General features: G+C 68.0%; 49 protein-coding genes (1 of these 49 running past the window's edge). 18 read left to right on the forward strand and 31 right to left on the reverse strand.

Translation table 11 applies throughout. The features are described 5' to 3' along the window. Both AB7F93_RS10070 and AB7F93_RS10075 read left to right on the forward strand, forming a co-directional pair. Positions 1-1,213: CoA transferase (locus AB7F93_RS10070; RefSeq protein WP_428302777.1), on the forward strand; the 1,213-nt coding region annotated here is incomplete at its 5' end. Between the two features lie 561 nt (positions 1,214-1,774). Then, the gene (locus AB7F93_RS10075; protein WP_428302778.1) at positions 1,775-2,374 is read left to right on the forward strand and encodes a hypothetical protein; all 600 of its coding nucleotides are present in this window, start codon (positions 1,775-1,777) and stop codon (positions 2,372-2,374) included. A gap of 28 nt (positions 2,375-2,402) precedes the next feature. Here AB7F93_RS10075 and AB7F93_RS10080 read toward each other — a convergent pair whose 3' ends face one another. After that, positions 2,403-3,974 carry a hypothetical protein gene (locus tag AB7F93_RS10080; RefSeq protein ID WP_428302779.1) on the reverse strand — a complete coding sequence of 524 codons (1,572 nt, stop codon included), beginning with the start codon at positions 3,972-3,974 and terminating at the stop codon, positions 2,403-2,405. Positions 3,975-4,305: 331 nt separating this feature from the next. On the opposite strand from AB7F93_RS10080, the gene AB7F93_RS10085 reads away from it, so the two are divergent. From AB7F93_RS10085 to AB7F93_RS10100, 4 genes are all read left to right on the forward strand, one after another. Next, positions 4,306-4,539, forward strand: coding sequence for an addiction module protein (locus AB7F93_RS10085; protein ID WP_428302780.1), 234 nt, complete (start codon positions 4,306-4,308; stop codon positions 4,537-4,539). Continuing rightward, positions 4,536-4,832 carry a type II toxin-antitoxin system RelE/ParE family toxin gene (locus AB7F93_RS10090; protein WP_428302781.1) on the forward strand — a complete coding sequence of 99 codons (297 nt, stop codon included), beginning with the start codon at positions 4,536-4,538 and terminating at the stop codon, positions 4,830-4,832. The genes AB7F93_RS10085 and AB7F93_RS10090 overlap by 4 nt, the downstream gene beginning before the upstream one ends. Before the next feature lie 137 nt (positions 4,833-4,969). Next, positions 4,970-5,803 (forward strand): class I SAM-dependent methyltransferase, encoded by an 834-nt coding sequence (locus tag AB7F93_RS10095; protein ID WP_428302782.1) that lies wholly within the window; start codon positions 4,970-4,972, stop codon positions 5,801-5,803. A 256-nt stretch (positions 5,804-6,059) separates the two neighbouring features. Continuing rightward, the gene (locus tag AB7F93_RS10100) at positions 6,060-6,269 is read left to right on the forward strand and encodes a dodecin (RefSeq protein WP_428302783.1); all 210 of its coding nucleotides are present in this window, start codon (positions 6,060-6,062) and stop codon (positions 6,267-6,269) included. 35 nt (positions 6,270-6,304) lie between these two features. Here the strand turns inward: AB7F93_RS10100 and AB7F93_RS10105 are convergent, their stop codons facing one another. The 3 genes from AB7F93_RS10105 to AB7F93_RS10115 are packed head-to-tail and all read right to left on the reverse strand — an operon-like array spanning position 6,305 to position 9,229. Beyond that, positions 6,305-6,868, reverse strand: coding sequence for an exonuclease (locus AB7F93_RS10105; protein ID WP_428302784.1), 564 nt, complete (start codon positions 6,866-6,868; stop codon positions 6,305-6,307). Between the two features lie 6 nt (positions 6,869-6,874). Then, positions 6,875-7,276 (reverse strand): peptide-methionine (R)-S-oxide reductase MsrB, encoded by a 402-nt coding sequence (msrB, locus tag AB7F93_RS10110; protein ID WP_428302785.1) that lies wholly within the window; start codon positions 7,274-7,276, stop codon positions 6,875-6,877. Between the two features lie 48 nt (positions 7,277-7,324). Beyond that, on the reverse strand, positions 7,325-9,229 hold the full coding sequence (locus tag AB7F93_RS10115) for a potassium transporter Kup (RefSeq protein ID WP_428302786.1): 1,905 nt from the start codon (positions 9,227-9,229) through the stop codon (positions 7,325-7,327). Between the two features lie 178 nt (positions 9,230-9,407). Between AB7F93_RS10115 and AB7F93_RS10120 the strand changes: the two genes are divergently transcribed. From AB7F93_RS10120 to AB7F93_RS10140, 5 genes are all read left to right on the forward strand, one after another. Further along, a complete protein-coding gene (locus AB7F93_RS10120) occupies positions 9,408-9,677 on the forward strand; it encodes an AbrB/MazE/SpoVT family DNA-binding domain-containing protein (RefSeq protein WP_428302787.1) in 270 nt (89 codons plus the stop codon). After that, positions 9,674-10,054 (forward strand): type II toxin-antitoxin system VapC family toxin, encoded by a 381-nt coding sequence (locus AB7F93_RS10125; RefSeq protein WP_428302788.1) that lies wholly within the window; start codon positions 9,674-9,676, stop codon positions 10,052-10,054. Before AB7F93_RS10120 ends, AB7F93_RS10125 begins: the two co-directional genes overlap by 4 nt. Before the next feature lie 126 nt (positions 10,055-10,180). After that, positions 10,181-11,740, forward strand: a complete 1,560-nt coding sequence (locus tag AB7F93_RS10130) for a glycosyltransferase family 39 protein (RefSeq protein WP_428302789.1) — start codon at positions 10,181-10,183, stop codon at positions 11,738-11,740. Continuing rightward, positions 11,740-13,428 carry an ABC transporter ATP-binding protein gene (locus tag AB7F93_RS10135; RefSeq protein WP_428302790.1) on the forward strand — a complete coding sequence of 563 codons (1,689 nt, stop codon included), beginning with the start codon at positions 11,740-11,742 and terminating at the stop codon, positions 13,426-13,428. The genes AB7F93_RS10130 and AB7F93_RS10135 overlap by 1 nt, the downstream gene beginning before the upstream one ends. Next, a complete protein-coding gene (locus tag AB7F93_RS10140; RefSeq protein ID WP_428302791.1) occupies positions 13,428-14,336 on the forward strand; it encodes a lysophospholipid acyltransferase family protein in 909 nt (302 codons plus the stop codon). Before AB7F93_RS10135 ends, AB7F93_RS10140 begins: the two co-directional genes overlap by 1 nt. A gap of 18 nt (positions 14,337-14,354) precedes the next feature. Here AB7F93_RS10140 and AB7F93_RS10145 read toward each other — a convergent pair whose 3' ends face one another. The 13 genes from AB7F93_RS10145 to rpmH all read right to left on the reverse strand — a co-directional run bounded on the left by AB7F93_RS10145 (position 14,355) and on the right by rpmH (position 29,243). Beyond that, positions 14,355-16,490, reverse strand: a complete 2,136-nt coding sequence (locus AB7F93_RS10145; protein ID WP_428302792.1) for a putative bifunctional diguanylate cyclase/phosphodiesterase — start codon at positions 16,488-16,490, stop codon at positions 14,355-14,357. Next, on the reverse strand, positions 16,487-19,282 hold the full coding sequence (locus AB7F93_RS10150; RefSeq protein WP_428302793.1) for a response regulator: 2,796 nt from the start codon (positions 19,280-19,282) through the stop codon (positions 16,487-16,489). Before AB7F93_RS10150 ends, AB7F93_RS10145 begins: the two co-directional genes overlap by 4 nt. Then, a complete protein-coding gene (locus AB7F93_RS10155; protein ID WP_428302794.1) occupies positions 19,279-19,809 on the reverse strand; it encodes a YfiR family protein in 531 nt (176 codons plus the stop codon). The genes AB7F93_RS10150 and AB7F93_RS10155 overlap by 4 nt, the downstream gene beginning before the upstream one ends. Then, positions 19,806-19,991, reverse strand: coding sequence for a hypothetical protein (locus tag AB7F93_RS10160; protein ID WP_428302795.1), 186 nt, complete (start codon positions 19,989-19,991; stop codon positions 19,806-19,808). The genes AB7F93_RS10155 and AB7F93_RS10160 overlap by 4 nt, the downstream gene beginning before the upstream one ends. Positions 19,992-20,044: 53 nt before the next feature. Then, a complete protein-coding gene (locus AB7F93_RS10165; RefSeq protein WP_428302796.1) occupies positions 20,045-21,994 on the reverse strand; it encodes a TonB-dependent receptor plug domain-containing protein in 1,950 nt (649 codons plus the stop codon). Between the two features lie 256 nt (positions 21,995-22,250). After that, positions 22,251-22,934: a DUF1566 domain-containing protein gene (locus AB7F93_RS10170; protein ID WP_428302797.1), complete on the reverse strand. Its 684-nt coding sequence runs from the start codon at positions 22,932-22,934 to the stop codon at positions 22,251-22,253. 11 nt (positions 22,935-22,945) lie between these two features. Then, entirely contained in the window at positions 22,946-23,737 is a 792-nt protein-coding gene (locus tag AB7F93_RS10175) for an SDR family NAD(P)-dependent oxidoreductase (protein ID WP_428302798.1), read from the reverse strand. A 19-nt stretch (positions 23,738-23,756) separates the two neighbouring features. Then, positions 23,757-25,403 (reverse strand): flavin-containing monooxygenase, encoded by a 1,647-nt coding sequence (locus tag AB7F93_RS10180; RefSeq protein ID WP_428302799.1) that lies wholly within the window; start codon positions 25,401-25,403, stop codon positions 23,757-23,759. Between the two features lie 95 nt (positions 25,404-25,498). Beyond that, the gene (gene mnmE, locus AB7F93_RS10185; protein ID WP_428302827.1) at positions 25,499-26,836 is read right to left on the reverse strand and encodes a tRNA uridine-5-carboxymethylaminomethyl(34) synthesis GTPase MnmE; all 1,338 of its coding nucleotides are present in this window, start codon (positions 26,834-26,836) and stop codon (positions 25,499-25,501) included. Next, on the reverse strand, positions 26,833-28,485 hold the full coding sequence (gene yidC, locus AB7F93_RS10190; RefSeq protein WP_428302800.1) for a membrane protein insertase YidC: 1,653 nt from the start codon (positions 28,483-28,485) through the stop codon (positions 26,833-26,835). Before yidC ends, mnmE begins: the two co-directional genes overlap by 4 nt. A 16-nt stretch (positions 28,486-28,501) precedes the next feature. Beyond that, positions 28,502-28,741, reverse strand: a complete 240-nt coding sequence (yidD, locus tag AB7F93_RS10195) for a membrane protein insertion efficiency factor YidD (protein ID WP_428302801.1) — start codon at positions 28,739-28,741, stop codon at positions 28,502-28,504. After that, on the reverse strand, positions 28,738-29,115 hold the full coding sequence (rnpA, locus tag AB7F93_RS10200; protein WP_428302828.1) for a ribonuclease P protein component: 378 nt from the start codon (positions 29,113-29,115) through the stop codon (positions 28,738-28,740). Before rnpA ends, yidD begins: the two co-directional genes overlap by 4 nt. Further along, a complete protein-coding gene (gene rpmH / locus AB7F93_RS10205; protein WP_068804510.1) occupies positions 29,106-29,243 on the reverse strand; it encodes a 50S ribosomal protein L34 in 138 nt (45 codons plus the stop codon). The genes rnpA and rpmH overlap by 10 nt, the downstream gene beginning before the upstream one ends. Positions 29,244-29,564: 321 nt before the next feature. On the opposite strand from rpmH, the gene dnaA reads away from it, so the two are divergent. The 4 genes from dnaA to gyrB all read left to right on the forward strand — a co-directional run bounded on the left by dnaA (position 29,565) and on the right by gyrB (position 35,709). Continuing rightward, positions 29,565-30,893, forward strand: a complete 1,329-nt coding sequence (gene dnaA / locus AB7F93_RS10210) for a chromosomal replication initiator protein DnaA (RefSeq protein WP_428302802.1) — start codon at positions 29,565-29,567, stop codon at positions 30,891-30,893. Positions 30,894-31,109: 216 nt separating this feature from the next. Continuing rightward, positions 31,110-32,213 (forward strand): DNA polymerase III subunit beta, encoded by a 1,104-nt coding sequence (gene dnaN, locus AB7F93_RS10215; protein WP_428302803.1) that lies wholly within the window; start codon positions 31,110-31,112, stop codon positions 32,211-32,213. A gap of 9 nt (positions 32,214-32,222) precedes the next feature. After that, the gene (gene recF, locus AB7F93_RS10220; RefSeq protein WP_428302804.1) at positions 32,223-33,308 is read left to right on the forward strand and encodes a DNA replication/repair protein RecF; all 1,086 of its coding nucleotides are present in this window, start codon (positions 32,223-32,225) and stop codon (positions 33,306-33,308) included. Further along, the gene (gyrB, locus tag AB7F93_RS10225; RefSeq protein WP_428302805.1) at positions 33,301-35,709 is read left to right on the forward strand and encodes a DNA topoisomerase (ATP-hydrolyzing) subunit B; all 2,409 of its coding nucleotides are present in this window, start codon (positions 33,301-33,303) and stop codon (positions 35,707-35,709) included. Before recF ends, gyrB begins: the two co-directional genes overlap by 8 nt. Positions 35,710-35,771: 62 nt before the next feature. Here the strand turns inward: gyrB and topA are convergent, their stop codons facing one another. The 4 genes from topA to AB7F93_RS10245 all read right to left on the reverse strand — a co-directional run bounded on the left by topA (position 35,772) and on the right by AB7F93_RS10245 (position 40,772). After that, positions 35,772-38,069, reverse strand: a complete 2,298-nt coding sequence (gene topA / locus AB7F93_RS10230; protein ID WP_428302806.1) for a type I DNA topoisomerase — start codon at positions 38,067-38,069, stop codon at positions 35,772-35,774. Between the two features lie 78 nt (positions 38,070-38,147). Further along, positions 38,148-38,633 carry a DUF494 family protein gene (locus tag AB7F93_RS10235; protein ID WP_428302807.1) on the reverse strand — a complete coding sequence of 162 codons (486 nt, stop codon included), beginning with the start codon at positions 38,631-38,633 and terminating at the stop codon, positions 38,148-38,150. A 7-nt stretch (positions 38,634-38,640) separates the two neighbouring features. After that, positions 38,641-39,600: a DNA-processing protein DprA gene (gene dprA, locus AB7F93_RS10240; protein ID WP_428302808.1), complete on the reverse strand. Its 960-nt coding sequence runs from the start codon at positions 39,598-39,600 to the stop codon at positions 38,641-38,643. A gap of 146 nt (positions 39,601-39,746) precedes the next feature. Further along, positions 39,747-40,772 (reverse strand): LysM peptidoglycan-binding domain-containing protein, encoded by a 1,026-nt coding sequence (locus AB7F93_RS10245; RefSeq protein ID WP_428302809.1) that lies wholly within the window; start codon positions 40,770-40,772, stop codon positions 39,747-39,749. A 147-nt stretch (positions 40,773-40,919) separates the two neighbouring features. Between AB7F93_RS10245 and def the strand changes: the two genes are divergently transcribed. Together def and fmt are read left to right on the forward strand one after the other, a co-directional pair. After that, positions 40,920-41,429 (forward strand): peptide deformylase, encoded by a 510-nt coding sequence (gene def / locus AB7F93_RS10250; RefSeq protein WP_428302810.1) that lies wholly within the window; start codon positions 40,920-40,922, stop codon positions 41,427-41,429. Beyond that, positions 41,426-42,364: a methionyl-tRNA formyltransferase gene (gene fmt, locus AB7F93_RS10255; protein WP_428302811.1), complete on the forward strand. Its 939-nt coding sequence runs from the start codon at positions 41,426-41,428 to the stop codon at positions 42,362-42,364. Before def ends, fmt begins: the two co-directional genes overlap by 4 nt. A 10-nt stretch (positions 42,365-42,374) precedes the next feature. Here fmt and accC read toward each other — a convergent pair whose 3' ends face one another. From accC to AB7F93_RS10275, 4 genes are all read right to left on the reverse strand, one after another. Next, on the reverse strand, positions 42,375-43,718 hold the full coding sequence (accC, locus tag AB7F93_RS10260; RefSeq protein WP_428302812.1) for an acetyl-CoA carboxylase biotin carboxylase subunit: 1,344 nt from the start codon (positions 43,716-43,718) through the stop codon (positions 42,375-42,377). Between the two features lie 12 nt (positions 43,719-43,730). Next, positions 43,731-44,168 carry an acetyl-CoA carboxylase biotin carboxyl carrier protein gene (gene accB, locus AB7F93_RS10265; RefSeq protein ID WP_428302813.1) on the reverse strand — a complete coding sequence of 146 codons (438 nt, stop codon included), beginning with the start codon at positions 44,166-44,168 and terminating at the stop codon, positions 43,731-43,733. A gap of 73 nt (positions 44,169-44,241) precedes the next feature. After that, a complete protein-coding gene (aroQ, locus tag AB7F93_RS10270; RefSeq protein WP_428302814.1) occupies positions 44,242-44,682 on the reverse strand; it encodes a type II 3-dehydroquinate dehydratase in 441 nt (146 codons plus the stop codon). 237 nt (positions 44,683-44,919) lie between these two features. Then, positions 44,920-46,929, reverse strand: a complete 2,010-nt coding sequence (locus tag AB7F93_RS10275) for an NAD(P)-dependent oxidoreductase (protein ID WP_428302815.1) — start codon at positions 46,927-46,929, stop codon at positions 44,920-44,922. 17 nt (positions 46,930-46,946) lie between these two features. Between AB7F93_RS10275 and AB7F93_RS10280 the strand changes: the two genes are divergently transcribed. Further along, positions 46,947-47,393 (forward strand): ester cyclase, encoded by a 447-nt coding sequence (locus AB7F93_RS10280; protein WP_428302816.1) that lies wholly within the window; start codon positions 46,947-46,949, stop codon positions 47,391-47,393. 39 nt (positions 47,394-47,432) lie between these two features. Here the strand turns inward: AB7F93_RS10280 and AB7F93_RS10285 are convergent, their stop codons facing one another. From AB7F93_RS10285 to AB7F93_RS10310, 6 genes are all read right to left on the reverse strand, one after another. Further along, complete coding sequence (locus tag AB7F93_RS10285; RefSeq protein ID WP_428302817.1) at positions 47,433-48,884, reverse strand: protein adenylyltransferase SelO; 1,452 nt, start codon at positions 48,882-48,884, stop codon at positions 47,433-47,435. 97 nt (positions 48,885-48,981) lie between these two features. After that, positions 48,982-50,301, reverse strand: coding sequence for a DUF1329 domain-containing protein (locus AB7F93_RS10290; RefSeq protein WP_428302818.1), 1,320 nt, complete (start codon positions 50,299-50,301; stop codon positions 48,982-48,984). Positions 50,302-50,342: 41 nt separating this feature from the next. Next, on the reverse strand, positions 50,343-51,914 hold the full coding sequence (locus AB7F93_RS10295) for a DUF1302 family protein (protein WP_428302819.1): 1,572 nt from the start codon (positions 51,912-51,914) through the stop codon (positions 50,343-50,345). 29 nt (positions 51,915-51,943) lie between these two features. Further along, the gene (locus AB7F93_RS10300) at positions 51,944-52,783 is read right to left on the reverse strand and encodes a dienelactone hydrolase family protein (protein ID WP_428302820.1); all 840 of its coding nucleotides are present in this window, start codon (positions 52,781-52,783) and stop codon (positions 51,944-51,946) included. Positions 52,784-52,880: 97 nt separating this feature from the next. Beyond that, entirely contained in the window at positions 52,881-54,611 is a 1,731-nt protein-coding gene (locus AB7F93_RS10305) for a carboxypeptidase regulatory-like domain-containing protein (RefSeq protein ID WP_428302821.1), read from the reverse strand. Positions 54,612-54,704: 93 nt separating this feature from the next. Further along, positions 54,705-57,671: the 3' portion of an indolepyruvate ferredoxin oxidoreductase family protein gene (locus tag AB7F93_RS10310; protein ID WP_428302822.1), read on the reverse strand. It continues 504 nt past the right edge of the window; the window shows 2,967 of its 3,471 coding nt (coding positions 505-3,471); the start codon falls outside the window, past its right edge; the stop codon is at positions 54,705-54,707.

A 57,671-nucleotide genomic window follows, 5' to 3' on the forward strand; every position in this document is an offset into this window, starting at 1 on the left:
CGCCGTGAGCGGCATCCTCGCCGGCATGCGCGTCATCGAAGGCTCGGCCTTCGTCGCCGCGCCGCTCGGCGGCATGACGCTCGCGCAGATGGGCGCGGAGGTGATCCGCTTCGACCCGCCCGGCGGCGGGCTCGACTACCACCGCTGGCCGGTGACCCAGGACGGCCACAGCCTGTTCTGGGCCGGGCTCAACAAGGGCAAGCGCTCCATCGTGGTGGACTTTCGCAAACCCGAGGGGCGCGAACTGCTCACCGCGCTCATCGCCGCGCCGGGCGAGGACGCCGGCATCTTTCTCACCAACTTCCCGGCCCAGGGCTGGCTGAGTTACGACGCACTCAGCAAACGCCGCGCGGACCTCATCATGCTGAACGTGCAGGGCAGCCGCGACGGCGGCAGCGCGGTGGACTACACCGTCAACCCGCGCGTCGGCTTTCCCGGCATCACCGGCCCGCGCGATGCGGACCGCCCAAGCAACCACGTGCTGCCGGCATGGGACCTCATCACCGGCCAGATGGCCGCCACCGGCATCCTGGCCGCCGAGCGCCACCGCCGCCGCACGGGGCAGGGCCAACTCGTCAAACTCGCGCTGCTGGACGTGGCACTCGCCGTGGCCGGGCACCTCGGGTACCTGGCGGAAGTTGAGATCAACGGCACCGAGCGCGAGCGCACGGGCAATGATCTCTACGGCGCCTTCGGCCGGGACTTCACCACCGCCGATGGCCGGCGCGTGATGGTGGTCGGCCTCACCCCGCGCCAGTGGCAGGCGATCGGCGAGGCCACGGGCCTGGCCGAACCCCTCGCCGCCGCCGGCCGCGCGGCGGGCCTCGACTTCAGCCAGGAAGGGGATCGTTACAACGGCCGCGACGCCATCGCCGCACTCGTCGGCCCGTGGATCGGCGCCCGACCGTACCAGGAAGTCACCGCCGCCTTCGACACCGCCGGCGTGTGCTGGGGTCCGTACCAGGGCTTCCGGGAATTGCTGGAAACCGACCCCGAATGCTCCACCGCCAACCCGTTGTTCGCCGACATCGAACAACCCGACATCGGCCCAACGCTGGCCCCCGGCATTCCGCTCGACTTCTCCGCCACCGCCCGCGTCCCGCCCGCCCCGGCGCCGCGCCTGGGTGCCGACACGGAATACGTGCTGGCGGATATTCTTGGCCTACCGGCGGGGGAGATTGGAAGGTTGGTGGACGCGGGGGTGGTGGGGTAACCTAATTCCACGTTTGACCTCATGTTTTACAGGGAGAACACCATGAAAACTTTCGGCCGACTTATAGTTTTGACATCCCTTTTCCTTACGACTGCTGCGGTTGCTGTGGACGTCGATGAGCAGACTCGGCGGTGCAATATTGAAAAGAACTCACTAACCAACCCATGGCATAAAGAGGGTGCCGAATGCTTGAAGCTGCGATCCATGCTTAATATGCCAGAACCTGCGGTTATTAAAAAAAACGTAACCCCTAAAAGAGTTTTTAACTCGCAAACGGGGCGTTGGTGCACCATCTATCCAGGGAACACGATGCAGTGTGATTAGGTGTCATGGCGCGGAAGTGGTGAGCTAGCGTAGGAAGTCCACAATTTGAAACCGAGGACATCACATCTGGCAGTCGGCTTCAAAAACAGAGGGGCATGGCTTCCCGAATATATTGGGCTTCACTGCGCTGCGCCCAACCCATACGGGCTTAGACAAGTCGTAGGGGGAGGGTTTGGATTGGCACAGCAGAAACGCTACCGCGCGCCGCTTGGCCAAGACTAAAGCAGAAAACACAATATGAACACGGATCAAAAAGCAAATATTGAATGCATTATAACTGCCGTCGCGGAAACCATATTTTCCGCATGGGCACACCTCCATCTTCTTGAAGGCTTGCATCGGGGAGGAACATGCTCCCCAACTGTTGTTCAAAAATTTGAACACTTTTTTGATGAAATATGGCGTGCGACGTTCGACAGCCTGTTTTCTGCCGTTGGCGCGATTCTTGATCAAAAGAAAGGCACCAATTCGCTCCCCGCTTTAATCACTAAAGCCAAAACCTATGGCGATGCCAATCTGAAAAACACCGCAAAATTGGTTCAAGACCGCCTTAACACAGACCGTGGGGCGCTCAAGAAAATGAGGGAGTGGCGTCATGAAGTCGTAGCCCATCGGCCTTCATCGTTTTCAAACATCTTCTACGAAGAGCACGAGCTAACCCTCGATGACGTCAAAGCTGCTTTACGACAACTAGAGCAAATGCTGGACGATTTATCTTTTGAAGCGCTACAACTTCATAATGAACTAGAAACTGGAAGCGAGATCCTCGTGAAACAAGGAGTTGATCTGTTCGCCTGTCTCGCGGAACATAAAAGCGCGGATTCAGAGCAAGCATAACGTCCCTTCGCAGGCCGGGCCTGCAAAACTATCGACGTTCGCTACATTTGCGCCAGCGCCGAATTTCCTCATCGGTCATCACTGGCTTGACTTGGCAGTCGGAGTCGTCCTCTGTCTGGCTGTCGACCCCCGGCTGAATACGAATAGGCGCCTGCGCCGCACGCTCCGCCTCCACCTGTTGTGCAAAGCGTTGCGCTGAATTCAAAGCATCATTTACAAGCGTGTTATTCGAGTCGATTTGTTGGGCGGCTCCCAAGATTTCGATTATTTTCTTATAGTCGTACCGAAGATCGTAGGTCGATGTCAGATTGTAATAAAGTGTCGGGCTTTCGGGGTTCAATTCGATCGCCCTTTGGAACCACACCCTCGCCTCGCCCTTGTTCCCCATCCCCATCCATGCCAACCCGGCATAATTTACCGCGAGAGTATCATTCGGATTCTCGGAGACATGCTGCTCTACGAATTTCACTAGTTCGCTAAAACGACCGGCGTCGTATAGATTCCGAATGTGGCTGTCTGAACCAACGACGCCGGAGGCATTTGTGCCTAAATTCGAATCTGCCAAGGACTGCTCCTGAGTCGGCGCAATTGCGTCGACCATTTCATCGGAGCTTGGCGTCAGCGCCTGCTTCGATAAGTTGGCTTGTACAGTCGGTTGCTGCGGCTCCGCCAGCGCCATCAATAATGCTGGGACGCCGAACAAGACATGCCCTACCCCCACCAAGCTCGCCCAACCCTCAACACCACCCTTATCTCTCACTTTGGCGATAATTTGTTCCTCGGAGTCTGCGGAGCGCCGCGCTTCGGAAATTGCCTCTTTTGCCTTGGCGTAATACAACGCGTTGGCATATGTGGCAAATACTGCCCATGTCGCAACCAAGGACACAAGACCAAGCGCCCTCGTTCCTTCCCCTATCGCCATAAAACAAACAAAAGAGGCGGCGAAGAGCGCGGCCGACCATCCATACAATTTGCGATACAGCGCCCAAGCGTAGCTGAGCAAGAATGAAGACCAGTTCCAGGTTCTTGCCAAAGAAGTTGTCGTGTACCTGAATGCTGGAAAGACCCTCACAATCGGCTTTTTATTCGGCTCCTCGCCCGCAAGACGCTCAAATTGACTAAGATAATATTGACTCTCTTTACTGCCAATAAACGCTGCGCAAAGAGCCGCCGCCTCGCGTAGCGGCTCACTGGCTTGGCCAGAAATGCCGTCATCCTTTGCTGTCGATTCACTGGCAACGAGATGTTCATCGATTCGTGCTCCACCACGCGATAGGCCGGAAGCAGTGGAAAACTTAAACCATTTTCCATAGCCCCATCCGATTGCAAACGCCAGTGGTGCCCCTCCAAATAAACCCAAAAGCCACAAAGCCAGATGAGACGGATCAAAATCAATAAAAAATCTGATCAATTGAGGCATTGAAGCCACATAAATCCATACCCCCAATGCTAAGAGCCCGAGATCAAATGGGGATTTCATAGGCTGCCAAGGCGCCACCAGTATTTGCAGACGGGATGCAATCGCCGACGCAAGAAAAAACGATATAAAAACGACCAGACAGGCTGAGAATGGCCCGGCGTTTTCAATCCATTCGTACACTGCAACCCCCTGTTTAATTTTGCGTCTAACCCGCCGAGTCAGCCGGTGTAGGGTAGGTAAAGCGTGGTGTGCCCACGCGGATTGAATATAGCGAAATATCGCAAATCAACACAGCGGCACAATGTCACGTCGCGACCCCTGTTGGTCTGGCAGCCCGTGTAGGCGGGATCAGGCGCAGCCGTAACCCGCTGCCCCGCGACGATCATTGCGCCGGCGATGGCCTGAATCCTCGGAAGGCGGATCGCGATCCGCCATACGAAAATGGACTGCTTCAATTCGCCGCCGCGGGCGCTGTGGCAAGCTGGCATCGTCCTTGATCCGGGAGGCACCCATGACAACCCCAAGCACTCTGGAAACCCTGCAGGCGCAGGTTCTGCGCCTGCCCAAAGCCGATCGCGAGCGGCTGCTCGAACGCCTGGTGGCGAGTCTGGACGTGGACGTGCAGGCCGAGGAGGAATGGGAGCAGCTAGCGCAAACCCGTGAGGCCGAGCTCGACACCGGGCACGCCGAGGCGGTGCCGCTGGAGGACGCCATGGCCCGGCTGCGGGCGCGGTTCCCTGGGTGAAGGTCGTCCTCCATCCGGGGGCCGAACGCGACGTTGCCGAAGCGGCGGCGTTTTACGCGTCCGAGGCATCCCCCGCGCTGGCGGGCAGGTTCGTTGCCGAGATCGATCGGGTCGCCCGGCTGCTCCTCGACAACCCCGGACTTGGAACGCGGCGATCGCGCGACCGACGCGGCTTTCCGATGTCGGGTTTCCCCTACACCGTCATCTACAAGGGGACGTCAGACGGCATCGTGATCCTGGTGGTGAAACACGACCGGCGGCGCCCGGGCCACGGTGCGGGGCGGACACCGTAAACAGCCCGCGCAGGGCGCGGCAGGCGCAGCCGTAACCCGCCGTCCCGCGTAGTCTTCGCGTCACCGGGGGCGTGAGCATTCTCCGCGTCCATCCCGGCAGGAACTCGACTCTGGCGCCCACAGGAACGGTAATCCCCATGTCGAACGACCTCACCCCCGACCAGGCGGCGTTTCGGCAGTTCGAGCTGGACGGCTGGAAGACGTCGGCGCCGGTGTACTTCGACGCCATCGTCGGCGTGAACAGCCAGTCCGTGCCGGCGCTGCTGGATGCCGCCGGCGTTGCGGCCGGGGTGCGGGTGCTCGATCTCGCCTGCGGGCCGGGGCACATCGCCGCGGCGGCCGCGCAGCGCGGCGCGCAGGTGACGGGGGTCGACTTCAGCCCGCAGATGCTGGCGCAGGCGCGGCGCCGGTATCCGGACATCGCGTTTCAGGCCGGCGACGCGGAGGCGCTGCCGCTGGCGGACGCCAGCGTGGATGCGGTGGTGATGGGCTACGCGCTGTTCCACTTCGCACGGCCGGAGCGGGCATTGGCGGAGTGTGCCCGCGTGCTGCGGCCGGGCGGGCGGGTCGCCTTCACCGCCTGGGCGCTGCCGGTGCCGGGCAGCGCGCTCGCCATCGCCAACGCCTGCCTCAAGGCGCACGCCACGCTCGACCTTGGCTTGCCGGAAGGCACGCCGTTTCACCGTTTCAGCGAACCCGACGAATGCCGCCGCGTGCTGACCGCGGCCGGCTTCGTGGACGTCGGCTTTCGCACCGTGCCGCAGCGCTGGCGCATGGCCGCCGCGGACGATCTGTACGAGGGCCTCAGCCGCGCCTCGGTGCGGATGAAGACGGTGTTCCAGCGCCAGACGCCGGACGTGCAGCAGCGCCTTCGCGCTGCCATGCGCGACGCGGTCGCGGCGCACGCCACCGCCGACGGCTACGTGCTGCAAATGCCGGCGGCGCTGTCCTGGGCACAAAAACCGGCGTAACGGGCGATACGATGGGCCGGTGCCAGCGGGACAGGCGGTGCATGGTCACGGGCGGCGCAAGAGACCGCCCGGACGACATAACAAACCCGAAACGCCCATGGCCCGCGACGCCATCCGCGGCAACCTGGCCATCGTCGGTCCCGGCATTCCTGTTCGCGGCGTGTCGGCAGGCACGCTTGTCCCCTGTGCCTCACAGGTCTAAGGTCAGCTTCCGCCTGCACAGGCGGCCTGCGTCCAGACCACAGGAGGTCAAGCCATGAGCAGCCACACGTACAAGGTGGTGGAGATCGTCGGCTCCTCGCCAAACGGCACCGACGACGCCATCCGTAACGCCATTGCCGAAGCCGGCAAGACGCTGCGCCACCTCGACTGGTTCGAGGTGGTACAGACACGCGGCCACCTGGTCGACGGCAAGGTCGGTCACTTTCAGGTGGCCCTGAAGGTGGGTTTCCGCATCGAGAGCTGACGCGGCGGTCATTCCGCCGCACGAGTCGGGGCAGGCTATCCGCCGCGCGCCCGACTCGCCCGCAGCAGGTTCAGGAACAGCGCGCCCTGTTCCAGCGCGTCGTCGAGCGCCACGTGCGTGTGCGGCAGGTCGGGCGCGAACCACTCGCGCGGCATGTGGCGCTTGGTGGTCTGGCGGAACTCGCAGCCGAGCACGGCCATGGCGAAGCTCTTGATGTCGAGCGCCGAGAAGCCGAATGGGTTGTCGCCGGCATAGCGCGCCAGATACCAGGCCACGAACGAGAAATCGAACGTCACCGGGTAGCCCACGAACACCGGCCGGCCGGGCAGCGCGCGCAGCCAGGCGGCGTAGTCCGGTATGGCTTCGGCGGGATCGCGCGGACTCACGCGGCAGGCGGCCCAGGCTTCGGGCAGGCCAGCCCAGAACTGCGCCGTGCGCGGGTTGACCTTGCCGTCCGGCAGGGTCTCGAAGTTGGCAGTCCACGTCCCGACCAGCCGCCCGTCCGGCAGGTACGCCGCCGAGCCGAGGCTCAGCATGGAGTTCTCGCCGGGCAGGAAGCCGTCGGTCTCGATGTCGGTGCTGACGTAGACCTCCGCCACGGCGAGTTACTTGTCGGCCGGGTCCAGCGTGAGCGACGCCGAGTTGATGCAGTAGCGCAGCCCCGTCGGCCGCGGCCCGTCCGGGAACACGTGCCCGAGATGCGAGCCGCAGCGCGCGCAGTGCACCTCGACGCGCCGCATGCCGTGGCTGGTGTCGACCTCTTCCGCCACCACGGTTTCCCGCGCCGGCTGCCAGAAGCTCGGCCAGCCGCTGCCGGAGTCGTACTTGGTAGCGGAGTCGAACAGCACCTCGCCGCAGCCGGCGCAGCGGTACTGGCCGGGCGTTTTCTCGTCCCAGTAGGCGCCGGTGAAGGCGGGCTCGGTGCCCTTCTGGCGGCAGATGCGGTACTGGTCCGGCGTGAGGCGGGCGCGCCACTCGGCGTCGGTTTCGGGCAATGAATCGCTCATGGGGATGTCCTCGTGGGGTAGCGGTCGGATTGTCGGGCAGGCAAGCCGTCAGATGTCGATCTGGCTGCCGAGTTCGACCACCCGCGCCGACGGCAGGCGGAAGAACTCCGCCGCCGCGCCGGCGTTGCGCATCATCCAGGCGAACAGGTACTCGCGCCACAGCGCCATGCCCGGCAGGCGGGTGGGGATGATGGTCTCGCGGCCGAGGAAGAACGTCGTGTCCTCGGCATCGAGGTCCAGGCCCTGCGCGGCGCACAGCTCGAGCGCGCGCGGAATGTGCGGCTGCTGCATGAAGCCGTAGTGCACGCGCACCACCCAGAAGCCGTGTTCCAGCGGCTGCACCTGCACGCGCCGGGCGGCGTGCACCCACGGGCTCTCGGCGGTCTGCATGGTCACCAGCACCACCCGCTGGTGCAGCACCTTGTTGTGGACGAGGTTCTGCACCAGCGCGCTCGGCGCCCAGGCGGCATTGCCGGTCATGAACACGGCCGTGCCCGGCACGCGGGTGATGTCCGGCCGCAGCGTGCGCAGGAACTCGTCGAGGCCGAGTGTTTCCGCCTGCAGGCGCGCGCCCAGAATCTGCCGCCCGCGCCGCCAGGTGGTGAGCCCCGTGAACAGCGCGAGCGCGATGCTGAGCGGCAGCCAGCCACCGGACACCACCTTCACCGCATTGGCGCCGAGGAAGCCCAGATCAATGACCAGAAACGCCGCCAGCAGCGCGCCGACCAGCGGCTTCGGCCAGCGCCAGGCGAACACCATCACCACCGCGATCAGCAGGCTGTCGACCAGCATGGCGCCGGTGACGGCGATACCGTAGGCCGCCGCGAGACCGGACGACGACCGAAAGCCGAGCACCAGCAGCAGCACGCCGATGAGCAGCATCCAGTTGATGGCCGGGATGTAGATCTGCCCGCGCTCGGCGGCCGACGTGTGGCGGATGCGCAACCGCGGCAGGTAGCCCAGCCGAATCGCCTGCTGCGTTAGCGAAAACGCGCCCGAGATCACCGCCTGGGAGGCAATGATGGTGGCCGCCGTGGCGAGCGCCACCAGCGCCGGGCGCAGGCCGGCCGGTGCCAGCAGGTAGAACGGGTTCTGTACCGCCGCGGGATCGGCCAACAGCAGCGCGCCCTGGCCGAAGTAGTTCAGCGTCAGCGCCGGCCACACCACCGCAAACCAGCCAAGCCGGATCGGCCCGACCCCGAAGTGCCCCATGTCCGCGTACAGCGCCTCGGTGCCCGTGACCGCCAGCACCACCGCGCCCAGCACCACGAAGGCGAGACCCGAATGGCCGGCCAGAAACGCCACGCCGTAGGCGGGATTCAGCGCCGCCAGCACGGAAAGGTTACCCGCCACGCCGATCGCGCCGAGCGTGCCGAGCGTCGCAAACCAGACCAGCGTGAGCGGCCCGAACAGCGCCCCCACGCGCGCCGTGCCGTGGCGCTGGATGAAGAACAGGCCCGCCAGCACGCCGACCGTGATCGGCACCACGTAGTGCGACAGCCCCGGCGCCAGCACGCCCACGCCCTCCACCGCCGACAGCACCGAGATGGCCGGCGTGATGATGGCGTCGCCGTAAAACAACGTCGCCCCGAACACGCCCAGGATCGCCAGCACGTAGGCAAACCGCGGCCGGTCGGCCGTCAGCCGCTGCACCAGCGCCAGCAGGGCGAGGATGCCGCCCTCGCCGTCGTTGTCGGCGCGCATCACGAACGCCACGTACTTGGTCGACACCACCAGCGCCAGCGCCCAGAACAGCAGCGACAGCACGCCGAGCAGGTTGCCCTCGGTCAGCGGCGCCCCGTGCGCGCCGCTGAAGCATTCCTTGAGCGCGTACAGCGGGCTCGTGCCGATGTCGCCGAACACCACGCCGAGCGCGCCCAGCGCCAGCATGGCCGTGGCGCCGCGGCGGTCGGCATGGGGGGTGGATTCGGTGGCGGCGTGCGGCGCGGACATGCGGGCTCCCTGAAACGCGGTGAATGCCGCGCAGGGTAATGGCTTTGGGCGTCGCCCGCGGCGCAGGAGACCACTTGCTGCCGGCGAGTAGTTGCAGGACTGCCGTTCTCGATGTGGCTATGCGCTTCGCGGCCGACCGCGTGCCACAATGCCGCCCACGTGGCACGAGGATCCGAAAATGCCAGACAGCACTGTCAGCAACGAAATACAGCTGGGCCCACAAGGCCGAGTCGTCATTCCGGCGGCGCTGCGCAAGGCGCTGCATCTGGAGCCCGGGGACCGCCTGATCGCCCGCCTTGAAGGCGATGCGCTGGTGCTGGAACGGCGCGAGGCGGTCGGCAAGCGCCTGCAGGACCGCTTTCGCCACATCCCTGCGCACGTCAGTCTGGTCGACGAACTCATCGCCCAGCGGCGCGCCGAGGCCGGGAAAGAGGCCGACACCCCGTGACGGCGGTGCTCGACGCGTCGAGCCTGCTCGCGTTTCTGCACAACGAGCCGGGCGCGCAGCGCGTGTGGGACGCGTTGCCGGGTGCGCTGGTGTCGACCGTGAATTGGTCCGAAGTCGTGCAAAAGGCGCTGCAACGGGACGCCGACATCGCCGGCCTGCACGACGAGTTCGCGCAGATCGGCGTCGAGTTCGTGCCATTCACCGTCGCCCAGGCGGAAATTGCCGCGCTGCTTTGGCCCCGGACGCGCGCGTCGGGCTTGTCGCTCGGCGATCGCGCCTGCCTGGCACTGGCCATGGAACGCCAGGCGCCGCTGCTGACCGCGGATCGGGCCTGGTCCGGCCTCGATATCGGCGTGGCGGTAGAGCAGATTCGCTGACCGCCCGCGGGCAATGGCGGCCAGACCCTGCGCGAACTGGCCCGGCATACCGGGATACCGAACCGGCCGTGGCCGGCGCGGGTGCGGCGGTATCATGCCGCGCCCTGTTGTCGCCCCGCGCTTAACGTGACGTCATCGCCTCCGGCCGCAGCTGCCGCCGTCTCGCCCGTCCTGTCCACGCGGCAACTGCTGACGCTGGCCGGGTTCTTCGTCGCGCTGCGGCTGCTGTTCGCGCCGCTCGCCGACCCCATCGTGGACGAGGCGTACTACTGGCTCTACTCACAGCGCATGGAGCTGGCGTTTCTGGACCACCCGCCGCTGGTGGCGTGGCTGGACTGGCTCGGCACGCGCGCGCTCGGCAACACGCCGGCCGGGGTGCGCAGCGGCGCCCTCGCCTGCGGCCTGATCGCGCTCGCCTACATGTACCGCCTGGCGTGTGCGGTGAGCGCGCGGCGCGAGGTCGCGGCGGGTGCGGTGCTGCTCGGCTGCGCGCTGCCGGGGTTTTTTCTGTCCGGCTTTCTGATGACGCCCGATGCGCCGCTGGTGGCGGCCTGGGCCGCCGGGGTGTTCTATCTGCACCGCGCGCTGGTGCAGGGCGAGGCGCGGGCGTGGCTGGGCGCCGGCTTGGCGATGGGCCTCGGGCTGCTCGGCAAGTATCCGATCGTGCTGCTGGCAGCCGGCGCGGCCGGCTTTGTGCTGACCGATGCCACCGCGCGGCGCTGGCTCGCCCGCCCGCAGCCGTATCTGGCGGTGCTGCTGGCGCTCGCGCTGTTCTCGCCGGTGCTGATCTGGAACGCGCAGCACGACTGGGCGTCGTTCGCGTTTCAGGGCAGCCGGCGGGTGCAGCAGGAGTTCGAGTTCTCGACCCACCTGCTGGCGGCGCACGTGCTGCTGCTGCTGTTCCCGACCGGCGCGCTGGCGGCCTTGGGCGTCGCCACGCGGCGCACGTGGCGCGCGCAGGCGGTGGCGGACGCGCGCAGCCGGCGCTTTTTGCTGTGGACGGCGGCGGTGCCGTTTGGCGTGTTCTTCGTGTTCAGCCTGTTCAATTACCCGCATTTCCACTGGACCGGGCCGGCCTACATCGGTCTATTGCCGTTTCTGGCCGCCACGCTGGCGCTGCCCGCACCGGCCGGTGACGGCCTGCGGCAGCGGCTCGCCCGCCTGTGGCGGCCGTCGCTGTATGCGCTCGGCGCGATTTACGCGCTGTCGGCCGTCTACATCGTGTGGGGCCTGCCGGGCGTGCCGTACCCGACGCACAGCAAGGATTACCTCGCCTGGCGCGAGGCGGCGGACGCCGTGCACGCGCTCGAACAGCAGGTGGAACGCGACACCGGCCAGCGGCCGCTGGTGGCCGGCATGAGCAAGTGGTCGATTGCCGCTGGCCTCGCGTTTCACGACACCGACGGCCGGCGCGACAACATCACCTCACGCAACATCGTGGGCGGCACGGCGGCCATGTTCGAGTACTGGCTCGACGACGCGAGCGGCGGCCGGCGGCCGGTGCTGCTGGTGGATTTCGAGCGCAAGGATCTCGAAGACCCGGCGATCGACACGGCGCTGGTCGGCGTCGGCCCCATCCAGGAACAGACCCTGCACTGGCGCGGGCAGGTGATCCGCCACCTCTACTACCGCATCGCCGCCGGCTACCGGCCGGACGCGGTGCGGCGCGTGCCCCGGGGCCGCTGATGCGGCTGCTGGCGCATTTCGCGCGCGCCTACCCGGCACGCGGCCTGCTGACGCTGCTGGCGCTGCTGCTGGCGGGCCTGCTGGACGGCGTCGGCCTGTCCTCGCTGCTCGCCATGCTGGTGTCGGTGGCGGGCGACGGCGCCGGGCTGCCGTTGCCGGCGCGGCAGGTGACGCAGTTCCTGGCGGCGATCGGCCTGCCGCCGGGCATCGAGCCGGTGCTGGTGCTGATGGTGGTCGCCATGCTGGCCAAGGCGGTGCTGACGTTGGCCGCCAACGCGCAGGTGGGCTACACGGTGGCGCGGGTGGCGACCGACCTGCGCCTTGGCCTGCTGCGCGCGGTGCTGGCGAGCCGCTGGGAGTACTACCTGCGCACGCCGGTGGGCGCGCTGTCGAACGCCATTTCCGGCGAGACCAACCGCGCCGCCAACGCCTACTTCAACGCCGCGCAGATGCTGGCGCTGCTGGTGCAGGCCGTGATCTACAGCGTGCTGGCGCTGCTGGTGTCCTGGCAGGCCACGGCGGCGGCGCTGCTGATCGGTGGCGGGCTGATGCTGGCGATGGGCGGGCTGGTGCGCCGGGCGCGCCGGGCCGGTACCCGCCAGTCGCAGCTCACCACGGCGCTGGTGGCCTACCTCACGGACGTGCTGCAGTCGGTGAAGCCGCTGAAGGCGATGGGGCGCGAGGATCTCGCCGACGGCATCCTGGCGCGCCAGACGCAGCAGATCGACAAGGCACTGCGCAAGCAGGTGATCGCCAAGGAGGCGCTGCCGGCGGTGCAGGATCCACTGCTCGCCTCGCTCGCGGCCGCGGGGCTGTACGTGGCCATCCAGCGCCTGGGCCTGTCGCTGGCGTCGGTGATGGTGGTGATCTTTCTGCTGGCGCGGGTGCTGGGTTACTTCACCAAGGTGCAGCGCCAGTACCAGCACATGGTGAGCAGCGAGGGCGCCTACTGGCTGCTCAGGCGCGCCATCGACGACGCCCGCGCGGCGGCCGAGCCGCCGGCCGGCGGGGTGGCGCCAACGCTCACGCGTGGCATCGAACTGCGCGGCGTGCGCTTTGCGTACGGCGAGCGGACGGTGCTGGACGGCGTGGATCTCACCGTGCCGGCCGGGCGGCTCACCACGCTGATCGGCCCGTCCGGCGCCGGCAAGACGACGCTGGTCGACATCGTCATCGGCCTGCTGCACCCACAGTCCGGGACCGTGCTGATAGACGACCAGCCGCTGGAAACGCTCGACCGGCGCGCCTGGCGGCGCATGATCGGCTACGTGCCGCAGGAAACCCTGCTGCTGCACGACAGCGTGCTCGCCAACGTGACGCTGGCCGACCCGGCGCTGACACGCGAGGACGCCGAGCGCGCGCTGCGCCAGGCCGGCGCCTGGGATTTCGTGGCGGCGCTGCCACAGGGGCTCGACACGCCGGTCGGCGAGCGTGGCGGCAAGCTGTCCGGCGGCCAACGTCAGCGCATCGCCATTGCCCGCGCGCTGGTGCACGAACCGGCGCTGCTGATGCTGGACGAGCCGACGTCGGCGCTCGATACCGCCGCCGAGGCGGCCGTGCGCGACACGCTGCGCGCGCTCAAGGGCCGCTACACGCTGCTCGCCATCACGCACCGCCCGGCGCTGCTCGACGTGTCCGATCAGGTGCAGCACATCGCCGACGGCGCCCTGACCGCCGCCGCACCCTGATGGCCACGCTGCGCAAGCGTTACGTGCTGCCGCTGCGCCGCGCCTGGCGGCGCGGGGTGTTTCGCACGCTGCGGGCAATCGCCCGTGTACTGGCGCCGCACCCGCGCGCCACGCGGGCGGTCGGGCGGTTTTTCGCCTGGCTCAACTACACGCTGCGACCGGGTGAACGGCGGCGCGATCTCACAAATCTGCGCGTGGCGCTGCCCGGCCGGCCCGATGCGGACCTGCGCCACATCGCGCGCGAGTCGCTGGTCGATGCGAGCGTCGGCGCGCTTGAGTTCCTGCAACTGGTGGACGACGCCATCCCGGCGGCGCAGTTTCTGGGGGAGGTCGCGGTCCACGGCCGCGAGCACCTTGATGCCGCACTCGCCGGCGGGCACGGCGTGCTGGCGGTCGGCCTGCACCTTGGGCATTTCGGCAAGGTACCGCTGTGGCTGGCGCAGGCGGGCTACCCGGTCACGCTGGTGATCCGCGAGGCGCGCCAGGTGCCGCCCGGCTACTACATCGCCGCACTGGAGCGCCTCGGCATCGAGGCGATCCGCATCGAACGCGAGCAGGCCGCCGCGCCGCGCGTGCTGGACGCGCTGCGCCGCGGGCGGGTTGTGATGATCTACCTCGACCAGGGCGTCAAGAACGACGGCGGCATCGAGATCGACTTTCTCGGCAAGCGCGTGCCGATGCCGGCCGGACCGCTGGTGCTGGCGCGCCGCGCACGGGCGCCGATCGTGCCGGTGTTCCTGCACCCGGCGCTGCACGAGATCGTGGTGCATCCGGCGCTCGCGGCGCCGGCCGGCACGCTGCGCGAGGACGACCCGACGCTGCATGCGCTGTATCGCCTCGCCGAGGCGGAAATCCGCGCCCATCCTGCCTACTGGCAGTGGCGTTACCGGCGCTGGGGGCGCGACTGAAGCTCTGGCGGCGGCGCCTTACCCTCGCTGCGGCAGGCCCGGTAGCGGCTCCAGCAGGTCAAAGCGCCAGCGCTTGGCGGCGAGCGCCGGCACGTCGGCCGCCGGCACCGGCCGGCTGAGGTAGTAGCCTTGCAGGTAGTTGCAGCCGATGGCCATCAGCGCCTGCGCCTGCGGGAGCGTCTCCACGCCTTCGGCGGTGACGTCCATGCCCAGGCTGTCGGCCATGGCCAGCACGGCGCGCACGATGGCGGCACTTTCCCCGCCGTCCAGCAAGCCGGCCACGAACGCCCGGTCGATCTTGAGCTTGCCGATCGGCATGCGCGTGAGGTAGGCGAGCGACGAGTAGCCGGTGCCGAAATCGTCGAGCGCGGTGCGCACGCCGTGATCGCGCAGGACCTCCAGCATCGCTCGCGCGACCGCGGCGTTCTCCATCAGCAGGCTCTCGGTGATTTCCACCTCCAGCAGCTCGGCCGGCAAGCCGGTGGTGGCCAGGGCGCCCATGATCTGCTTTGGCAGTTTGGCGGAGCCGAACTGCTTGGCTGACAGGTTCACCGCTACCGCCACCGGGTTGCCGGATCGCATCCATTCGGCGGCATCCGCACAGGCCGTGCGTAAAACCCACTGCCCGATGCGGTCGATCAGCCCCGTTTCTTCCGCCAGCGGAATGAACTCAAGCGGCGACACCACGCCGCGTTCCGGATGCTGCCAGCGCAGCAGCGCCTCGAACGAGGTCGCCCGGCCGCTCCCGACGTCAATCTGCGGCTGATACACGAGGCGGAACTCGTCGCGCTCCAGGGCCACCCGCAGGCTCGCGTCGAGCGCCATGCGCCGATGCAGACGCTCGGTCTGCGCCGCGTCGTACAACTGCGCGTGGCCGCGGCCGGCGCCCTTGGCCTGGTACATGGCGGTGTCGGCGTGCTTGAGCAGCGTTTCGGCGTCCTCGCCGTCCTGCGGATAGATGGCGATGCCGATGCTGCTGCCGAGCGTGACCACGCGGCCCTCGATCTCGAACGGCTCGCGCATCGCCTGACCCATCCGCTCGGCCACGGCGAGCGCGTCCTGCGCGCGAGTAATGCCGAGCACCAGCGCGGTGAACTCGTCGCCGCCCAGGCGTGCCAGCTCCACATCGGGCTCGGCACCGGCCCGCGCCAGCACGTCGGTTGGGCGCAGCATGGCACGCAGCCGGTCGGCCGCCGCCTGCAGCACCTGGTCGCCGGCCGAATGGCCGAGGGTGTCGTTGATGTTCTTGAAGCCGTCAAGGTCCATGAACAGCACCGCCAGCGGCTGTTGGTGCTCGGCGTTCTCGCGGATCTTTCGGTCCACCCGTTCCAGGAACGACTGGCGGTTCGGCAGGCCGGTCAGGCCATCGAAATAGGCCAGTCGGGCGATGCGCCGCTCGGCGTCCTTGCGCTCCGTGATGTCCCGCGCCACCAGGATGAAACGCGGCTCGGCGTCGGGCGCCACCGCCTTGCACGACACGGACAGCTCGAACCAGTGGCTGCCGGACCGCCCGACCACTTCGGCCTGTCGGCCGGTGGACAAGCCCTTCTGATGCGCCTCGCGCAGGGCCGCGAGACAAACGTCGGCGGGCGAACCCGGCGCCACGTCGGCGACGTTTCGACCCACCCAGGGGCCCGTGGCCTGCACCAGCTGCCCGGAGCGGGTCGCCCAGGCGTCGAGAATATTGCCGTCGAGGTCGAGCTCGAACAGGTCGTCCGGCAGGGCATTCAGGATAGCCGCGTTGCGCGCCTCGGCCGCGCTCAAGCTGACCGTCGTGTGGTGGCTGCGGAACAAGTAACGCAAGCGGTGGCCGATCAGCGCCCAGTTGATGGGCTTGGCGATGAAGTCGGTCGCCCCGCAGTCGTAGGCGGCCTGCACCGAATCGACGTCGTCGAGCCCGGTCACCATGACGATGGGCAACAGCGGGCCGGCCGAGGCCCGCAGGGCATCGCAGACCTCATAGCCGCTGCGGCCGGGCATGTCGACGTCGAGCATCACCAGGTCCGCCGGCCTGGCGTGAAACTGCCGCAGCGCGTCGTCGCCATCCACCGCCAGGCGTACCTCGTAGCCCGCCTTGTGCAGCGCCGCCTGCATTACCAGGCGCGCATCGTGCGCGTCGTCCACCACCAGAATGGAGCGACGGGGCGCGTTCATGCGGCTTTCGCCAGCAGCGCGCGCAGCGAAGCCAGCGCATGCGGCTGCTCAAGCCGCAGCTGCTCCAGGCCGGCCGCGGCGTCTTGCATGCGCGCCTCACGGGCGCAGCGTTCGAGCGCGCGGTAGCACTTCGCCAGCGCATCGGCACCCAGCGTGGCGGCACTGGAGGCCACCGGATGGGCGGCACTGGCGAGCGCGCGGCTGTCGCCCGCGCGCACCGCCGCTTCGACCCGCGCCAGGTTGTCGGCGGCGGCGTCCAGGAAGGACTGCACCAGCTCGTCCAGCAGCGCCGTGCTGCCGGGCGCTTCGAGCGCCCGCAGCGTAGCGATGGCCTTCGGATTGATGGCCACTGCGGATACTTCCGGCGTCGGATGCTCAGGCGCCGAGGTGTCGGTTGGCGTGTCGGCTGGCGGGTCGACCAGCGGATCGGCGCTGGGGGCGGCCGGCAGCCAGGCCGACAGCGTCTGGTGCAGCTCGTCGAGCGTGAACGGCTTGGCGAGGAAGGCATTCATCCCGGCGGCCAGACACGTCTGCTCGTCACCGCCCAAGGCATTGGCGGTGACGGCGATGATCGGCACGCCGGCGCTGCGACGGTTGCTCAACGCACGGATCGCGGCGGTGGCCTGGAAACCATCCATGACCGGCATCTGGCAATCCATCAGCACCAGGTCGAACGCGTTCTCTTGCACCTGCTGCACCGCCTTGGCGCCGTTCTCGGCCAGGTCCCACTTCAGCCCGAGCTTGCCGAGCATGTTGGTGGCGACGGTCTGGTTGATCCGGTTGTCCTCCACCAACAGCACCCAGCCGCGCAGCTGCTGTGCGGCTCTGGCTTCCGATGCCGAATCTGTCGGTGCCTCGACCACGGTCGGCGCCGATCGGTCGCCCCGCGGGCTGTCGATGACGGCCGTGACGGCCTGCATCAGATCGCTTCGGCGCACGGGCTTGGTCAGCAAGAATTCGATACCCGCCTCGGCGCAGGCCTGCGTATCGAGACTCGCCACACTCGACTGCAAGCCGATCAGGCGCAGCGGCGCGCCCCTGGACTGCTGCACCAGCGCCCGCGCCATCAGCAGCGGGTCCACCTTGGGCATGTGCATGTCCAGAATGGCGAAATCGAAGGGCCGCTTGGCCTGCACCGCCTCGGTGATGGCCGACTGCGCACGCAGGCCGCTGTCGACACACAGCACCTGCAGCTGCCAGTCCTGCAACTGTTGCTTCAGCGCGTCGCGCTGCAGGCGGTTGTCCACCACCACCAAGGCGCGGCGGCCGACCAGTTGCGGCGCGAATTGCGCCTCGCGCGACAAGGCCCGCGCCCACGGCAAGTGCAGATCGATGATGAACGTCGAGCCCTTGCCCGGCTTGCTCTCGACCCGGATGGTGCCGCCCATCAGCGACAGCAGGCTGCGGCAAATCGCGAGCCCGAGGCCGGAGCCACCGTACTGGCGCGTGGTGGACCCGTCCGCCTGTGCGAAGTGTTCGAAGATGCGCTCGTGCGCCTCGGCCGCGATCCCGATGCCGCTGTCGCGCACGCTGATCTGCACTGTCGCGCCGGTATCGCGTTCCTCCAGCAAGGCCAAGCGCACCAGGATCTCGCCGTGGGCGGTGAACTTGATGGCGTTGCTGAGCAGGTTGGCGACCACCTGACGCAGGCGGTGGGCGTCACCGCACACCACCAGCGGCGCGCTCGGCGGCTCGACCTGCACCACCAGCTCGAGCCCTTTGGCTGCCGCCGGTTGGGCGAACATCGCCGCCGCTTCCTCGACGACGTCGACCAGGTCCAGATCGGCCTGCTCGGGCGACAGGTTGCCGGACTCGATCTTGGAGAAGTCGAGGATGTCGTTGATGACGCCAAGCAGGTGACGGCCGGAACTGCGCACCGCCAGCGCCCACTCGCGCTGCTGCGGCTGCAGGGTGCTGTCGAGCAGCAGGTCGTTCATGCCAAGTACGCCGTTCATCGGCGAGCGGATTTCGTGGCTCATGGTGGCGAGGAACTCGCTCTTGGCCTGACTGGCGGCTTCGGCCGCTTCCTTGGCCTGCATGAGCTGGGCGGTGCGCGCGGCGACCTCGTCCTCCAGATGATCGCGCTGGGCGGCGAGCAGGCGGTCGCGCTCGTCGATCTGCTCCAGCATGGCGTTGAAGCCCTCGCTGAGCTTGGCCAGCTCGGCGATTTCGCCAGGCTCCACGCGCACGCTGTAGTCGCCTGCCTCCGATACCTGCTGCATTACCGTATCGAGCGCGCCAAGCGGACCGAGCACCTGCGTGTTCAGGCGGTTCAGCATCGCGTGACTGACGCGCAGCGCCAGCAGCGCGGCCACCAGCGTCACCAGCAGCACCCAGGCGGTTTGCTCGTAGACAGTGGCGAGGCTGACTGTGAGCACCAGCCGGCCTGTGCCGCCGGTTTCGCCTGCGCCCTGATCCACCGCAAGCCGGGTCAGGCTCAATCGCCGCTTGCCGGTCAGAGGGTCACGCAGCTGCGGTGGGGCATCGCCCTCGCGCAGGTAGGTCGCGAACAACTGGCCGTCTGGGCCGTACAGCGCGGCGGCGATGACGTTCGGCGAGAAGCGCAGATACCTCAACACCTCGGCGGCGGCGTCGCGGTCCTCGAAGGTCACCGCGGCGTCAGTGCTCTCGGACAGCACGCGGGCCTGCACCCGGCTGCCCTCGACCAGCGTCCACACGCCCAGGCTGAAGCTGCCGAGTACCACCAGCAGCGCGACGATGCCGACCGCCGCCGTGAGCGTCGTGCGGTTGATGCGGTTAAGGATGTCGCGCAGGGCAAAGGCGGGCGTCATTGCTGCACCGTGGTGGCCAGGCTGAGCAGCTTGGAACTGAGGTTCAGGCCGGCGCCGCGGGCCGCCCGCTGGCTGGCCTCGAAGGTCACCTTGCGGTCGGCCAGGCGCATGTTGACCATCACGCCCTGACCGAGTGCACCGGGGCTGTCGGCCACGCTCAGCAGCGGCTGGCCCTGCAGGGACTTTGCCAGCAGCGACCACCGCGCGATGGCCCCGGCGCTGACAAACGTGGCCTGACAGTGCGCCAGCGACTGCCCCAGGGCGACGCGGTGCACGGCGACCGTGCGCCCGCCGATGGTCTTGCCGCGCAGGCCGTCGATCTCGGCACCAAACGGGTCCTCGCCATAAACGCACAGGTTCAGCGTCTTGCCGGTGGCCTCGGGCCACTGGGTGAAACGCATGAAATTGAATACGAAGGCAGCCTTCAGGCGGTATTCGGGCACCTCGTCGGCGCGGGCAGCAGATGCCCAGGCACCGCATACCGCAATCGCCCAACAGGTCAGCACGCGCAAGACCCCGTGCCTCATGACCGCCCCCCGAAGCCGGGCCCTGCCGACTGCACGGTTGCCAGGCGGTTGTGCCGGTCGACCGTCGCCCGCACCGCTATGCGCAGCCGCAGCAGCTCCTCCAGCGGCAAGGTCAAGAGCTGCGGCAGCGTGAGCGGGTAGGCGGGCAACGGCGCGGCGAGCGCCACCGCCGCCAGGGCCACGCTCAGTGCAGCGCGGATTGGTCTCCAGACTTGCCGTAGCGCGCGCATGGGCCTCAGAACCGGTAATCCACGCGCAGGCGCGCGCTGCGGCCATCCTGGGCCAGGCGGGTCTGCCAGTTGTTGTCGGAGCCCGGCTGGGCGTAGTCGGCGTCCCACAGGTTGTAGATGCCGGCCGAAACCGTCACCCCCTGGACCCAGTCGGCGGCCACCACGTTCAGGTTGGACAACCAGTAGCCGCCGATGCGGCTGCCGTCGATGGCCTCACGATGGCTGCCGTACTGCATCTCGTAGCCGAGGCGAAGGCCGGTATCCAGTAGCGGAATCGACAGATTGAGCTTGCCGAGCAGACTCGGCGAGTTGCTCAGGCGCCGGTTGTCGATGTCTCGGGCGTGCTGATAACTGACGCTCGTGCGCAGCCGGGTGCCGCCCTCCCACACCTTGGTGGCGGACAGCTCACCGCCGTAGGTCGTGATGTCGTCGCAGTTCTGGTACTGCGGATTGCCGGTCAGGGGGTTGGTTTCCAGTGTCACCAGGTTCTGCATCGTCCAGTAATAGACCGACGCGCGCAGCGACAGGTCGTTCCCAAGACGGTGATCGGTGACCAGTTCCAGCGTGTCGACCGTTTCCTTCCGCAGCGACGGATTCGGATCCAGAAACGTGGCCGTGAACTCGCTTTCGTACGCGTTGGGCGCCCGGTGGGCCCGGCCGTACAGCAGCTTCCAGACGGCATCGGGGGCGGCGTGCCAGATCAGCCCGACCCGCGGGCTGACCGCCGTGCCGCTGACATCGTTGCGATCCACCCGCATGCCGAGCGTCACGCTGAGCGCCTTCCCCAGCGCCCAGTCGTCCTGCGCATACACGCCCGCTCGCCAACCGGAACCGTGAACCCTGGACGTATTGGCGGGGTCGACCAGATCGACGAAGTCCTGATCCAGGCGCGTGTTGGCCTGGTACTCGACGCCGGCCATCAGCGTGTGTCCGGCATAGGCAGTCGACAGCAGCTGCGCTTCGGCGCCGTACCAGTCGCTGGAGGTCGGGTTCCGGGTCGGTGAGCCGGTATAGACGAAGGGCGCCGTGTAGCGCTGCCGCCCCATGAACAGGCGCCCGGACAGCCGCAGCGTGTCCGCGGCGTAGCGGTCCTCGTAACCCAGCTGCGCCAGCAGCTGGCGGTCGCGTTGGTACTGGCCGCGGGTGAGCGGATCGCTGAGGTAGGTGCCGAGCGGGTCGTCCTTGCGCCGGTCGCCGTAGCTCGCACGCACGGTCCAGGGACCGGCGGAGAGGCTGCCGAAGGCTTCGCGATCGCGTTCGCCGTCGAGTCCGTTGGCCCGGCCGGACACGCCCGCGGGGCCGAAATCCACAAACAGATCCTCGCCCTCGGCGTTCATGCCGGACACCGACGCGAGCACGTCCACGCCGTTCGAGAGCGTCCCGCCCCAGCTGGCGCGCCCCCGGCGCGTCATCTGCGGATCCTGATAGGAGGCGGACAGCTCCGCGCCGTTCATCGAGGCGCCGCTGCGCGTGACCACGTTGATCACGCCCAACAACGCGTTCGAGCCATACACCGCGCCGCCTGGCCCCGGGATGTACTCAATGCGCTCGATGAGGTCCATGTCGAGCGAAAATTCGTTGCCGACGAAGGCCTGGTCAAACACAGCATCGTTGACGCGGTTGCCGTCAACGGTGAGCAGCATGCGGGTGTTGTAGTCCCCAGGCGCCGAGAAGCCGCGCGTGCCCACGTAGCTGTACTGGCGGTCGTAGGTGGTGTAGATGCCCGGCAGACTGCTCAGGGCTTCCGCAAGGCTGCGCCAACCGAACGCCTCGATTTCGGCGCGCGTGATCACGCTCACCGCAGCGGCGACTTCGCTCTGCTTCTGCTCGTACTTGGACGCGCCGGTGACGGTGGTGTCGAGCAGCTGCTCAAAGCTCAGGTCGGTCAGCTCGGCGGCCTGCGCCAGCCCGAAACACGACACGAGCACCGCCGCAGCCGGCGCCGTGCGGCGCACTGCTCGCGTGTCGAACGCAGTCCGGGCCGAGCCCGCTGGCCTGCCGAATCGGTGCATGTATCACTGCGGCTTCTTGTTCTTGGGCGAACCGATCGCCCAGCGCTGACGCCGGCGCCTGTCGCCGGCGGCAAGCCTGTATCGGCGACAGCGGGGTTTGCTTTAACCATGCCAACAGCGGACTTGTACACACCGGCAGGCGCCTGGCCGTGCCGTGGTCAGAGCCGCAGAGACGGACGCTCGATAACGGCGTCGCCGATCAGCGCACCGCCCGCACCCAGGCGTGAAAGGTCGGCCGCTCGGGCGATAACCGGCCGTCGAACCAATAGGCAACGTAAGCCCGGCCGTCCGGGGTGCGATCGGCGGTCCAGATGAAGTTGACGCCGATGCCAAAGACCGGGTCGATGTGGCGGCCGTCGAGGGGCGCCTTTTCCATCAGCGATGCGGCTTCCTCCGCAGTGGGCAGGCGCCAGTCGCGGTAGCCGCCGTGGGCCTGTGCATTGAGGGCGGCGATCTGCGCCTCGGCCGCCGCAAGGTCAAGTCCCTCCGTGCCGTCGCGCTGCCAGCTCAGCCCCGTGGTGGCGTCCCTGACCACCAGCGCCTCCTCGCGCAGCACCGTCTCGAAGCGGTTGTCGACGCCCGCGCCGGCCGGGTTGCGCGCGGCATCGAACAGCCCGCGCGTGGCGAGCGCCGCCGTCAGGCGCTCGTCATTCAGCGTGGTCGGCACGCCGCGCAGGGTGACGCGCTCGACCTCCGTGACGCCGATACGCTCCAGCAGCGGCGGCGGGGCTGCGTTCGCTACGGGTGCCGTGGCCGGTTCGGTCTTGCCGAACAAGCCGGCCTGATCGAAGGCCAATAGCAGCCCGCCGATCGCCGTGACCAGGCCCGCCAGCGCCGTGAGGATGCCCGGCAGGCTGGACCAGAACGACTTGCCCTCGGCCACGGCGGGACTCCTCAGAACGGGCTGCGCACGATGCCGCCGTCCGCCCGCAGCGCGGCGCCGGTGGTGGCGCTGGCGAGCGGGCTTGCCACGTAGGTGACCAGCGCCGCCACCTCGGCCGGCTCGGCGAAGCGCTTGATCAGCGAACTTGGCCGCGCGCGCATGAAGAATTCCTTCTCCAGCGTCGCCACCGGCTGGCCGAGCTCGGCCGCCATTTTGTCGAGAAAACCCTTCACGCCGCGCGAGCGGGTCGGCCCCGGCAGCACGCTGTTGACGGTGATGCCGGTGCCGGCGAGTGATTCGGCAAGCCCGCGCGCCACCGCCAGCTGCGCGGTCTTGGTCATGCCGTAGTGCACCATCTCGGCCGGGATGTTGATGGCGCTCTCGCTCGAAATGAACACGATGCGACCCCAGTCGCGCTGTTTCATGCCGGGCAGGTAGGCGCGCGACAGGCGCACGCCGGCCATGACGTTGACGTCGAAAAAGCGCTGCCAGTCGGCGTCCGGAATGGCCTCGAACGGCTTGGTGTCGAAGATGCCGAGGTTGTTGATGAGGATGTCGACGTCCGGGTGCGCGGCCGCCAGCGCCGTGCAGGCCTCGGCGGTGCCAAGGTCGCCGGCAAAGCCCGTTGCCAGCACGCCGGTGTCGCCGAGCAGGCTGCCGAGCGCCTCGTCCACGCCGTCCTGTGTGCGGCCGTTCAGGATCACGTCCGCGCCCTCGCGCGCCAGGCTCACGGCGATCGCGTAGCCGATACCGGCGGTGCTGCCGGTGACGAGCGCGCGCTTGCCGGTGAGTTGCAGGTCCATCGAAAACTCCTTGGGGTGGTCAGGCGGTAATCGGCGCTGGTGTGAGTTCGAAGCCCGCGTAGCCTTGGGCGGCCACCTGATCGCAGCGCTGCCGGTACGGGCCAAGACCGCCCAGATACGGCGTGAACACGCGCGGCTTGCCGGGCACGTTGGCCCCCACGTACCAGGAATCGGCCTGCGGCATCAGCGTCGAGTTGGCGATAGCCGCCGTGTGCGCCACCCAGTCGGCCTGGGCGTTCTCGCTCGCCTCGATGCGGGCGATGCGGTGCGCGCGCAGGTAATCGAGGCAGTCGGCGATCCACTCCACGTGCTGCTCGATGGACGCCACCATGTTGGTGAACACCGACGGGCTCTGCGGACCGGTGATCAGGAACAGATTCGGGAAGCCGGCGCTGGCGAGCCCCAGATACGTGTGCGGGCCGTCGGCCCAGTCGTCGCGCAGGCGGTGGCCGGCGCGGCCGCGGATGTCGATGGCAGCCAGCGCGCCCGTCATGGCGTCGAAGCCGGTCGCGAAGATCAGCGCGTCGAGCGGGTAGTCCTGCACCGTCGTGCGCAGGCCGTGCTCGGTGAGGGTGTCGATAGGCGTCGCGCGCAGGTCCACCAGCGTCACGTTGTCGCGGTTGTAGGTCTCGTAGTACTCGGTGTCGAGGCACAGGCGCTTGGTGCCGAGCGGGTGCGTGGTGGGGCACAGCAGGTCGGCAACGGCGGGGTTCTTCACCGTGGCGCGGATCTTGTCCCGCACGAAGTCCGCCACGCGGGCGTTGGCCTCCGGGTCCATCAGGATGTCCGGCGCGGCGGCCAGCAGGCTCATGGCGCCGCCCTGTGCCCACAGCGCCTCCAGCGAGGCGGAGAGTTCCGCCGGCGGAATGTCGCGCGTGCGGCGCGGTGCATCCGGCATCGCGACCGGAATGCCGAACAGCGACCGGCGGCTGACCTCGCGCCGCTCGCGGTAGCCGGCCTTCACGCGCTGCTGCTCGGCCACCGGCAGCGGGCCGTTTCGCGCCGGCACGCTGAAGTTGGCCGTGCGCTGGAACACCGTCAGGTGCTTCGCCTGCCGCGCCACCTGCGGGATGACCTGGATGGCCGTCGAGCCGGTGCCGATCACGCCGACGCGCAGGCCCGTGAAGTCGACCTCGTGGTGCGGCCAGGCGCCGGTCAGATACGTGGCGCCGGCAAAGCGTTCCACGCCCGGCAGGTCCGGCACCTTGGGAGCGGAAAGACACCCGGTCGCCATCACGCAGTAGCGCGCCGTGCAGCGGTCGCCGCGGTCGGTCTCGATGCGCCACACGCCCGCCGCATCGTCGAAGTGCGCCACGGTGACGCGCGTTTCGAGCCGGATGTCACGGCGCAGATCGAAGCGGTCCGCGACGTGATTCAGATACGCCAGGATCTCCGGCTGGCGCGGGTAGCGCTCGGTCCACTGCCACTCTTGCTCCAGCTCCGGCGAGAACGAGTACGAGTAGTCCACGCTCTCGATGTCGCAGCGCGCGCCGGGGTAGCGGTTCCAGTACCAGGTGCCGCCGACGCCGTCGCCGGCCTCGAACACGCGCGCCGTGAAACCGGCCTCGCGCAGGCGGTGCAGCATGTACAGGCCGGCAAAGCCGGCGCCGACGATGACGGCATCGAAATCGGCCGCGGCCTGCGGCACGGCGCGTGGGTCGTTCATCGCTGTCTCCTCGTACGCGTTGTGGTGACCGGTCGGTCAAACCGACGTGCGCCGAACCTTACACCGGGGCCGCGTGCAGCGGGGCGAGAAGAAAGCTACTTCCCGATGCAGAACGTGGAGAAGATGCGCCCCAGCAGGTCGTCGCTGGTCACCGCGCCGGTGATCTCGCCGAGCGCCTGCTGGGCGAGTCGCAGTTCCTCGGCGGCGAGTTCCGCGCCGACGCCGCGGGTCAGGAGTTCCGCGCCGCGGCTGACGCAGTCTGTGGCGTGGCGCAGCGCCTGCACGTGCCGGCGGCGGGCGCTGAACAGGCCCTCGCCGGTGTGGAAGCCGACGGCGGTCTTGATGCGCTCGCGCAGCAGGTCCAGCCCCGCGCCACTGCGCGCGGACAGGTAAACGTCGGTCCACGCGGCCTGCGGCTCGCTGCGCGGTGGCTCGCCGGCGAGGTCGATCTTGTTGATCACGCGGGTGACGGCGCGGGCCTCGCCCAGCAGCTCGGCCGGCGGGGTTTGCGGATCGCCGGCCTCGGTGACGAACAGCAGGTGATCGGCGCGCTCGATCTCGGCCCGCGCGCGGCGGATGCCCTCGCGCTCGACCGGATCGTCGCTGTCGCGCAGGCCGGCTGTGTCGACCAGATGCAGCGGCAGGCCGTCGATGCCGAGATGCTCCCGCAGCACGTCGCGCGTGGTGCCGGGGATGGCGGTGACGATGGCGGCCTCACGCTCGGCGAGCGCGTTCAGCAGGCTCGATTTGCCGACGTTCGGTGCACCCGCCAGCACGACGGTGAGGCCCTCGCGCAGCAAACGGCCCTCGCCCGCGCGGCGCAGCAGGGCGCTCAGATCATCGGCCAGCGCGCTTGCCTCGGCGGCCAGGCGGCCGTCGGCGAACAGGTCGAGCTCCTCGTCCGGGAAGTCGAGCCCGGCCTCGATCTGCACCCGCAGCAGCGTCAGGCGCTCGACCAGCGCGTGCACCTGCTGCGAGAAGGCGCCATCGAGACTGCGCAGCGCGGCGCGCGCGGCGGCGGCGCTGGCGGCATCGATGAGGTCCGCCACCGCCTCGGCTTGCGCGAGATCGAGCTTGTCGTTGAGGTAGGCGCGCTGGCTGAACTCGCCCGGGTTGGCCTGCCGCGCGCCGAGTTCGATCACGCGCGCCAGCAGCAGGTCCATCACCACCGGCCCGCCGTGGCCGTGCAGTTCGAGCACGTGCTCGCCGGTAAAGGAATGCGGCGCCGGAAAGTACAGGCACAGGCCGCGGTCGATGGGCTCGCCGGCGGCGTCGGTGAAATTCGCCACGCGCGCCATGCGCGGCGGCGGCAGGGCGCCGATCAGCGCCGCGCCGATGGCCGGCACCGCCGGGCCGGACACGCGCACCATGCCGACCCCGCCACGCCCGGGCGGGGTGGCGATGGCGGCGATGGTGTCCGTGGGCGCGCTCAGGCCGTGGCCTTGCGCTCCAGCTGGCGATTGATGAACCACTGCTGGGCGATCGACAGCACGTTGTTGACGAACCAGTACAGCACCAGGCCCGCCGGGAACAGCGCGAAGAACACCGTGAACACCAGCGGCATGGCCAGCATGATGCGCCGCTGCATGGGTTCCATGCCGATCATGGGCGTCATGCGCTGCTGCAGGAACATGGACACGCCCATCAGCACCGGCAGCACGTAGTACGGATCGGCGCCGGAAAGATCCTGGACCCACAGCATGAACGGCGCGTGGCGCAGTTCCACGCTCTCCAGCAGCACCCAGTACAGCGCGATGAACACCGGAATCTGCACCACGATCGGCAGGCAGCCGCCGAGCGGGTTGATCTTCTCGGTGCGGTACAGCTCCATCATCTTCTCGTTGAGCTGCTGGCGGTCGTCCTTGTAGCGCTCGCGCATGGCCATGATCTTCGGCTGCACCTTGCGCATGTGCGCCATGGAGCGGTAGCTCGCCGCGGACAGTTGATAAAACGCCAGCTTGATCAGCAGCGTAACCAGGATGATGGCCCAGCCCCAGTTGCCGATGGCGCCGTGGATGGCGCTCAGCAGCCAGAAAACGGGCTGCGCGATGATGGTGAGCTTGCCGTAGTCGACGGTGAGGGCGAGGCCCTCGGCCACGCCCTCCAGGCTGTCCTGCGCCTTGGGGCCGGCGTAAAGACGCGTCTGCCAGGTCGCGGACTGCCCCGGCGCGACGGCGAGCGGGCCCGCGATGCAGCCGGCGAGGAAGCGGTCCTCGGCCAGTGCCTTGGTGTAGCAGTTGTGCGGCTGGCCCTTTTCGAGCAGGAAGGCGGTCACGAAGTAGTGCTCGCTCAGACCCACCCAGCCGTCACTGAGGGTGGTGGCGAGCGGCGCCTTCACCATGTCGTCGTAGCCGATCTTGCGGTACTTGTCGGCCGCGCTGTAGTACACGGCACCCTGGAACGACGCCGGCATGAAGATGCTGCCGGTGGCGTCCGCGCCTTTCTTGCGCATCAGCTGCGCGTAGGGCTGCGCCTGCCAGGACTGAGTACCGCTGTTTCGCACTTCGTAGCGCAGGCCGATGTCGTAGCGGCCGCGGCGGAAGGTGTAGACCTTGCGGACCTCGACGCCGCTGCCGGCATCGGTCCAGCCGAGCGGCACGTCGAGCGTGTCGCTGCCGGGTGCGAGCGAGTAGTTGTTTGAGGTCGCGCTGAACAGCGCCTGATGATCCGGCGCCGGCCGCCCGTCGGCCGCCAGCAGGCCGGTCTGGGATTCGTAAAACCGCGGTGGTGCGGCGTCGAGGATGCGGTAGGCGGGAGCGCCACGGCCGGCCGAAGCGCGGTAGTCGGTGAGTTCAAGCCGCGCAATGTCGCCACCGGCGGTGTTGATCTGCACGCTCATCACATCGGTGCTGACCGTGACCGGCGTGCCGGCCGGCCGGGCGGCGGTCGAAACGGCCGCGGGCGCATTGGCCGACGGTGCAGCAGGTGCCGGCGCGGCGGGACTCGCGGTTGGCGTGGGCACGGTGCCCTGCGCCAGCGGCGGGGGTGGCACCGGCTGCGGCCGCTGCGCCTGCCAGGCCTGGTAGATGAAAAACGTGATGACCAGCAGCAGGGACACCAGCACGAGCCGGACGGTTTCCATGGTGATTCCGGTGGATTCAGCGGGGAGCGGGGCGCGCGGGCCAGTGCTCGGGCACGGGATCGACGCCGCCAGGGTGCCAGGGGTGGCAGCGCAGCAGGCGCTGCGCGGCCAACCAGCCGCCGCGCCGCGCACCGAACCGGCGCACCGCAAGCACCGCGTAGGCGGAGCAGCTGGGATGAAACCGGCAATGCCGCCCAAGGAATGGGCTGAGCGCAATTTTATAGGCGTGCAACAGGCCGAGCAGCAGCCGTCTCATGGCCGGTGGACCTGATTGATGTGGTCGAAAGCCGCGTCGACGTCCGCGCGGGCCAGCACCGCGCCGTGGAGCCGAAGCACGATATCGGCAGCGGGCAGGGCCTGCTGGCGCAGACGAAACGCGTCCCGCGCCCAGCGCCGCACGCGGTTGCGATCGACCGCCCGGCGCAGGGCGCGCTTCGAGATCACCAGTCCGAGCCGGGCGAGGCCCGCGGTGTTCGGCAGCGTGATCACTTCGATGACCCCGATGCGTCGGCGGCGACCACGCCGGAACACGAGCTGGAATTGTTGCGGTGTCAGCAGCCGTTGCTGACGGGTGAACCGATACGCCGCAGCCGCTGGCTGCGGCCCGACCTCGGCCAGCGTCAGACGCAGCTGATGCGGTGACGACCCTTGGCGCGGCGGGCGTTCAAAACCTTGCGCCCGCCGACCGTGCGCATGCGGGCACGAAAGCCGTGTGTGCGGGCGCGATGCAGATTGCTGGGTTGATAGGTGCGTTTCATGAGCGCGTTGTCCGAGAAGGGCCGGCAAAAAGGCGCGGAAGCTTACCGGCGTCGCATCGGCCGGGTCAACCGAGGGAAGCGCTGAAAAATTCCGTCCCTGGACTTTTTCAGCTCGCTGCCGCGCGGTACAGGCCCACACGGCGCTCCCTGAATCAAGGGCTTACGCCCTCTATTCAGGCCGGGGGCATCCTGCCCCTTGGGAACCGCTGAATAAATCAGCGCGTCCCGAGGGGAAAGTCTCGGCGCCCGCCCGACCGTCGGACGGCAGGGGTACACTTGGTCGCCGCCCGGTACCCGGGCCGGTGACCCGCAGAGGACTCCTTGAAAAACGCCTGGCAGGGCTGCCTTGCCCAGCTCGAAGCCGAGTTGTCGCCGCAGCTTTTCAATACCTGGATTCGCCCGTTGCAGGCGCACCTCGCCGGCGGCACGCTGCGCTTGCTCGCGCCGAACCAGTTCGTGCTGGAGCAGGTCGGCGGGCAGTTTCAGGATCGTATCCGGGAGCTTGTGGCGCAGTGGGGGCTGAAACTGGCGCTCGAAATCGGCAGCAGCGCGGGTGACGCCGGCGCCGATGCGCCGCCACCTGTCAACGGCGTACCGGCGCCGCCAGCCGCGAAGCCCCGGCGACGCGCCACCCCGGCCGTCGACCCCGCACAGCGTTTCGATACGTTCATCGAAGGCAAGTCGAACCGCCTGGCTCGGGCCTCGTCGCTGCTGGTGAGTGAAAACGGCAGCGGTCTGTACAACCCGCTGCTGCTGTACGGCGGCGTCGGTCTGGGCAAAACCCATTTGCTGCACGCGGTCGGCAACGCCCTGCTTGCGCAACGACCGGATGCACGGGTGGTGTACGTGTCCGGCGAGCGCTTTGTCACGGATATGGTGACGGCACTTCAGCAGAACCGCTTCGACGCCTTCCGGGCGCAATACCGGAACCTCGACCTGCTGCTGGTGGACGACGTCCAGTTCCTGGCCGGCAAGGAGCGCTCGCAGGAGGAGTTCTTCCACGTCTTCAACGCCATGCTGGAGAGCAAGAGCCAGCTCGTGATGAGCAGCGACCGCTTCCCGCGCGACATCAAGGGCCTGGAAGACCGGCTGAAGTCACGTTTCGGCTGGGGGCTGTCGGTGGCCGTCGAGCCGCCGGACATGGAAACACGGGTGGCGATCCTGCTCAGCAAGGCCGAGCTCGCCCACCAGACCGTGCCGCAGGACGTGGCGTTCTTCATCGCCAAGCGTGTGCATTCGAACGTGCGCGAACTCGAAGGGGCGTTGCGCACGGTCATCGCCTACGCCACGCTCACGCACGCACCGATCACGCTGGAGCTCGCCCGCGAGGCGCTCAAGGACATCGTGAAGGCGCAGGACCGGCAGGTCACGCTCGACGCCATCCTCAAGGCAGTGGCGGAGTACTACCGCCTGCGCGGCGCCGATCTCACCTCGCGCAGCCGCAAGCGCAGCCTGGTGCGGCCGCGCCAGGTGGGAATGGCGCTCGCCAAGGAACTGACCTCGTGCAGCCTGCCGGAGATCGGCGCCGCGTTCGGCGGGCGCGACCACACGACGGTGCTGTACGCCTGCGAGCGGGTGGTCGAACTGCGGCGGAACGAGGAATCGATCGCCGCCGATTACGGCAACCTGCGCCGCATCCTGATGGGCTGAAAGGCTGTGGAAAAGCTGTGCGCGACCGCCGAGGATCTGACGTCAGTCTGCAGCGTGCGCGACGGACAGGTCAGTTTACGCGTCGGTTATGCCATCGAGAATTAATATCAAGACAATGATTTATATAGATAATCTAACGATATCCAGTTCTGCACAGCGCTTAATCTAATTAATGTTTTTCAAACAGAAAGAATCCGAAAGTCAGCGAGGTCGCCGATGAAGATCAGCATGGAACGCAACCAGCTCCTCACCCCGCTGCAGGTGGCGCACGCGGTGGTAGAGCGTCGTCAGACGCTACCGATCCTGGCCAACGTACTGATCACGGCGACCGAGCACGGGTTTCGACTGTCGGCTACGGATCTGGAGGTCGAACTGTCTGTGCCGGGTTCCCTGGAGGCCTGCTCCGGGCCCGGGGCCACTACCCTGCCGGCCCGCAAGCTGCTCGACCTGTGCCGGGCCCTGCCGGATGGCACGCGCCTGACCATTGAAACCGCGGGTGACCGAGCTACGGTCCGGGCCGGGCGATCGCGGTTCAGCCTCAGTACTTTGCCGGCGGCCGAGTTCCCTGCCATCGACGTCAACGGTGACGTGCTCGAACTCGAATTGCCGCAAAACGAGCTGCGTCGCGCCATCGAAAGCACGCACTTCGCCATGGCGCAGCAGGACGTGCGGTACTACCTGAACGGCATGCTGCTGGAGATTCAGGACGGGCGGGCGCGCCTGGTGGCGACTGACGGGCACCGCATGGCCGTGACGGAGTTGCCGGTATCACCGCCGGAAGGAACGAACCGGCGCATCATCGTGCCGCGCAAGACCGTCATCGAGGCCCTGCGGTTGCTGGCCGATGACAGCAGCCCGGCCAAACTCGGTATTGGCAACGATCACCTCACCCTGTCCGCGGCGGACGTGGTGTTCAAGTCGAAAGTCATCGATGGCAGCTTTCCGGATTACGAACGCGTCATACCGCGCAATCAGGACAAGGTGCTCGATGTAGATCGTCTTGCCTTGCGTGACGCGATGGGGCGGGTGGCCATCTTTGCGAACGAGAAATACCGTTCGGTCCGTTTGCAGTTGCAGTCCGGCCTGCTGCGCCTGTCGGCGAACAACACGGAGAACGAAGAAGCCGAGGACGAGCTTGAGGTCGACTACGCGGGAGCGGAGCTCGAAATCGGCTTCAACGTGAGCTATCTCATCGACGTGCTGAATGCGCTGCGCAGCGCCTCGGTACGCCTGCACCTGTCGGACTCCGGCAGTAGTTGTCTCATCACGGAGCCTGCGGGCGGTGTAGGACGCTATGTGATCATGCCGATGCGGCTCTAGACGCGGCCGATGCGGCTGACGCGGCTCATCGTTCGCGATGTGCGAAATCTCGAAGCCATCGACTGGCGGCCGGCGGAGGGCTTGAACATCCTCGTCGGGCCGAATGGCGGTGGCAAGACCTCGCTGCTCGAAGCGATCCATCTGGCCGCGGTGGGGCGTTCGTTTCGTACTCGCGATTCCAGTCAGGCCATTCGACGTGGTTGCAATGAGCTCGCGATCGGCGCCTGGTTTGCTCATGCCGATGGCCGCACCCAGCACATTCGTTTGCACCGGGATAGTGGCGGCGCCCGGATTCTCAGCGACGAGAGAGAGTTGCGCGCGGCGTCTGAACTCGCGCGCAGCCTGCCGGTGCTGGCCTTGTCGCAGGACGGTGTGGCCCGATTCAGGAGCAGCCGCGGCGAGCGCAGAGCGGTGCTCGACTGGGGTTTGTTTCACGTGGAACAGGGTTTCCATGCCCAGTGGTCTCGCTTCAGCGCCGCCTTGCAGCAGCGCAATGCCGCGCTCCGGCGAGGGCAACCTGACGAACCGTGGCTGAGTCCGCTCGCTGAAGCCGGTGAGACGATAACCGCCAGTCGCGCGGGGTACCTGGAGCGCTTGCAGATCAAGATAGGCGACTTTTCGTCGCGCCTGGAGCTGGACTTCACCATCGCCATCGCGCTCCAAAAGGGCTGGCGGGATGGGCTCGATCTGCGCGCGCTATGGCGGGCCAGCGAGGACAAGGATCGCGCCCTTGGATACACTAGCGCCGGTCCCCACAGAGCCGACCTGGTACTGCGGGTCGACCAGAAACTGGGCCTGGAAAACCTGTCGTCCGGGCAGGTGAAACTGCTCTACCTCGTCCTGCGTCTGGCGCAGCTCGATGACTTGTTGTCTGTCGTGCCAGCAAGTGAGCCGATCATTTTTTTCGACGACCTGGCCGCCGAGCTCGACGGCCGCCACCTCGACGCCGTGCTGCGCGTACTGGGTGATCATCAGTTGCAGCGGTTCGTGACCTCGCCGTCTGGTACCCGTGACCTGGGTAACGATTGCGCGACCGTGTTCCACGTGGAACACGGCGCATTGACCGCGGCCGCCACCCGAGATGTCCATGACTGACGAAAACGTGTATGACTCTTCCAGCATCAAGGTACTGAAGGGCCTGGATGCCGTCCGCAAGCGCCCGGGCATGTACATCGGCGATACCGATGACGGCAGCGGTCTGCATCACATGGTTTTCGAGGTGGTCGACAACGCCATCGACGAGGCGCTGGCTGGCTACTGTCGCAACGTGAAGGTGATGATCCACGGCGATGGCGGCGTAAGCGTCGACGATGACGGCCGCGGCATCCCGGTTGATATTCATGCGGAGGAAGGCTGCTCGGCGGCCGAGGTCATCATGACCACCCTGCACGCGGGCGGGAAGTTCGACGACAACTCGTACAAGATTTCTGGCGGCTTGCACGGCGTTGGCGTGTCGGTGGTGAACGCACTTTCCGAGTACCTGAAGCTCACTATCCGTCGTGACGGCAAGCTGCACGAGCAGATTTACCGCGATGGCGAGCCGCAGGCGCCGTTGGCGGTGGTCGGCGACGCGACCAACACCGGCACCAGCGTCTATTTCCGCCCCAGCCCGCTGGTGTTCAGCGATGTCGAGTTTCACTACGACGTGCTGGCGAAGCGCCTGCGCGAGCTGTCGTTCCTGAACTCGGGTGTGCGCATCGAGCTGCGCGACGAGCGCGACGACCGGCAGGAGGTGTTCGAGTACCTGGGCGGCATCAGCTCCTTCGTCGAGCATCTGAACCGCAACAAGACGCCGCTGCACCAGACGGTGTTCCACTTCGCCGAGCAGCGTGGCGATATTGGTGTCGAGGTCGCCATCCAGTGGAACGACTCCTACCAGGAGACCATGTTCTGCTTCACGAACAACATCCCCCAGCGCGACGGCGGCACGCACCTGGCGGGATTCCGCGCGGGACTTACCCGAACGCTGAACCAGTACATCGAGAAGGAGGGCCTCGCCAAGAAGGCCAAGGTCGAGACCTCGGGTGAGGACATCCGTGAGGGCATGACCTGCGTCCTGTCGGTGAAGGTGCCGGACCCGAAATTCTCGTCGCAGACCAAGGACAAGCTCGTGTCGTCCGAGGTCAAGGGCGTGGTCGAGGCGGCCATAGCCGACAAGTTCACGGATTTCCTGCTGGAGAGCCCGGCCGAAGCGCGCGGCATTGTGTCGAAGATCATCGACGCGGCGCGCGCCCGCGAGGCCGCCCGCCGCGCGCGGGAAATGACGCGCCGCAAGGGCGTACTCGATATCGCCGGCCTGCCCGGCAAGCTCGCCGACTGCCAGGAAAAGGACCCCAGCCTGTGCGAGCTGTACCTGGTGGAGGGTGATTCCGCCGGCGGCTCCGCCAAGCAGGCGCGGGACCGCCGCTCGCAGGCCATCCTGCCGCTGAAAGGCAAGATCCTGAACGTGGAGAAGGCCCGCTTCGACAAGATGCTGGCTTCGGCGGAGGTCGGCACCCTGATCACTGCTTTGGGATGCGGCATCGGCCGGGAGGAATACAACCCCGACAAGCTGCGCTACCACCGCATCATCATCATGACCGACGCCGACGTGGACGGCGCGCACATCTGCACGCTGCTGCTGACCTTCTTCTACCGGCAGATGCCGGAGCTGATCGAGCGTGGACATTTGTACATAGCCCAGCCGCCGCTGTACCGGGTCAAGAAGGGCAAGCAGGAGCGTTACCTCAAGGACGACCGCTCGCTGAACCTGTACCTGCTGGAGCTTGCCCTGCAGAACGTGGCCTTCCACCCGGCCGAGGCGGCGCCCGCGATGGATGGCGACGCCTTCGAGGCGCTGGCCAAGGACTACACGGCGGTGCTGGCGCTGATCGACCGCGCGAGCCGCCGCTACGACCGCCGCATCCTGGACGCATTGCTCGGCCTGCCGCGCGTGACCGACGAGCGCGCGCAGGACGCCGCCGCGATGACGGCGCTTGCGCAGTCGCTGGAGGCAGCGCTATCGGGCGGCATGAGCCGCTTCACGGTGCGCTGGCAGCCCGCCACGGATGGCGCCGACGGCGCGCTGCACGTGGAGCGCGTCGAACACGGCGTGCGCACCGCCTTCACGATTGGGACGGTGTTCTGGCATTCGCCGGAGTACCGCGGCATCAGCGCCATGGCCGAGCGCCTCGCGGGACTCATCGGCCCCGGCGCCTGGCTGCAGATGGGCGAGCACCGGCGCGACGTGAAACGCTTCGGCGACGTGCTGGACGCACTGCTCGGCGAGGGTCAGCGCGGCGTCAGCGTGCAGCGCTACAAGGGTCTTGGCGAGATGAACCCCGAGCAGCTGTGGGAAACCACCATGGACTTCGGCACCCGGCGCCTGCTGCGCGTGCGCGTGGAGGACGTGGTGGCGGCGGATCAGATGTTCACCACCCTGATGGGCGACGAAGTCACGCAGCGGCGCGAGTTCATCGAGACCAACGCGCTGGCGGTGGCCAACCTCGACGTGTGATCGGGATCGCGCGCCGGCGCGAGGGATCGCGCGCCGGCGCGAGTTGCTGACGCGCCGCCGCCTCAGGCGGCGTTATCGGCCAGCTCCGGCGCCGCTTCGCGGTAACCGCAGGTCTTGTCCGGGCACAGCTTCTCGACACCGCGCCGCTTGGTGGTCTTGATGGTCATGATGGCGTGCCCGCACTTCGGGCACGGCTCGGGCAGCGGCGGGTCCCACACCGCGTACTTGCAGTCCGGGTAGCGGTTGCAGGAATAGAACAGCTTGCCGTAACGGGACTTGCGCTCCATGAGCGTGCCCTGCTTGCAGTCCGGGCAACCGACACCGGTGTCCTTCGGCTTGTTGAGCGGCTCGACGTGCTTGCAGGTCGGGTAGTTCACACAGCCGATGAAACGCCCGTAGCGCCCGCGCTTGTAGGCGAGATCGCCGCCGCACTCCGGGCACTTGCGATCCAGCAGCTCCGGCGCCGGCTCGGGCTCGCTGCTGTCGGTCTTCACGTCCCGCGTGTACTTGCACTCGGGGTAGCCCGTGCAGCCGATGAAGTTGCCGCGCTTGCCAAGGCGAATGGCGAGCGGCTTGCCGCACTCCGGGCAGGCTTCGTCGAGCTGCTGGGTGGTCACATCGCGGCGGGCGACCGACGCGGTCTGCTCGACCCGCTCGTTAAACGGCTTCCAGAACCGCTCCAGCACCGGCACCCAGTCGGACTCGCCGCGCGACACGGCGTCGAGCTCGTCTTCAAGCTTGGCCGTGAAGTCGTAATCGACGTACTGGGTGAAGAACTCGGTCAGGAAACGGCTCACCACGCGCCCGACGTCGCTCGGCCGAAAGCGCTTGCCGTCCAGCAGCACGTACTCGCGCTGCTGCAGCGTGGTGATGATGCTGGCGTAGGTGGACGGCCGGCCGATGCCGAATTCCTCCAGCGCCTTGATCAGGCTTGCCTCATTGAAGCGCGGCGGCGGTTCGGTGAAATGCTGGTTGGCTTCCAGCGACCGCAGCTCGACCAGCTCGTCCTGCTCCAGCGCCGGCAGGTTCGACTCGGCCTCCTCACCTTCCTCGCGGTTGTCGTACACGGCGAGGAAACCCGGCTCGCGCACGGTGGAGCCGCTGGCGCGCAGCAGCGTCATCGGGTTCTCGGGCGGGCACAGGTCCACCGCCACGGTGTCGATCTGCGCCGGGTTCATCTGGCAGGCGACGGTGCGGTTCCAGATCAGCGTGTACAGCTTGAGCTGCTCGGCGGCGAGGTGCCCGCGCAGCGACTCCGGCGTGCGCGCGGCGGCGCTCGGGCGGATCGCCTCGTGCGCCTCCTGGGCGTTCTTGCTCTTGGTCTTGAACACGTTCGGCGACTTCGGCAGCGAATCCGCGCCAAAGCGCTCGTCGATCACCTGCCGGATTTCGGCGACCGCCTCCTGCGCCAGACTCGTCGAGTCGGTCCGCATGTAGGTGATCAGACCCACCGGCCCGCCGCCGATGTCGATGCCCTCGTACAGCTGCTGGGCGATGCGCATGGTGCGCTGGGCGGTAAAGCCGAAGCGTTTGGACGCCTCCTGCTGCAGCGTGGAGGTGATGAACGGCGGCCCCGGATTGCGCTTGCGCGAGCGCCGCGTGATGGCGGCGACCTTGAGCTTGCCGCCCGCTTGGCGGGCGATGGTGTCGCGCACATGACCGGCGCGCTCGGCATCGACGACGCTGAACTGCTCGATCTTGTCGCCCTCGAACTGCGTCAGGCGGGCCGGGAACGTGGCCTTGCCTTTGCCGGCGCTGGCATCAAGCGTCCAGTACTCGCGCGGCTGGAAGGCCTCGATTTCCTCCTCGCGCTCGACGATCAGCCGCAGCGCCGGGCTCTGCACGCGCCCGGCGGACAGGCCGCGGCGGATCTTCTTCCACAGCAGCGGCGAGATGTTGAAGCCGACCAGGTAGTCGAGCGCCCGGCGTGCCTGCTGGGCGTTCACGAGATCCATGGCGATGTCGCCGGGATGCTCGACGGCCTCCTGAATGGCGCGCTGCGTGATCTCGTGGAACACCACCCGCCGCACCGGCTTGTCGGCCAGCACCTTGCGATCGCGAAGCAGCTCCGCCAGGTGCCAGGCGATGGCCTCGCCCTCGCGGTCCGGGTCGGTGGCCAGCAGCAGGCGATCGGCGCCGCGCAGCGCCTTGGCGATGGCGTCCACGTGGCGGGCGTTGCGCTCGATGCCCTCGTAGCGCATGGCGAACTGCTGCTCGGGCTGCACGGCGCCTTCCTTGGCGACCAGGTCGCGCACGTGGCCGTACGACGCCAGCACCTCGTAGCCGGGGCCGAGGTACTTCTTGATGGTCTTGGCCTTGGCCGGGGACTCGACGACGACGACGGTTTTTTCTGGGGTCATGGCTCGCGCGGCGATGGCGCAGACGGGTTTGGGGCGCACGGTAGACGACGCGAGGATGCGCCGCCGCTTATCTGTGCACTAGTGCAGGCGCCGCTGCGACTCCGGCTGGGCCAGCTCTTCCATGTAGGCGTACAGGTGGGCCGTGTCCGGGCGGTTGTAGATCACCATCTGCGTGATCCACTTGATCGCTTCGAGGTCGATTTCGTCCAGATCAAGCGCCATGGCGCGGTCGATGATCCGGTCGAGCGACGGGCGGTCGATCATCGGGTTCTGGCCGAGCACGATCAGGAAACCGCGCGCCTCCACTGTCAGACGATACAGCTCCTGGGCGCTGAAGTGCCGCTGCGCACGTTCGCTCCAGGGCGTGCAATCGGTGTGGGCGGTGTCGTCGTCGTCCTGCGCGAGGCTCTCCAGCCAGTCGAAGGCGTGGTCGATTTCGCCTTCCTCGAAACCCATGTTCGCCAGTTGTCCCGCCAACTCGTCCCGGTCGTCGTTGTCCATCGCGTCGTCCTCGCTGTAGTTGTCCAGCAGGAACATCAACGCGTCGAGAACGGATTCCTTCATCGATACCTCAGCGCGGCGGGTGCGGGCGCTGGCGGCCGAACAGCCCGCCAGGCAGAGCCGTCACCAGGCCATCCAATTGCAGCGTCAACAGCATGGTGGAAACTTCCGTGACCGTCAATCCGGTGCGGGCCACCAGCAGGTCCAGGCTGACCGGGTCGTCACCCATTCCGGCGAGCACCGGGTTGGCAGGCTCCGGCGCCGCCGCGTTGGCGGTATCGGCCCGGCGCCGGACGGCGGCGGGCGTTTCAAGCGGCGGCAGCTCGTCGAGGATGTCGGCAATGGACTCGACCAGCTTCGCGCCGCTGCGGATCAGGCCGTGGCAGCCGCGGGCGAGCGGATTGTGAATACCGCCCGGTATCGCGAACACCTCGCGGCCCTGCTCGGCGGCGAGGCGGGCGGTGATCAGCGAGCCGCTGCGCGCGCCGGCCTCGACCACCAGCACGCCGAGCGACAGGCCGCTGATGATGCGGTTGCGGCGCGGGAAGTTGAAGCCGCGCGGCGGGGTGCCGACGGGTTGTTCGCTGACCAGGGCGCCGTGCGAGCGGATGTCACCGGCAAGGCCGAGGTGCTGGCGCGGATAGACCCTGTCGGGCCCGGTGCCGAGGACTGCGATCGTCTGGCCGTGGGCGGCGATGGCGCCTCGATGGGCAGCCCCGTCGACACCCTCGGCAAGGCCGCTGGTCACGACCAGGCCGCGCTCGGCGAGCGCCGATGCCATCTCGAAAGCCGTCTCGCGGCCGGCCGGGGAGGCGTTGCGGCTGCCAACGATGGCCAGTTGCGGCGCGTGCAGCGGGGCGGGATTGCCCTGCACGAGAAGCGCGAGCGGCGGGTCGGCGATCTGCGCCAGCCGGAACGGATAGTCCGGCTGATCCAGAAACAGCACCTGCCGATCGTCGGCGGCGGCCAGCCAGTCAAGATCGGCCTGCGGCGCCTCACCGCGCGCGGCGAGGATGCGGTCCGCGAGCACCGCCTTGGCGCCTAGGGCAGCCAGCAGGGCCTGGCGACTGGCGGCAAGAACATCGCCGGGAGCGCCGAACGCCGCCAGCAGGCGGCGCCACGTGGCCACCCCCAACCCCGGCACGCGTGCCAGGGCGAGGCCGGCGCCGTTCGGGCTCAGGGCGATGACACCTCGTCCAGCACGTGCATCGGACGCGTCGCCGTCATCACCAGCGCATAGCTCACGCGATCGAACAGGCGAAACACCAGGACCGTGCCGGCCGGGTCGCTCGGCGGCTGCACCTGCTGACGCGCGATCGGGTCGTGGATAGGCGGCGGCACCTGACCGACTTGCAGCACGTTGCCAAGCTCCAGGCCATCGCGTTTGCCGCGGCTGAGCACGACCACGCTGTGCTGCCCGATCTGCGACACGCCGTCGATCACGCCGATGATGTGGCCGCGTACCGGCGCGGCCGGCGCGCGCGGCACGTAGGACGCTTGCAGCAGAGCATCGTCGGCCGGAATCAGGACGTCGCCGGCAAGCACTTCGCGCCGGGACCGGGTCACCCCGAGCGTGGTCGGATCGCCGGTCTTGTGCACCTTGGCCTGGCCGATGTAGAGGCCGTTGTAACCGAGCTGTTCGCCGGTTTCGGGATCCTTGTACGCGTCGCCGATCCGGAAGATGTCGAGTTGCTCGCCTTCCTGGGCGGCCGTGTTGCGGCCATAGACCCGGTCACCGCCACCGACCGCCAGATGTTCGTCGGCGGCCGAGGCCACGTACGCGAAATCGGCTGAGCGGTTGCTGTGCAGCACCACGGCCTCTTCGAGGAAAGCGCGGATGTGCCTCAGCGGAATCGCCGGTATGGCGGTGTCGAGCGGCGTCGCGCGAACCTTCGGCCCGAGGCTGCCAGGTCCCCCGGTCGCGCCGTCGCGCACCAGGCGTGGGCCGTCGGCGGTCATCACCAAGCGCAGACGGTCGCCTGGATAGATGAGGTGCGGGTTCGCGATTTGCGGATTCACGCCCCACAGTTCCGGCCAATGCCACGGCTTGTCCAGAAAGCGGCCGGAGATATCCCACAGCGTGTCGCCGCGAACCACCACGTACACGTCCGGGTGATCCGGACGCAGCGTCAGTTCATCCGCAGCCGCCAGCAGCGGCCAGGCGACCAACAGGGCAATCAGGGAGCGGCAAAGTCTGGTCATGGGCAACATCCGGCCAGTAACATTGTTGGTGTGCCAATCGACGAGCGGTCGCGTCTGACCCGATATCGGTTCGGCCGCGACGGCCTTGAGGCAACGCCTGCAAAGGCGGACGCAGTGTAGCCCAGATAAATAGCCTTCCCGATCGCCATGGCGTTGATTCCGATCCTGACCTATCCCGACCCGCGACTGCGCGAAAAAGCGCGTCCGGTTGAAGTTGTTGACGCCGCAATCCGGGCGCTGATCGACGACATGGCGCAGACGATGTATGCCGCTAAGGGCATCGGCCTCGCGGCCACGCAGGTCGGCGTCGCCCGGCGCGTGGTCGTGATGGATCTCAGCCCCGAGCACGACCAGCTGCAGGTGCTGATCAACCCGACCATCACCGCCCGCGACGGCGTGCAGGTATGTGAGGAGGGTTGCCTGTCGGTGCCGGAGGTGTTCGAGGAGGTGGAGCGCGCCGAGCGCATCGCCGTGAACTACCTCGACCGCGACGGCCAGGCGCAGCAGCTCGACGCCGATGGTCTGCTCGCCGTGTGCGTACAGCACGAGATCGACCACCTCGACGGCAAGCTGTTCGTGGACTACCTGTCGCGTCTGAAGCAGGACCGTTTGCGCAAGAAGGCCGGCAAGCGCCAGCGCGACGAAACGCGTCCGTGAACATCGTGTTCGCCGGCACGGCGCCGTTCGCCGTGCCGAGTCTCGAAGCGCTGCTTGCCGCCGGCCACCGCGTGGCGGCGGTGTACACGCAGCCCGATCGCCCCGCCGGCCGCGGCCGCAGGCTCGCCGCCTCGGCGGTCAAGCAGGCGGCGCTGGGCGCCGGCATCGAGGTTCGCCAGCCACCGACGCTGCGCACGCCGGACGCCGCGCCGGAACTCGCCGCACTCGCGCCCGATCTGCTGGTGGTGGTGGCGTATGGCCTGATCCTGCCGCCGGCCATCCTCGCCGTGCCGCGCCTTGGCGCGCTCAACGTGCACGGCTCGCTGCTGCCGCGCTGGCGCGGCGCGGCGCCGGTCGAGCGCGCGCTGCTGGCGGGCGATGCCGAAACGGGCGTCTGCATCATGCAGATGGATGCCGGGCTCGACACTGGACCCGTGTTTGTGGCCCGCCGCGAGCCGATCCGGCCGGACGACACCGCGGGCAGCCTGCGCGAGCGGCTGGCCTCGCTCGGTGCACGCGCCCTGTGCGAGGTGGTGGCCGGCATCGAGGGCGGCGCCGCGGTCGCGACGCCGCAACCGGCCGAAGGCGCCTGCTACGCGGCCAAGATCGACAAGCGTGAGGCGCAACTCGACTGGGCGCAGCCGGCGGCGGTGCTTGAACGCGCCGTGCGGGCGTTCGCCCCCGCGCCGCTCGCCTGGACACTGTGGCGCGGCCAGCGGCTGCGCGTCGGCGGCGCGCGCGTGCTGGAGGGGAACGGCGCGCCGGGGCAGGTGCTCGCTGCCGGCGCGTCAGGAATAGAAATCGCGTGCGGTGGCGGCAGCCTGCTGCTGACGGCGCTGCAAGCCGAAGGCGGGCGCATGCTCACCGCGCGGGAGTTCCTCGCCGGGCGGCGTGTTGAACCCGGCGAGGTACTGGAGCAACTGGCTCCGGGTTGAAGCCCCCAGCTCAGCTGTTCGCCAGCAGCTTCTCCAGATAGTGGATGCTGACGCCGCCGCGGCGGAAGTCGCCCTCGTCCACCAGGCGCAGGTGCAGCGCCGTGTTGGTCTTGATGCCGTCCACGATCAGCTCCATCAGCGCCGTGCGCACGCGCGAGAGCGCGATGTCGCGGTCGGCACCGTGGGCGATCAGCTTGCCGACCATCGAGTCGTAATTCGGCGGCACGGCGTAGCCGGCGTACAGGTGCGAGTCGAAGCGGATGCCCGGCCCGCCCGGTGCGTGGAACTGCGTCACACGGCCCGGTGAGGGCGCGAAGGTCGCAGGATCTTCCGCGTTGATGCGGCACTCGATGGCGTGCCCGCGCCAGGTGATGTCGTCCTGGGTGTAGCTCAGGCCCAGCCCGGCGGCGATGCGCAGCTGCTCGCGCACGAGATCGACCCCGGTCACCGCCTCCGTGACCGGGTGTTCCACCTGGATGCGCGTGTTCATCTCGATGAAATAGAACTCGCCGTTCTCGTACAGGAACTCGAACGTCCCGGCGCCGCGGTAGCGAATCTTGCGGCACACGTCCGCGCACAGCTCGCCCATGCGCGCGCGCTGCTCGGGCGTGATGCCGGGCGCCGGCGCTTCCTCGATCACCTTCTGGTGGCGGCGCTGGATGGAGCAGTCGCGCTCGCCAAGATGAATCGCCTGCCCCTCGCCGTCGCCGAGCACCTGGAATTCGATGTGCCGCGGCTGGGCGAGGTATTTCTCCATGTAGACGATGTCGTTGCCGAACGCGGCGCCGGCTTCGCGGCGCGTGGTGGCAATCGAGCTGTTCAGCGCTGCTTCGGTGTGCACCACGCGCATGCCGCGCCCGCCGCCGCCACCGGCCGCCTTGATCAGCACCGGGTAGCCGATGCCGGCGGCGATGCGCAGGTTCTCGGCGTCGTCGTCGCCCAGCGGTCCGCCGGAGCCCGGCACGGTTGGCACGCCGAGTTCCTTCATCAGGGCAATCGCTTCGAGCTTGTCGCCCATGCGGCGGATGGTGTCCGCGCGCGGGCCGATGAAGATGAAGCCGCTCTGTTCCACACGCTCGGCGAACTGGGCGTTCTCGGACAGAAAGCCGTAGCCCGGGTGGATGGCCTCGGCGTCGGTCACCTCGGCCGCGGCGATGATGGCCGGGATGTTGAGGTAGCTCTTGCCGGGCTCCGGCGGGCCGATGCAGACGGACTCGTCCGCCAGGCGCACGTGGATCAGGTCACGATCGGCCGTCGAGTGCACCGCCACCGTGCCGATGCCCAGCTCCCGGCAGGCGCGCAGCACGCGCAGCGCGATCTCGCCGCGGTTGGCGATCACCACTTTGGAGAACATGCCGGCGCCCCGTCAGGCGATCACGACGAGCGGCTGGCCGAACTCGACCGGCTGGCCGTCCTCGACCAGGATCGCGGTCACCACGCCGGACTTGTCGGCCTCGATCTGGTTCATCAGCTTCATGGCTTCGATGATGCAGACCACGTCGCCGGCGGAGACCGTCTTGCCGACCTCGATGAAAGGCGCGCTGTCCGGCGAGGGCGCGCGGTAGAAGGTGCCGACCATCGGCGCGTTCAGCGTGTGGCCGGCCGGCTGGGCCGCGACCGGCACCGCGGCGGTGACTGGCGCAGCCGCCGCAGGTGCCGCGGCCGGGGCCGCCACCGAGGCCATCACCACGCCGGCCGGTGCCTTGCTCAGGCGAATCGACTCTTCACCCTCGCGCACTTCGAGCTCATTGATGCCGGATTGCTCCACCAGCTCCATGAGCTTCTTGATCTTGCGGATGTCCATGCGTGTCCCTGGATGGTCTGATGTGAGTTGTCTTGGAGTTTGACGACGCGCCGGTACCGGCCAGCGCCTGGCGTCAGTTGCCGATCCGGCGCAGCGCCGCGGTCAGCGCGAGCTCGTAGCCGAGCGCGCCAAGGCCGGTGATGGTGCCGACCGCCAGATCGGAAAAATACGAATGCCGGCGGAACGGCTCCCGCGCGGCGACATTCGACAGATGCACTTCGATGAACGGCAGCGCCACGCTGGCCAGCGCGTCGCGCAGCGCGACGCTGGTGTGCGTGTAGCCGCCGGGGTTGATGACGATGAAGCCGACGCCGTCCGCCGGCGCCGCCTGCACCCAGTCGATCAGCTGATGCTCGGCGTTGTTTTGCCGGCAGACCAGTTCATGCCCGGCGGCGGTGACCTGCGCCGTGGCGCGGGCGTCGATGTCCGCGAGCGTGTCGTGGCCGTAGATGGACGGCTCGCGGCGCCCGAGCAGGTTCAGGTTCGGGCCGTGCAGTAACAGGATCTTGGCCATGCGGGCGCCGGGTGCGTGAAGGCAGGGCGGATTCTTGGCTATCGGTCGCGAATTGTCCACATTGGCAGCGAACGGGCGGCAACCGTCGGCCGCCCCCGGTCCAGGACCGCGAATCCCGACACGCACATGTCGCCGGTTGTTGCGGCGTCGTCACCAATCGCGCCACCTGCCCGGGTTGTCTGGACTCGCCGGCCACCGGCGGACGTGTCGCCCCACCCCGCCGACAACGGTGTGGCGCTACTCTAGCGGTTCCAGCTCCAGCGAGCGCCCGTCGAGCGTGATGCCGGCCCAGCGCTGCAGGACTTCGATCTTCTGCGCGATGCCGCCGAAGTAGCCAAGATCTCGGCAGAACAGCTGATACAGGTGATAGGTGAGGTCGCCGAGCGGGTTCGGCACGCCGCTGTCGTGCGCGAAGCGCGCCATCTGGCGCAGGTCCTTGGTCATGAGCCCGACGTAGAAGCCGCCCTTCATCGGCTCCGGGCTCAGCAGCGCCCGGTTATGGGTCCAGAAGCTCGCGCCGGTGCCGTGGTCGAGGGCCTCGGCGGCTTTCTGGTAATCCACGCCGAGCTTGGCGGCGACCAGCAGGCCCTCGATGAGGCCGACGCCGACCACCGAGCACACCATGTTGTTGACCATCTTGGCGACCTGGCCCGCGCCGAGCGGCCCCAGGTGAAACAGGTGGCTGCTGAAGTGGTCGAGCGCGCGGCGCGCCTCGGTCACGTCCGCCGCCGCGCCGCCGACGATGAAGGTGAGGTTGCGTTCCGGGATGGCGTAGGAGCCGCCGCGCTCGCCGGTGATGGCGGCGTCGATCAGGCGCATGCCGCGCGCCGCGAGCCGGGCGCCGAAGCCGCGCGTGTCGTCGGGGTAGCCGCTCGTGGTGTCGACTACCAGCAGGCCCGGCCGGTCGGCCTCGGCGACACCATCCTTGCCGAACAGCACCTCGCCCACCACCTTCGACTGCGGCAGGGCGAGGATCAGAATCTGCGCGTGCGCGGCCACCTCACGCGGCGAACCCGCCGCCCGCAGGCCCTTGGTCGCGGCGGCGGAAAGCGCCGCGGCGTCCACGTCGTAGCCCCACACGGTGAGGCCGTCCGCGAGCAGGATGTCCGCCACCGCGGCGCCGATGTTGCCAAGGCCGATCAGGCCGACCACGCAGTCGCTCGCGCCAAGGTCGCTGCGCCGGGCGTCAGCCTCGTCCACCGGCTGCAGGGTGAGGCGCGCGTCGGCCCAGCGCTCCATGACGTCGGCAATCTGCATGATGCCGGCATCGGCGCCGACTTCCCGCTCGGCCATCTGGAACACATGCCCGGCCGCGTCGCCAACCGCCATCGGCACCCGCGTGTCGCGCGCCAGGCGCGACATGTAGGCGAGGTCCTTGGTCATGAGGCCGATGTGCGCGCCCGCCCGGCCGCGCGCCTGCAGCATGGCGGGGTGGCGGGCGAACGCCGTGTGGCCGGTGCCGACGCGCATCACGGCGAGGTTTTGCCACAGATCAAGGCCGTGCTTCTGCGCCACCAGCAGACCTTCCAGCGTGGCGATGGCGGCGATGGCGGCGCAGGTGTTGTTGACCAGCTTCACGATCTGCCCGGCGCCAAGCGGCCCGACCGGGAAGATGTGCTCGCCGAGCGCGCGCAGCAGCGGCTGTGCAGCGGCGACGTCGGCCTCGGCGCCGCCGACGATGAAGGTGAGCCGTCCCTCGCCCGCCGCACTGGCACCACCGGCCGGCGCGGTGATGGCGGCGTCGATCATGCGGATGCCGCGCGCGTGGAGCTGGGCGGCGATGTCGCGCGTCTGCGGCGGGTAGCCGCTGGTGGTGTCGACGACCAGCAGCCCGGCGCGGGCGCCGTGCAGCACACCGTCATCGCCCAGACACGCGCGATGCACGGCGTCCGAATCCGGCAGCGACAGCAGCACCACATCGCAAGCCGCTGCCAGTGCTGCCGGTGACGATGCGGCGACGACGCTTGCTGCCGCAGTGGCAGCGAGACGCTCGGTGTCCACGTCATAACCGTGCACGGTCCAGCCGAGGCTCGCCAGTCGGCGCGCCATGGCGCCGCCAAGACTGCCCAGGCCGATCACGCCGACCGTCTGCTGTGCCATCGCTTCCCCTCTGTCTTGTCGTGTTGTCGGCCGGCGGTCGCGCGGTGGCGGCAGTCGGCTGCGCCCAATAATGCGCCTTGCCGCGTCCGCGCGGACGGCCGCGCTATGATCGGGCGAGCCGGCGCGGCCGGTGGTCAACAAGCCCAAACGACAGGAGAAACGCCATGTCCGACGCGGACCAGCTCGAAAAGAACAAGCAGTTCGTGCGCAAGTTCTTCGCCACCATGGACGCCAAGAAATTCGACGAGATGGAGGCGCTGCTGCACCCGGAGCACCTGTTCCACCTGCCGATGGCGCGCGAGCCGCTGAACGTGAAGACACACATGGAAGTGAACAAGCACATCCAGAAGTCGCTGCCGATCGTCAAGCGCGTGTTCGAGGACCAGATCGCCGAGGGCGACAAGGTGGTCAGCCGCGGGCGCCTGAGCTTCCAGCACGTCGGCGAATTCAACGGCGCGGCGCCGACCAATCAGATCATCGAGGTCAGCTTCATCCACATCATGCGCATCAAGGACGGCCTGAACGCCGAGGAATGGGACGAGGTCAACTTCATGCCGCTGATGAAGGCGCTGAAAGTGGTGCCGCCGGACGCCGGCATCAACTGGCACTGAGTCTGCGCAGGCTGCGGGTGGCTCGCGCTGCCCGCAGCGTCACGATGAACAGGACAGGGCGAAGTCGCCCGCGCCGTCCGGCGGCGGCTCGGCGTAGAACTCCGCCCCCGGCTGCGGCGTGAACGGCCGCGCCAGCAACCGGCGCAGGCGCTCGATTTCGCCGTAATCGCGCGCGTCGCTCGCCAGACGAATCGCCCGCTCGGCCAGGTGCGTACGCAGCACATACAGAGGATTCGCCGCATCCATGCGGGCGTGGCGCTCGGCGTCCGGCACCGGTTCGGTGGCCAGACGCGCTGCGTAGGTGTCGAGCCAGTCGCGCAGTGCTTCGGGCGCGCGCGACAGCGCCAGCAGCGGCTCGCGCGTGGCCGGATCGTGCGGCCTGAACGCGCCCAGACGCCGCATGAACGCGGGGTAGTCCACGCGCCCGTCGTGCAGCGCGTGCAGCAGGCGGTCGATCAGGTCCGCGTCGGCCGCGTCGGCGCGCTCAAGCCCAAGCTTGCGGCACATCAGCTCGCCGTAGGCCTTCACGAACACGGGCTCGAAACGCTGGAGCGCCGCCTCGCGCGCGTCGCCGTCGATCAGCGTCGACAGCGCCTCGGCCAGCGCCTGCAGGTTCCAGAAAGCGATGCCGGCCTGGTTGGCGTAGGCGTAACGGCCGCGGTGGTCGGTGTGGTTGAACACGCGCCCGGCCTCGAAGTGGTCGAGGAACCCGTACGGCCCGTAGTCGAGCGTCAGCCCGAGGATCGACATGTTGTCGGTGTTCATCACGCCGTGCACGAAGCCCTGCGCCTGCCAGGCGGCGATCAGCCGGGCGGTGCGCTCCACGACCTCGCGCAGGAACTCCGCGTAGCGCTCATCGCCGGTAGCAGCGGTCGGGAAATGCGCGTTGATGACGAAGTCGGCCAGCCGCCGAACGTGATCGGTCATGCCGCGGTAGTGGAAGTACTCGAACGATCCGAACCGCACGTGACTTGGCGCGAGCCGCGTCAGCACGGCGGCCGTTTCGATCTGCTCGCGATACACCGGCTGATCGCTGCCGACGATGGCGAGCGCCCGCGTGGTCGGGATGCCGAGGCCGTGCATGGCCTCGCTCGCCAGGTACTCGCGGATGGTCGAGCGCAGCACCGCGCGCCCGTCGGCGCCGCGCGAGAACGGCGTGCGCCCGGCGCCCTTGAGTTGCAGCTCGTGGCGTTGGCCGTGGCGATCGGTAACGTCCCCGAGCAACAGCGCGCGGCCGTCGCCAAGCTGCGGTACGTACACGCCGAACTGGTGGCCGGCATAGACCGCCGCCAGCGGCTGCGCGCCGGCTGGCGGGCGATTGCCGCCGAGTAGCTCGATCAGCGGCTCGGCCGGCTCGTTAGGCAGATCGAACTGCGCCGCCAGCTCGACGTTGTAGGCCACAAGGTACGGCGCTGGCAGTGGCGTCGGCGCCTGGCGGGCGTGGAAAGTTCCCGGCAGGGTGGAAAACGCGCTGGGATCGATGTTGATCATCGGTTGATTGTGGGGGGGCACGGCTCGGTCCTTCAGAAAAACGAACGCCGGCTTGTGCCGGCGTTCGTCGAGCGGGGCGCTGATTCAGCCGCCGCGGTTACGGCCCCTTGCCAAACTCGGGCGTCTGCCCCATCCGTTTGCCGGATGCCGATTCGGACAACAGGCGCGTGCTGACGTCCTCGTAGCGCAGCGGGGCGTTGGTGTCCCAGCGGCCGCAATCCATGTAATTGCCGTGGTTCTTGCGGAAATCCCAGGCGCCGAAGTTGTAGAGCTGATAGGCCGCCGGACCGCCCTCGCCGGCCTTCGCCGGCTCCGGACCCAGCATGGAGTAGATGATCCGCCACAGCTCGCCCGAACGCGTGTAGGCCTCCGTGAACAAGGCCGCCGGCACTTGCGTGTCGACGTAGATGACTTTCTTGCCGTACGGGTGGCCGTTCGGGGTGGATACCTCGACCTCGTACACCTCGCGCGGCTCCCACCACTTGTTGACAGGGTTCCAATAGGGCGCGTTCTTGTAGTCGACCACCTGGTCGAGGTCGTGCTTGCCGATCGGCGGGCTATGCATCGGCCACAGGATCCAGCGCTTGCCCTTGAGCTCGTTGCGCGGGTACCAGGTGGGGTGGCCCTCGAACGAGTAAGTGTCGTCGTTCAGGATGTCCGTGCCGGCCAGCGTGTCCATCCAGGAACCGCCCGACAGGCGGCGGATGCGGCGCACGCTTTTCACGTAGGCGAAGATGTCGTCCACGCGCCCGTCGTCGTAGATGCGCCGGTAGATGCCCAGACCGGCAATGTCGTACGGGCTGTCGAACACGATGACCTGCACCTTGCGCAGGTTGGGATCGTCACCGACCTGAACCGGCCCGCCGGTGGTGCGGCCCTTGGTTCGGAAATACATGGCGAAACCGCCCTGCGTGCGCTCGACACCCTTGCGGGGGTCGATCTGCAGCGTGGCGTAGGGGCCGTAGCAGTTGGTGTTGTCGGCCACGATGGCGCCGAACAGGGCGACGTTGTACAGCACCATGTCGCCGCCCTGTGCCGGCGGGGCGCTAGTGATGGTGTTGCCGTCCGGGAAGGGGATGCCCGCCACCCAGCCGTTGACCATGCGTGTGGCCGGGTCGTACTGCACCTGCGGCGCGTACTTGGCGGTGGCTTCCGTGATGTGGTTGGCCAGCGTGGCGGGTTCCGAGTGGCGCAGCGTGATCTTGAGGCCGTACTCGCGCACGGCTTTCTGGATCGACTCCGGCACCATACTCTCGATGGACTTGCCCTCGTAGGTCGCCCCGCGCATCTGCTCCCAGTTGCCGGCGTTGATTTCGGTGCCTTCGGGCAGGTCGGCTGCACGCAGGGCGCATGGCATCGCCAGCGCCATGGCGGTCAGGCCGGCCAGCAGCCGCCGCCCTTTGTCCAAAGCTCTCATTTCCTGGTCTCCTTCGATTCGGCGGGTTGTTATGGGCGTGCTCAGAACTGATACGTCACGCGCAGGTTGAACTGGCTGTTGTTGGCAAACGTGCCGAGCAGGTGGGTGTTGTCCTCGGCCGACACGCTGCCGGCGTCTTCAGGCGCGAGGAAGCCGCCGGGGCTGAATCGCTTCACGTTTTTCTGATGGTGGGTGAAAAACAAGTCCATGTCGGTATGGATGCGCCAGTGGTTGCCGAACACGAGATCGAGCGCGGGAATCAGCACGAAGTCGCCGTTGCCGGTATCGACCACGCCCGCCAGGCTCGGCTTGACGGTGCTGTTCTTGTACTCGAGCGCGAACAGGGCGGTCAGATACGTGGTGTGCTCGCGCCGCGGCGCGCCGTAGCCCAGCACCTCCACGATGTCGTCGCTTTGCTTGAAGTTGGTGAGCCAGGTGTCGAACACCTGCACCGACAGCAGCGGGAACTGATTGGTGCCGAGCACGTCGCTCAAGCCCTTGAGCTGCTTGTCGATGCCGATCATCGATACCAGGGTGTTCTTCTCGACGATGCCGCCGAGACCGGGCACGAAGAAGCCAGGGAATAAAGCGAAGTCAGTCCCGACGTTGTAGGGCTTGTCCGGCGTGAAGGCCATCTCCAGGCGGACCACCGAGTCGATCGCCTCGACATAGTTGCTGGCGGTGACGCCGTAGGTTTCCACCTTGGGGAAAATCAGGTCGCCCAGCGGGAAGGCAGGCGCCTCTCCATAGTTCGGCACGAACCACGAATTGGCGACCGGGTCCACGTTCAAGCCGCGCCAGTAGTTGAGCGTGTAGCCCCAGCCCCAGGCCTCGCTCGACCACCGAAAGCCGTAGTTCGGCTCGTCGGTGTCGGCGCGGTCGTGGTCGTCGTTGTAGGGCAGCAGCGGGATGAAGTCGATGCCCTTGGTCGGTTGGCCCGCCCAGCGCCCGCCGCGGATGTCGATGGAGTTGCCGAGTTCCTTGGCCTTGTCCCAGCCAGGCCGATAGATCAGTTGCAGGGTGCCGTTCAGTTCCGGGATCTCGATCTCGACGTTGGCGAGGATCAACCCCTTGCGCAGTTCCTCGTTCTCGGTTTCGAGGAACGAGCGCCAGCGCAGGTCGTAGCCGTGGATGATGTCCATGGCGCGGAAGAAGTCTGTCTCGCCCCACACCACCTGCTGCTTGCCGAGCGTGGCGCGCACGCGGTTGCCGACGTCGAAGGCGACATACCACTCGCGCATCTGGTCGCCTTCGATGTCGTCCATCCAGTTGTGGCCTGGACCGAGTGCGTCGTTCAGGTCATCCAGGTAGCCGGTTTCGTGCTCGCGGTCGAGCCGATACACCGCGCCGAACTGCGCCCATTTGAGGTCCGCGCGGCCCTCCAGGCGCAGCGTGCTGCGCAGCATGGAGATCTCGCCCTGGCCGTCCATGCGGCGCACCCCGTCGGCCTGGGCCTCCGGGTGGTCCTCCAGGTTGACCGCGATGTGCTCGCGCACGTAGCCGGTGAGCATCACGCTCTGGCCGCCCGGGGCGGTGTACGACAGGCCGCCGGCCTGTGCGGCGCCGGCCGCCAGCGTTGCCGCCAGCCCGGCGATGCGGGTTCTTGCTTTCATGTTGTCTTCTCTCCCTGGAAAACCCAGTTCTACTGAAATATCTCGGCCAGAAACTGCTGCATGGCGAGCCACGAGCGGCGATCGGCCGCGGCGTCGTAGGCGGCGCCGGTGGCGGGGTCGTTGCCGGAGGCCGGGTTGGTGAAGGCGTGCACGGCGCCGCTGTAGCTGATCATCTGCCAGTCGACCCTGGCCGACCGGAGCTCGGTCAAGAACGCGTCGATGTCCTTTTGCGGCACGTACGGATCCTCGGCGCCGTGCAGGATCAGCACCTTCGCCTTGATGTTCGCGCCATCGGCCGGGGTCGGGCTGTCGAGACCACCGTGAAAGCTGACCACGCCGTCCACGTCCGCGCCGGCGCGGGCGAGTTCCAGCACCCCGGTGCCGCCGAAGCAGTAGCCGATCGCCGCCGTGCGCTCGGGGTCCACCTGCCGCTGCTCCAGCAGCGCGCGTTGGCCGGCCAGCAGGCGCTGGCGGAACAGGGCGCGGTCCTGCTTGTACTTGCCGGCTTCTGCGCCGGCCGCCTTGGGTGGCGCCGGGCGCACGCCCTTGCCGTACACGTCCACCGCCAAGGCGGCGTAGCCGAGCTTGGCCAGCCGCTCGGTCACCGCGCGCGTGTGGTCGTTGATGCCGGTCCACTCGTGCACGACCAGCACGCCCGGGCGGCGGCCGGATTTCGCCTCATCCCAGGCGAAGTAGCCTTCCAGCAGCTGGTCCCCGTCACGGTATTCGACCAGTTCCGTCCTGAGCGCGGCGTGCGGGACGATGCCGACCGCGGACGATTTTCCGGGCAGCGTGTTGGCGAGGGTGGGTTGCGGGCCGCCGAGCGCGACGGCGGCAAACAGGGCGATCGGCAGCAGGCGGCGTTTCATGCGGGTCTTTGCGTGTGGGCCGGGACGCGGCTGGGGGCTGTCGTCACGACAGTCCCCATGCGCCCGGCGCGGGCGAGTGAGGGCCGCAGCGGCCCGCTTACGGAGCGGCGGCGCCGACGGTAAGGCCGTCACCCGGATCCACCATCACGAACCGGCTGGGTCCGGCGCCGGTGGGGATGTTGGAGTAGGCCGTCCAGAGGTTCCCGTTGCGGCGGTCGAACGTGATCATGCGCAGGTAGCCCATGTCGCTCGGCAGCGGGAACACCTCGAAGCTGCGATCGGCCGGCTTGAATTTGTAGATCACGTCGGCGTTGCTGGTGCCGAGCCACACCACTTTTCGCCACGGGTCCCACACCGCGCTGTACGACGCGTTGCTCGGGTCGGGCATCATCACGCGGGCGAGTTCCTTGTCGGTCTTGCTGTCGTAGACCAGCAGCTCGCCGGTGCCGAACATGGGCACGTAGAGCACGTCCTCATCGTCGATGGCCATGCGACGCGGCCCGGCGCCCTGTGGCATCGGCAGGTACACGTCGAGCTTGCCGGTCTCGGTGTTCACGGCGCCGATGCCGCCCGACAGCTGCGAGAACCACACCCGCTTGCCGTCGCGCGTGATCACCGCGCCGTACAGCGAGCTGTGCATGGCCGACTCGCCCTCGTCCTTGGGCGTATCCACGGTGGTGATCTCGCCCGTGGCCGGGTCGAGGCTCGCCATGCGGTTGGTGCCGATCAGCGTGAACCAGTAGCGGCCCTTCGGGTCTGGCGCGGCCTGGAAGCGGTAATCGGGCGCGATGTCGTGCGCCATCTCGTACTTGCCGAACTTGTCGAACAGCTGCCACTGCTCGGTTTTCGGGTCGAAGCGCCCGACCACGCCCTGCTCCAGCATGGTCACCCAGAACTTGCCGTCCGGCGTGTCGACGATGGTGTGCGGACCCGTGGGGCCGGCGTACGGGATGGGGTAGGGCTTCTGCTCGCCGGTGTCGGGGTCCACGCGCAGCAGGCGGTTGTGCTGAAGATCGGCGCCCCACAGGTACGGCGACTCGGGCGTGAGGCCGATCTCGCGCACGAAGGAATCCTGCGGCAGCTGGATTTCCCGCATGACGGTCTTCTCGGTCACGCCGAGCGGCGCGCCGTAGTCGAAGGACTTCAGCTCGTCGAAGCGCGTCGGCAGATGTTTGGCGAGGAAGCTCGAAATCTGCTCCTCGTCGTGCGCGTCGAATGAGCCCAGCGTCGGGTCGAGGATGTTCTTGAAGTCCATCTTCGCCGGGTCGTACAGGCTCTGGTCCGGGCCGATCTGCACGAATTTCACGCGCATGTAATTGATCATGGCCTTCCAGGCGGCCTGCTTTTCCGCCTCGGACTTGCCATCCAGCATCTTCGAGTAATTGCGCACCTTCTCCGACGGGAACTGGTGGCAGCTGCTGCACTGCAGGATGGTGTTGGCGCGACCAAGATCATCCGCACCGGTGCGCGGCAGCCAGGCGGACGGCGGCACCGCATCGGCCACGTTCTGCGCGGCGGCGAGCGTGACCTTGGTGGCCTGTGCGGCATCGACGGTCACTGGCGTGTAGCCGATCTTGCGCACGGCCAGCTGCGCGCCGGTCGCCTTGGCCGGCAGCGTGTAGCGGCCGTCGGCGTCGGTGAATACGGTGAACGTGGAGGCGCCGAGGGTCATCTCGGCTGGTGCCAGCGTGACCATGGCGTGCGCGACAGGCTTACCGGCCGCGTCCACCACTTGACCCGATTTGGCAAGGACGGCGGCGGGCATCGAGAGCACCGCCGCCGCCATCCCCATGACTAACCGGCCGTGGCCGGTGGCACTGGTTGCCATTTTCTCCTCCGTAACGGGGCGCCGCGCGGCCGGTGGGCTCATGCGCGGCAGGCGCCGGAATCTACGTCATAACGGACGTTCGGGCAATCCGCGTCAGGCTGCGCTGCGCTCCTGACGCGGCGTGCGGAAGCGATCCATGAGCTGCGCTTCGAGGGCCTTCGTCTTGGCCACGTTGGCTTCCTTGATGTGGCCGAAGCCGCGCATCTGCTGCGGCAGGCCGGCCATCTCGACCGCCAGCGCGTGGTTATCGTGGTCGAGGCTGGCGAGCAGCGTGTCGATCGTGCGCTCGTAGTCGTCGATGAGACGCCGCTCCATGCGCCGCTCGGCGGTGTGGCCGAACGGGTCGAGCAGGCTGCCGCGCAGGAATTTGAGCCTGGCGAGACCCCGCATCGCGGTCAGCATCCACTCCCCGTACTCGCGCTTTTGCAGCTCTCCGGTCGCGGGATCGCGCCGCGCCAGCAGCGGCGGGGCGAGGTTCAAGCGCAGCCGCGTGTCGCCGGCAAAGGTCTCGCGCAGCTTGGCCAGGAATTCGCCGTCCGTGTACAGGCGCGCCACCTCGTACTCGTCCTTGTAGGCCATGAGCTTGTAGAAGTTGCGCGCCACGGCGTCGGCGAGACCCGTCATGCCGCGCGCGCGCGCTTTCTCGGCCTGCTCCACGCGCTCCACCAGCGAGCGGTAGCGGGCGGCGTAAGCGGCGTTCTGGTAGGCGGTGAGATCGTCAACGCGGCGGGCGACGAGACTCGGCAGATCGTGCGAGAACTGCTCGCCGCGGCCCACCTGATGGCCGGCGGCGGCGATGTCCTCCACCTGCCGCGGCTGCTCGGCATACACGCGGCCCCAGCGGAAGATGCTGGTGTTGCCGTCCACGGACACGCCGTTGAGCGCAATGGCGCGCTCGATGGCGGCGTGCGACATCGGCAGCAGGCCGCGCTGGCAGGCGTAGCCGAGCAGGAACATGTTGGCGCCGATGGCGTCCCCGATCAGCTGGCGCGACAGGCGCGTCGCATCCACGAAGTGCGCGTTGCCGTCGCCGCAGAAGTCGCTCACGGCGTGCTTCAGATCACCGCCCGGCAGTTCCAGATCCGGCCGGCGGGTGAAGTCGCCGGTCATCTGTTCGTAGGTGTTGACGACGGCCGCGGTGTGGCCGGCGCGCACCTTGGCCATCACCTTTTCGCTGGCGCAGGTGACCAAATCCGGGCCGAGCAGCAGGTCGGCGTTGCCGTCGCCGACGCGCGCCGCGTGCAGGGCGTCGGCCCGCTCGGCGATCTGCACGTTGCTGAACACGGAGCCGAATTTCTGCGACAGGCCCGTGTCGTCCAGCGTCAGCGCGTGACGGCCTTCCATGTGCGCGGCGGTGGCGAGCAACTGGCTCACCGTGACCACGCCCATGCCGCCGATGCCGGCGATCAGCATGCCGAAGGCGCCCTCACGGCGCGCCACGGCTGGCTCCGGCAGGCTCGCGAACAGCGTCTCCGGCACCGCGCTGCCGCGCCGACGGGCGAGGCTGCCGCCGTGCACGGTGACGAAGCTCGGGCAGAAGCCCTTCACGCAGGAGTAGTCCTTGTTGCAGGCGGACTGGTCGATGGCGCGCTTGCGGCCGAACTCGGTCTCCAGCGGCAGCACGGACAGGCAGTTCGATTTGACCGAACAGTCGCCGCAGCCTTCGCACACGCGGTCGTTGATGAACACGCGCTTGTCGGGCTCGGCGAGCTTGCCGCGCTTGCGCCGGCGGCGCTTTTCGGTGCCGCAGGTCTGCTCGTAGATCAGCACCGACACGCCGGGGATCTCGCGCAGCTCGCGCTGCACGGCGTCGAGCTGGTCGCGGTGGTCCAGCGTGGTGCCTTCCGCAAACTCGCGGCGGTGGAACTTCTCGGGCCCATCCGACACCACGGCGATGCGCTGCACGCCCTCGCCGTGAAGCTGGTGGGTGATCTGCACGACGCTGATCGGGCCGTCCACCGGCTGGCCGCCGGTCATGGCCACGGCGTCGTTGTAAAGAATCTTGTAGGTGACGTTCACGCCGGCCGCGACCGCCTGGCGGATGGCCAGCAGGCCCGAGTGGTAGTAGGTGCCGTCGCCCAGGTTCACGAACACGTGCTTCAAGTCCGTGAACGGCGACATGCCGACCCAGCTCACGCCCTCGGCGCCCATGTGGGTCCAGGTCTTGGTGTTGCGCTCCATGCGCTGGGCGAGGAAGTGGCAACCGATGCCGGCCAGCGCCACGGAGCCGTCCGGAATGCGTGTGCCGGTGTTGTGCGGGCAGCCGGAGCAGAAATACGGCGTGCGCTGGAACTTGGCCTGATAGCCGCGCGAGCGCTCGCGCTGGCCTTCGAGCAGGGCAAGCCGACTGTCCATGCCGGCCTGCGGCGCGAGCTGCGCGACACGCGCGCCGAGCACGCGGGCGATGGCGCGCGGCGTGAGCTCGCCGTGTTCCGGGAACAGCACGCGGCCTTCAAGGTCGCGCTTGCCCTGCACGCGCGGGCGGCGTGCGTCCGGCAGCGCGAACAACTGGTCCTTGATCTGGCCTTCCAGCATCGGGCGGCCTTCCTCGACCACCAGCAGTTCTTCGAGGCCCTCGGCAAACGCGCGCAGGCTCTCGGGTTCCAGCGGCCAGATCAGCGCCGGCTTGTAGATAGTGATGCCAAGCTCCGCCGCCTGGCGGTCGTCGAGACCCAGATCCAGCAGCGCCTGGCGCAGATCCTCGTGCGCCTTGCCGAAGGCGACGATGCCTAGCCGCGGCCGCGGGCTCGCCAGCGTGACCCGATCGAGCCCGCTTGCCCGTACCGCCGCCAGCAGCGCCGGCAGGCGGTAGCGCATCAGGCGTTCTTCCTGGAAGGTCGGCCAGTCCGGGATGCGCAGGTGCACGCCGTCCGGCGGCATCACGAAATCGGCCGGGATCACCACCCGGCTGCCGGGCGAGTCGATGTCGATCACGGCGGTCGATTCCGCGATGTCCGTGACCAGCTTCAGCGCCACCCACACGCCGGCGAAGCGCGACAGCGCGAGGCCGGCGAGCCCGTAGTCGTAGACCTCCTGCACGGTGCCGGCGGCCAGCACCGG

The organism is Immundisolibacter sp. (assembly GCF_050250495.1).
Taxonomy (GTDB): Bacteria; Pseudomonadota; Gammaproteobacteria; order Immundisolibacterales; family Immundisolibacteraceae; genus Immundisolibacter.

Coding starts and splice junctions, on each gene's coding strand:
- AB7F93_RS10075 (WP_428302778.1), top strand. CDS start 1,775: ATGAACACGGATCAAAAAGCAAATATTGAATGCATTATAACTGCCGTC.
- AB7F93_RS10085 (WP_428302780.1), top strand. CDS start 4,306: ATGACAACCCCAAGCACTCTGGAAACCCTGCAGGCGCAGGTTCTGCGC.
- AB7F93_RS10095 (WP_428302782.1), top strand. CDS start 4,970: ATGTCGAACGACCTCACCCCCGACCAGGCGGCGTTTCGGCAGTTCGAG.
- AB7F93_RS10100 (WP_428302783.1), top strand. CDS start 6,060: ATGAGCAGCCACACGTACAAGGTGGTGGAGATCGTCGGCTCCTCGCCA.
- msrB (WP_428302785.1), bottom strand. CDS start 7,276: ATGAGCGATTCATTGCCCGAAACCGACGCCGAGTGGCGCGCCCGCCTC.
- AB7F93_RS10115 (WP_428302786.1), bottom strand. CDS start 9,229: ATGTCCGCGCCGCACGCCGCCACCGAATCCACCCCCCATGCCGACCGC.
- AB7F93_RS10120 (WP_428302787.1), top strand. CDS start 9,408: ATGCCAGACAGCACTGTCAGCAACGAAATACAGCTGGGCCCACAAGGC.
- AB7F93_RS10135 (WP_428302790.1), top strand. CDS start 11,740: ATGCGGCTGCTGGCGCATTTCGCGCGCGCCTACCCGGCACGCGGCCTG.
- AB7F93_RS10140 (WP_428302791.1), top strand. CDS start 13,428: ATGGCCACGCTGCGCAAGCGTTACGTGCTGCCGCTGCGCCGCGCCTGG.
- AB7F93_RS10145 (WP_428302792.1), bottom strand. CDS start 16,490: ATGAACGCGCCCCGTCGCTCCATTCTGGTGGTGGACGACGCGCACGAT.
- AB7F93_RS10150 (WP_428302793.1), bottom strand. CDS start 19,282: ATGACGCCCGCCTTTGCCCTGCGCGACATCCTTAACCGCATCAACCGC.
- AB7F93_RS10155 (WP_428302794.1), bottom strand. CDS start 19,809: ATGAGGCACGGGGTCTTGCGCGTGCTGACCTGTTGGGCGATTGCGGTA.
- AB7F93_RS10175 (WP_428302798.1), bottom strand. CDS start 23,737: ATGGACCTGCAACTCACCGGCAAGCGCGCGCTCGTCACCGGCAGCACC.
- AB7F93_RS10180 (WP_428302799.1), bottom strand. CDS start 25,403: ATGAACGACCCACGCGCCGTGCCGCAGGCCGCGGCCGATTTCGATGCC.
- yidC (WP_428302800.1), bottom strand. CDS start 28,485: ATGGAAACCGTCCGGCTCGTGCTGGTGTCCCTGCTGCTGGTCATCACG.
- yidD (WP_428302801.1), bottom strand. CDS start 28,741: ATGAGACGGCTGCTGCTCGGCCTGTTGCACGCCTATAAAATTGCGCTC.
- rpmH (WP_068804510.1), bottom strand. CDS start 29,243: ATGAAACGCACCTATCAACCCAGCAATCTGCATCGCGCCCGCACACAC.
- dnaN (WP_428302803.1), top strand. CDS start 31,110: ATGAAGATCAGCATGGAACGCAACCAGCTCCTCACCCCGCTGCAGGTG.
- recF (WP_428302804.1), top strand. CDS start 32,223: ATGCGGCTGACGCGGCTCATCGTTCGCGATGTGCGAAATCTCGAAGCC.
- gyrB (WP_428302805.1), top strand. CDS start 33,301: ATGACTGACGAAAACGTGTATGACTCTTCCAGCATCAAGGTACTGAAG.
- topA (WP_428302806.1), bottom strand. CDS start 38,069: ATGACCCCAGAAAAAACCGTCGTCGTCGTCGAGTCCCCGGCCAAGGCC.
- AB7F93_RS10235 (WP_428302807.1), bottom strand. CDS start 38,633: ATGAAGGAATCCGTTCTCGACGCGTTGATGTTCCTGCTGGACAACTAC.
- AB7F93_RS10245 (WP_428302809.1), bottom strand. CDS start 40,772: ATGACCAGACTTTGCCGCTCCCTGATTGCCCTGTTGGTCGCCTGGCCG.
- def (WP_428302810.1), top strand. CDS start 40,920: ATGGCGTTGATTCCGATCCTGACCTATCCCGACCCGCGACTGCGCGAA.
- accC (WP_428302812.1), bottom strand. CDS start 43,718: ATGTTCTCCAAAGTGGTGATCGCCAACCGCGGCGAGATCGCGCTGCGC.
- accB (WP_428302813.1), bottom strand. CDS start 44,168: ATGGACATCCGCAAGATCAAGAAGCTCATGGAGCTGGTGGAGCAATCC.
- aroQ (WP_428302814.1), bottom strand. CDS start 44,682: ATGGCCAAGATCCTGTTACTGCACGGCCCGAACCTGAACCTGCTCGGG.
- AB7F93_RS10280 (WP_428302816.1), top strand. CDS start 46,947: ATGTCCGACGCGGACCAGCTCGAAAAGAACAAGCAGTTCGTGCGCAAG.
- AB7F93_RS10285 (WP_428302817.1), bottom strand. CDS start 48,884: ATGATCAACATCGATCCCAGCGCGTTTTCCACCCTGCCGGGAACTTTC.
- AB7F93_RS10290 (WP_428302818.1), bottom strand. CDS start 50,301: ATGAGAGCTTTGGACAAAGGGCGGCGGCTGCTGGCCGGCCTGACCGCC.
- AB7F93_RS10295 (WP_428302819.1), bottom strand. CDS start 51,914: ATGAAAGCAAGAACCCGCATCGCCGGGCTGGCGGCAACGCTGGCGGCC.
- AB7F93_RS10300 (WP_428302820.1), bottom strand. CDS start 52,783: ATGAAACGCCGCCTGCTGCCGATCGCCCTGTTTGCCGCCGTCGCGCTC.
- AB7F93_RS10305 (WP_428302821.1), bottom strand. CDS start 54,611: ATGGCAACCAGTGCCACCGGCCACGGCCGGTTAGTCATGGGGATGGCG.